Source organism: Pantoea sp. PNT03, from assembly GCF_014852515.1.
Classification (GTDB): Bacteria; Pseudomonadota; Gammaproteobacteria; order Enterobacterales; family Enterobacteriaceae; genus Pantoea; species Pantoea leporis.
Window position 1 is genome coordinate 402,165 of record NZ_JACVBT010000005.1, and the last position, 57,671, is coordinate 459,835.

At 55.0% G+C, this 57,671-nt stretch carries 53 protein-coding genes (2 of these 53 cut by a window edge); 19 read left to right on the forward strand and 34 right to left on the reverse strand.

All coding sequences use genetic code 11. The features are described from left to right. The 4 genes from IB226_RS19180 to aroL form a co-directional block, all read right to left on the reverse strand. Window positions 1-876 carry the 5' portion of an OPT/YSL family transporter gene (locus tag IB226_RS19180; RefSeq protein WP_110867769.1) on the reverse strand. Its footprint begins 684 nt before the window's first position, so only the first 876 of its 1,560 coding nucleotides appear in the window; it begins with the start codon at window positions 874-876; the stop codon falls past the left edge of the window. 189 nt (window positions 877-1,065) lie between these two features. After that, complete coding sequence (locus IB226_RS19185) at window positions 1,066-1,818, reverse strand: IclR family transcriptional regulator (RefSeq protein WP_192236727.1); 753 nt, start codon at window positions 1,816-1,818, stop codon at window positions 1,066-1,068. A gap of 356 nt (window positions 1,819-2,174) precedes the next feature. Continuing rightward, window positions 2,175-2,366 (reverse strand): YaiA family protein, encoded by a 192-nt coding sequence (locus IB226_RS19190; protein WP_192236728.1) that lies wholly within the window; start codon window positions 2,364-2,366, stop codon window positions 2,175-2,177. Between the two features lie 108 nt (window positions 2,367-2,474). Continuing rightward, complete coding sequence (gene aroL / locus IB226_RS19195) at window positions 2,475-2,999, reverse strand: shikimate kinase AroL (RefSeq protein ID WP_110867770.1); 525 nt, start codon at window positions 2,997-2,999, stop codon at window positions 2,475-2,477. 283 nt (window positions 3,000-3,282) lie between these two features. On the opposite strand from aroL, the gene IB226_RS19200 reads away from it, so the two are divergent. Next, entirely contained in the window at window positions 3,283-3,975 is a 693-nt protein-coding gene (locus IB226_RS19200) for a DUF2076 domain-containing protein (RefSeq protein ID WP_101762473.1), read from the forward strand. On the opposite strand, the gene IB226_RS19205 is transcribed toward IB226_RS19200, so the two are convergent. Then, window positions 3,976-4,419 carry a YaiI/YqxD family protein gene (locus tag IB226_RS19205; protein ID WP_008106050.1) on the reverse strand — a complete coding sequence of 148 codons (444 nt, stop codon included), beginning with the start codon at window positions 4,417-4,419 and terminating at the stop codon, window positions 3,976-3,978. A 147-nt stretch (window positions 4,420-4,566) separates the two neighbouring features. On the opposite strand from IB226_RS19205, the gene proC reads away from it, so the two are divergent. Continuing rightward, window positions 4,567-5,379: a pyrroline-5-carboxylate reductase gene (gene proC / locus IB226_RS19210; protein WP_064740399.1), complete on the forward strand. Its 813-nt coding sequence runs from the start codon at window positions 4,567-4,569 to the stop codon at window positions 5,377-5,379. Between the two features lie 153 nt (window positions 5,380-5,532). On the opposite strand, the gene IB226_RS19215 is transcribed toward proC, so the two are convergent. From IB226_RS19215 to IB226_RS19245, 7 genes are all read right to left on the reverse strand, one after another. After that, a complete protein-coding gene (locus IB226_RS19215; RefSeq protein WP_192236729.1) occupies window positions 5,533-7,062 on the reverse strand; it encodes an FAD-dependent oxidoreductase in 1,530 nt (509 codons plus the stop codon). Window positions 7,063-7,187: 125 nt separating this feature from the next. Next, on the reverse strand, window positions 7,188-8,357 hold the full coding sequence (locus IB226_RS19220) for an N-acetylglucosamine-6-phosphate deacetylase (RefSeq protein WP_192236730.1): 1,170 nt from the start codon (window positions 8,355-8,357) through the stop codon (window positions 7,188-7,190). Continuing rightward, window positions 8,350-9,123: a glucosamine-6-phosphate deaminase gene (locus IB226_RS19225; protein ID WP_192236731.1), complete on the reverse strand. Its 774-nt coding sequence runs from the start codon at window positions 9,121-9,123 to the stop codon at window positions 8,350-8,352. Before IB226_RS19225 ends, IB226_RS19220 begins: the two co-directional genes overlap by 8 nt. A 1-nt stretch (window position 9,124) precedes the next feature. Next, on the reverse strand, window positions 9,125-10,648 hold the full coding sequence (locus tag IB226_RS19230) for a sodium:solute symporter family protein (protein ID WP_192236732.1): 1,524 nt from the start codon (window positions 10,646-10,648) through the stop codon (window positions 9,125-9,127). 288 nt (window positions 10,649-10,936) lie between these two features. After that, window positions 10,937-11,239, reverse strand: a complete 303-nt coding sequence (locus IB226_RS19235; protein WP_101762479.1) for a PsiF family protein — start codon at window positions 11,237-11,239, stop codon at window positions 10,937-10,939. 102 nt (window positions 11,240-11,341) lie between these two features. Continuing rightward, complete coding sequence (gene iraP / locus IB226_RS19240; RefSeq protein ID WP_101762480.1) at window positions 11,342-11,596, reverse strand: anti-adapter protein IraP; 255 nt, start codon at window positions 11,594-11,596, stop codon at window positions 11,342-11,344. Window positions 11,597-11,909: 313 nt separating this feature from the next. Then, window positions 11,910-12,053 carry a hypothetical protein gene (locus tag IB226_RS19245; RefSeq protein ID WP_192236733.1) on the reverse strand — a complete coding sequence of 48 codons (144 nt, stop codon included), beginning with the start codon at window positions 12,051-12,053 and terminating at the stop codon, window positions 11,910-11,912. Window positions 12,054-12,306: 253 nt separating this feature from the next. On the opposite strand from IB226_RS19245, the gene IB226_RS19250 reads away from it, so the two are divergent. Then, a complete protein-coding gene (locus IB226_RS19250; protein ID WP_192236734.1) occupies window positions 12,307-15,387 on the forward strand; it encodes a beta-galactosidase in 3,081 nt (1,026 codons plus the stop codon). Here IB226_RS19250 and IB226_RS19255 read toward each other — a convergent pair. Continuing rightward, window positions 15,326-16,630, reverse strand: a complete 1,305-nt coding sequence (locus tag IB226_RS19255) for a multidrug efflux MFS transporter (RefSeq protein ID WP_192236735.1) — start codon at window positions 16,628-16,630, stop codon at window positions 15,326-15,328. The genes IB226_RS19250 and IB226_RS19255 overlap by 62 nt on opposite strands. A gap of 392 nt (window positions 16,631-17,022) precedes the next feature. Between IB226_RS19255 and IB226_RS19260 the strand changes: the two genes are divergently transcribed. Further along, complete coding sequence (locus tag IB226_RS19260) at window positions 17,023-17,274, forward strand: biofilm development regulator YmgB/AriR family protein (protein WP_101762483.1); 252 nt, start codon at window positions 17,023-17,025, stop codon at window positions 17,272-17,274. 12 nt (window positions 17,275-17,286) lie between these two features. Here the strand turns inward: IB226_RS19260 and IB226_RS19265 are convergent, their stop codons facing one another. The 3 genes from IB226_RS19265 to IB226_RS19275 form a co-directional block, all read right to left on the reverse strand. Then, on the reverse strand, window positions 17,287-17,604 hold the full coding sequence (locus IB226_RS19265) for a hypothetical protein (RefSeq protein WP_101762484.1): 318 nt from the start codon (window positions 17,602-17,604) through the stop codon (window positions 17,287-17,289). Between the two features lie 171 nt (window positions 17,605-17,775). Next, window positions 17,776-18,075, reverse strand: a complete 300-nt coding sequence (locus IB226_RS19270) for an I78 family peptidase inhibitor (protein ID WP_101762485.1) — start codon at window positions 18,073-18,075, stop codon at window positions 17,776-17,778. Between the two features lie 347 nt (window positions 18,076-18,422). Next, window positions 18,423-21,011: an EAL domain-containing protein gene (locus IB226_RS19275; protein WP_192236736.1), complete on the reverse strand. Its 2,589-nt coding sequence runs from the start codon at window positions 21,009-21,011 to the stop codon at window positions 18,423-18,425. 219 nt (window positions 21,012-21,230) lie between these two features. On the opposite strand from IB226_RS19275, the gene IB226_RS19280 reads away from it, so the two are divergent. Both IB226_RS19280 and IB226_RS19285 read left to right on the forward strand, forming a co-directional pair. After that, window positions 21,231-21,878 (forward strand): CPBP family intramembrane glutamic endopeptidase, encoded by a 648-nt coding sequence (locus IB226_RS19280; RefSeq protein WP_110867779.1) that lies wholly within the window; start codon window positions 21,231-21,233, stop codon window positions 21,876-21,878. Between the two features lie 109 nt (window positions 21,879-21,987). Continuing rightward, a complete protein-coding gene (locus IB226_RS19285; protein WP_192236737.1) occupies window positions 21,988-22,794 on the forward strand; it encodes a GIY-YIG nuclease family protein in 807 nt (268 codons plus the stop codon). 58 nt (window positions 22,795-22,852) lie between these two features. Here the strand turns inward: IB226_RS19285 and IB226_RS19290 are convergent, their stop codons facing one another. After that, a complete protein-coding gene (locus tag IB226_RS19290) occupies window positions 22,853-23,020 on the reverse strand; it encodes a hypothetical protein (RefSeq protein ID WP_167391189.1) in 168 nt (55 codons plus the stop codon). A gap of 212 nt (window positions 23,021-23,232) precedes the next feature. Between IB226_RS19290 and IB226_RS19295 the strand changes: the two genes are divergently transcribed. Together IB226_RS19295 and IB226_RS19300 are read left to right on the forward strand one after the other, a co-directional pair. Continuing rightward, entirely contained in the window at window positions 23,233-23,403 is a 171-nt protein-coding gene (locus tag IB226_RS19295; RefSeq protein ID WP_192236738.1) for a hypothetical protein, read from the forward strand. A gap of 111 nt (window positions 23,404-23,514) precedes the next feature. Then, window positions 23,515-23,748 carry a hypothetical protein gene (locus IB226_RS19300; protein WP_110867781.1) on the forward strand — a complete coding sequence of 78 codons (234 nt, stop codon included), beginning with the start codon at window positions 23,515-23,517 and terminating at the stop codon, window positions 23,746-23,748. A 114-nt stretch (window positions 23,749-23,862) separates the two neighbouring features. Here the strand turns inward: IB226_RS19300 and yniD are convergent, their stop codons facing one another. From yniD to IB226_RS19320, 5 genes are all read right to left on the reverse strand, one after another. Continuing rightward, entirely contained in the window at window positions 23,863-23,970 is a 108-nt protein-coding gene (yniD, locus tag IB226_RS23295; RefSeq protein WP_021507251.1) for a small membrane protein YniD, read from the reverse strand. A 79-nt stretch (window positions 23,971-24,049) separates the two neighbouring features. Further along, the gene (locus IB226_RS19305; RefSeq protein WP_101762490.1) at window positions 24,050-24,478 is read right to left on the reverse strand and encodes an OsmC family protein; all 429 of its coding nucleotides are present in this window, start codon (window positions 24,476-24,478) and stop codon (window positions 24,050-24,052) included. 62 nt (window positions 24,479-24,540) lie between these two features. Next, on the reverse strand, window positions 24,541-25,731 hold the full coding sequence (lldD, locus tag IB226_RS19310; RefSeq protein WP_192236739.1) for an FMN-dependent L-lactate dehydrogenase LldD: 1,191 nt from the start codon (window positions 25,729-25,731) through the stop codon (window positions 24,541-24,543). Then, window positions 25,728-26,495, reverse strand: a complete 768-nt coding sequence (gene lldR, locus IB226_RS19315) for a transcriptional regulator LldR (protein WP_101762492.1) — start codon at window positions 26,493-26,495, stop codon at window positions 25,728-25,730. The genes lldD and lldR overlap by 4 nt, the downstream gene beginning before the upstream one ends. 176 nt (window positions 26,496-26,671) lie before the next feature. Beyond that, window positions 26,672-27,844, reverse strand: coding sequence for a cyanate transporter (locus tag IB226_RS19320; protein ID WP_192236740.1), 1,173 nt, complete (start codon window positions 27,842-27,844; stop codon window positions 26,672-26,674). A gap of 87 nt (window positions 27,845-27,931) precedes the next feature. Here IB226_RS19320 and IB226_RS19325 point away from each other — a divergent pair, with 87 nt between their 5' ends. Together IB226_RS19325 and IB226_RS19330 are read left to right on the forward strand one after the other, a co-directional pair. After that, window positions 27,932-28,792, forward strand: a complete 861-nt coding sequence (locus IB226_RS19325; protein WP_192236741.1) for a LysR family transcriptional regulator — start codon at window positions 27,932-27,934, stop codon at window positions 28,790-28,792. An 88-nt stretch (window positions 28,793-28,880) separates the two neighbouring features. Next, complete coding sequence (locus IB226_RS19330; RefSeq protein WP_192236742.1) at window positions 28,881-30,242, forward strand: amidohydrolase family protein; 1,362 nt, start codon at window positions 28,881-28,883, stop codon at window positions 30,240-30,242. 207 nt (window positions 30,243-30,449) lie between these two features. Here IB226_RS19330 and IB226_RS19335 read toward each other — a convergent pair whose 3' ends face one another. Then, window positions 30,450-30,647 carry a hypothetical protein gene (locus tag IB226_RS19335; protein WP_039333073.1) on the reverse strand — a complete coding sequence of 66 codons (198 nt, stop codon included), beginning with the start codon at window positions 30,645-30,647 and terminating at the stop codon, window positions 30,450-30,452. Between the two features lie 402 nt (window positions 30,648-31,049). Between IB226_RS19335 and dbpA the strand changes: the two genes are divergently transcribed. The 3 genes from dbpA to IB226_RS19350 all read left to right on the forward strand — a co-directional run bounded on the left by dbpA (window position 31,050) and on the right by IB226_RS19350 (window position 35,531). Next, complete coding sequence (gene dbpA, locus IB226_RS19340) at window positions 31,050-32,429, forward strand: ATP-dependent RNA helicase DbpA (RefSeq protein WP_192236743.1); 1,380 nt, start codon at window positions 31,050-31,052, stop codon at window positions 32,427-32,429. A gap of 141 nt (window positions 32,430-32,570) precedes the next feature. Further along, window positions 32,571-33,533 (forward strand): chemotaxis protein, encoded by a 963-nt coding sequence (locus tag IB226_RS19345; protein WP_008105989.1) that lies wholly within the window; start codon window positions 32,571-32,573, stop codon window positions 33,531-33,533. Window positions 33,534-33,974: 441 nt separating this feature from the next. Beyond that, the gene (locus IB226_RS19350) at window positions 33,975-35,531 is read left to right on the forward strand and encodes a methyl-accepting chemotaxis protein (protein ID WP_192236744.1); all 1,557 of its coding nucleotides are present in this window, start codon (window positions 33,975-33,977) and stop codon (window positions 35,529-35,531) included. A gap of 45 nt (window positions 35,532-35,576) precedes the next feature. Here the strand turns inward: IB226_RS19350 and IB226_RS19355 are convergent, their stop codons facing one another. The 4 genes from IB226_RS19355 to IB226_RS19370 form a co-directional block, all read right to left on the reverse strand. Continuing rightward, window positions 35,577-36,866, reverse strand: a complete 1,290-nt coding sequence (locus tag IB226_RS19355) for an HAAAP family serine/threonine permease (protein ID WP_192236745.1) — start codon at window positions 36,864-36,866, stop codon at window positions 35,577-35,579. A 379-nt stretch (window positions 36,867-37,245) separates the two neighbouring features. Then, the gene (locus tag IB226_RS19360) at window positions 37,246-38,241 is read right to left on the reverse strand and encodes a glycosyltransferase family A protein (protein WP_101762499.1); all 996 of its coding nucleotides are present in this window, start codon (window positions 38,239-38,241) and stop codon (window positions 37,246-37,248) included. Then, window positions 38,238-39,545 (reverse strand): oligosaccharide flippase family protein, encoded by a 1,308-nt coding sequence (locus tag IB226_RS19365; protein WP_110867789.1) that lies wholly within the window; start codon window positions 39,543-39,545, stop codon window positions 38,238-38,240. The genes IB226_RS19360 and IB226_RS19365 overlap by 4 nt, the downstream gene beginning before the upstream one ends. Before the next feature lie 16 nt (window positions 39,546-39,561). Then, window positions 39,562-40,539, reverse strand: coding sequence for a glycosyltransferase family 2 protein (locus tag IB226_RS19370; RefSeq protein WP_192236746.1), 978 nt, complete (start codon window positions 40,537-40,539; stop codon window positions 39,562-39,564). A 1,023-nt stretch (window positions 40,540-41,562) separates the two neighbouring features. Here IB226_RS19370 and IB226_RS19375 point away from each other — a divergent pair. From IB226_RS19375 to IB226_RS19400, 6 genes are all read left to right on the forward strand, one after another. Continuing rightward, window positions 41,563-43,203, forward strand: coding sequence for a sensor histidine kinase (locus IB226_RS19375; protein ID WP_192236747.1), 1,641 nt, complete (start codon window positions 41,563-41,565; stop codon window positions 43,201-43,203). Next, window positions 43,196-43,888 (forward strand): response regulator, encoded by a 693-nt coding sequence (locus IB226_RS19380; RefSeq protein WP_110867792.1) that lies wholly within the window; start codon window positions 43,196-43,198, stop codon window positions 43,886-43,888. The genes IB226_RS19375 and IB226_RS19380 overlap by 8 nt, the downstream gene beginning before the upstream one ends. Before the next feature lie 170 nt (window positions 43,889-44,058). Further along, window positions 44,059-45,147, forward strand: coding sequence for an ABC transporter substrate-binding protein (locus tag IB226_RS19385; RefSeq protein ID WP_137385230.1), 1,089 nt, complete (start codon window positions 44,059-44,061; stop codon window positions 45,145-45,147). A 73-nt stretch (window positions 45,148-45,220) separates the two neighbouring features. Beyond that, window positions 45,221-46,990: an iron ABC transporter permease gene (locus IB226_RS19390; protein WP_192236748.1), complete on the forward strand. Its 1,770-nt coding sequence runs from the start codon at window positions 45,221-45,223 to the stop codon at window positions 46,988-46,990. Then, window positions 46,983-48,053: an ABC transporter ATP-binding protein gene (locus tag IB226_RS19395; RefSeq protein WP_192236749.1), complete on the forward strand. Its 1,071-nt coding sequence runs from the start codon at window positions 46,983-46,985 to the stop codon at window positions 48,051-48,053. The genes IB226_RS19390 and IB226_RS19395 overlap by 8 nt, the downstream gene beginning before the upstream one ends. 171 nt (window positions 48,054-48,224) lie before the next feature. Next, window positions 48,225-51,821 carry an autotransporter outer membrane beta-barrel domain-containing protein gene (locus IB226_RS19400; RefSeq protein WP_225608372.1) on the forward strand — a complete coding sequence of 1,199 codons (3,597 nt, stop codon included), beginning with the start codon at window positions 48,225-48,227 and terminating at the stop codon, window positions 51,819-51,821. A gap of 126 nt (window positions 51,822-51,947) precedes the next feature. On the opposite strand, the gene IB226_RS19405 is transcribed toward IB226_RS19400, so the two are convergent. From IB226_RS19405 to proA, 7 genes are all read right to left on the reverse strand, one after another. Then, complete coding sequence (locus IB226_RS19405) at window positions 51,948-53,693, reverse strand: glycosyl hydrolase family 28-related protein (RefSeq protein WP_192236783.1); 1,746 nt, start codon at window positions 53,691-53,693, stop codon at window positions 51,948-51,950. Window positions 53,694-53,895: 202 nt separating this feature from the next. After that, entirely contained in the window at window positions 53,896-54,189 is a 294-nt protein-coding gene (locus IB226_RS19410) for a hypothetical protein (RefSeq protein WP_110867798.1), read from the reverse strand. Beyond that, a complete protein-coding gene (locus IB226_RS19415) occupies window positions 54,186-54,536 on the reverse strand; it encodes a hypothetical protein (RefSeq protein ID WP_101762510.1) in 351 nt (116 codons plus the stop codon). Before IB226_RS19415 ends, IB226_RS19410 begins: the two co-directional genes overlap by 4 nt. Then, window positions 54,533-55,000, reverse strand: coding sequence for a glycoside hydrolase family protein (locus IB226_RS19420; RefSeq protein WP_101762511.1), 468 nt, complete (start codon window positions 54,998-55,000; stop codon window positions 54,533-54,535). The genes IB226_RS19415 and IB226_RS19420 overlap by 4 nt, the downstream gene beginning before the upstream one ends. A gap of 183 nt (window positions 55,001-55,183) precedes the next feature. Beyond that, window positions 55,184-55,459, reverse strand: coding sequence for a hypothetical protein (locus IB226_RS19425; RefSeq protein WP_110867800.1), 276 nt, complete (start codon window positions 55,457-55,459; stop codon window positions 55,184-55,186). A 415-nt stretch (window positions 55,460-55,874) separates the two neighbouring features. Beyond that, window positions 55,875-56,606: a S24 family peptidase gene (locus IB226_RS19430; protein ID WP_101762513.1), complete on the reverse strand. Its 732-nt coding sequence runs from the start codon at window positions 56,604-56,606 to the stop codon at window positions 55,875-55,877. A gap of 353 nt (window positions 56,607-56,959) precedes the next feature. Beyond that, window positions 56,960-57,671, reverse strand: partial view of a glutamate-5-semialdehyde dehydrogenase gene (gene proA / locus IB226_RS19435; RefSeq protein ID WP_101762514.1) — the 3' portion only. 542 nt of this gene lie beyond the right edge of the window; only the last 712 of its 1,254 coding nucleotides appear in the window; its start codon lies off the right edge, out of view; its stop codon occupies window positions 56,960-56,962.

Below are 57,671 nucleotides of genomic sequence, written 5' to 3' on the forward strand. Positions count from 1 at the left end.
GGCGTAAAGGATAAACAGCACCAGCATCGGCAGGCCCATCTGACTCCACAAGCCGCCCGCCAGCGCCAGCAGCGTGGAGATGACGATGTAACCGACGGTGCCGAAACCCAGCGAACGTTTGACTTCGCTGTCGCTACGGCTGACGTTGACCTGATCATTGCGGCGGCTACGAATCACCTGCACCACCTGAATCAACGCTACCAAACCGGCACCGACCATCACACCGTGCGGAATATAGAGTGCGTTGATATCAATGCCAGCAACCGGTTGCGCGTAGGCTCGCAGCAGGAAACCCATACCTAGCATGCTGAGCGCCCAGATATTACCGATAAACGCGGTGCCAAATGCCGACATCGGGATCTTCAGCATCGAACCCACGATGCCGCCAACAATCCCCACCACCAGCAGCCAAGCCTGACGACCGCCTTTGTCACCGGCTTTGATCGCTTCGGCTGCCGCCACGCCCGGCGGCCACGCATTGCTGGCCGGGAAGACGCGGGTATCAAATAGACGATAGAGTAAATAAGCATCGAGCAGCATCGCCGCGCTGACGCCGACAAACAGTGGCAACACCAGCTGCGGCTCGCCCAGCGCCCACGGCACCGCGATCGGCATCAACAGGCTGTTGGCCGCACCGAAGGTGGCAGAGGAGATGGCGGTTTGCGCGAGGTTTTGTACTTCAATGGAGCGATAGCGACGAAACCATTGCAGTGGAATACGCGCCAGCAGCATGGCAAACAGCGCGCCGATAATAGAGGTATTGGGTGTTACCCCAATGGTGGTAATAAGCTGAACCCCAATGATAGCGCCGGCAACGGACAGCAGAACCAGCATTAAGGCAACGCCAACGCTTTTTATTGGATTATTTTGACGCATGAGATCCCCGTATTTTCACCCTGTAGAAAACGCTTTAATTCGAAGTGCCCGACACGCGGGACATCAACGTTTTTATATTAATCGTTCCCTGATTATTGAAATAAGCAGGTCCGAAGACCTGCTATTTCCCTGGTGTGGCGCGAATAAACGCCTTCAAAACTAAAATAGGGTTTCCTGTTTTGGACAGGATTATGCGCCGTATTTTTCGGCCATCAGTGCAGCCGTTGCGCGTAGTTCGCTGAGCAGCCTCTCCGGATATCCGGGCGCCGCTTCTTGCGATAAAAACGAGAGACAGAGCGCGGCACTTTCACCGCGATGTTTATTGGTTACCGCGACCGCCAGCGAACTGATGCCCGGCAGCGTCTCATTGCGCGCCAGTGCCCAGCCTTGCTGGCGAATTACCTCTAACTCTTTGCATAACGCATCGACGCTCAGCGGCGAGTTCATCGAAGCCGCCTGCCAGTTGCTGGCAAATCGGTCGCGAACCTCGTCATCACTGAGCTGCGCCAGCAGCACGCGTCCGGTCGAAGTGCCGGTCAATGAAACGCGCGTGCCCGGCGGCGTCACCAACTGGGTGAAGAAGCGGCCATGATACATGCGCATCACCAACACATCGTCGCCATCCAGCACCGAGATATAACCCATGCAACCGCTGCTGGCCGCCAGGCGCGCCATCGGCGCCGACGCGCTATCCACCAGCGGCGTCGACAGATAGTGACCCGCCACCGACAGCAGCACGCGACCAATCTGGAAGCAGCGACTTTCAGTGTCACGCTCAAGTAAGCCTTCACTTTCCATGGTCGCTAACAGGCGCGAGACCGTGCTTTTCGGCATGCCTAACGCATCCACCACCTCGGTAAAGGTCAAGCCGGGATGGCCCTGCGTCACGCCAAAGCGCTGAAACAGCTTCAGTACAGCGGAGGCATTTTCGAGTGTGGTCATGGCGTCGGTTTCACTATATGGAACACAGTTCCTCTTTCAATAACCAGAAAGTAAAGCGCGACGCTTTGACGGTCAAGCGCAAATTTTAAGCCGGACGTTTCTGAGGGAATTTAAGGCAGAATAAAATACGGCGTGAAGTGGGAAATAAATGATGTAATCAGGTGAGTTAAATATTCCGCAGGAAAGTGTGTAACTTTTTTGGAATATGGCAGTTTTTCGGCTGAGATTCTTTACCCTAAATAATTCAAGTTGCAGGGAGGCGGCAAATGGGTGAAACCCAGGAGCTTACTTAGGTAAGTGACTGGGGTGAACACATGCAGCCAACGCACCTGCAGCTTGAAATATGACGGGTAAACTTAATCTTTATCAGCGTCTTCGTAGCGCTCTTTGGCATCTTGCGCTTCGGTTTCGCTTTTGTGTTCGCTTATTAATGTATCGGGTTTGGGATGGTCGGCACGTAATTCATACCAGGTGACGGTTTGATCCGCCGAACCTTTTTCAACGGCGACAATACGCGCGACGCGCGGATAGGGTGGTTTCGTTGGCATTGTTTTCCCTCTTCTATCAGTTGTCCACAGACAGCGGTGATCCTCTGCCTAACGCTAAGTATAGACAACTGAGGATCGCTGCAAAAAAACAGAGAGAAATCTGAGGGTTTAGCTGGCGCGCGCTAAAGAGAGCGATTGCAGAATTTGCTCTACTACGCGATCGGGCGATTGCATCGCGTTGACTTCATGATGCGCGGTTTGGCGATACAAATGAGCACGCTCCCGCAAAATATCGCCCATCTCTTCGGCAATCGGGCGGCCGGTTAAGGTGGGACGCTGCGCTGCTTCCGGCTGATGTTCCAGACGATCGGCCAGCACGTCTGAAGGCGCGTTCAGCCAAATCACCTGGCCGTGTTCGCGCATAAAGCGACAATTCACTTCCGCCAGCACCATGCCGCCGCCGGTGGCGATGACCGTATTCGGAGCGGTGACCGCGCGCAGCGATTCCGTTTCGCGGGCGCGGAAGCTATCCCACCCTTCAGATGCCACAATCTCCGCCACGCTGCGTTGCGTAGTGAGTTGCAAATAGTGATCGGTATCGTTAAAGGCATAGCCCAGCGCTTGCGACAGCGCCTGGCCAACCGTGGTTTTACCGCAACCGCGTGCGCCGATCAGATAGATGGGTAATGACATCCAGGCTCATCCTCCGCCGTAATGTGCCGCACGGGCAACGTCATCAGGTCAATAATGCGTCGCATAATACCTGGATTTTATTTTATCAGCCACCCGCGAGGCACGATTTACGCGTATTTCAGTCACATCCTAAGCTAGTCGTTTGATTAAGCTGCAAAAAACAATGCATGAATCGTGCATCGGGCCAAATGTAACAGCGGCCAACATTTCCTTACCAGGCCGCTGATTTACTTTCTTCGGTCGCGCCCTCATATATGAGGCATACCTTAACGGAGGGTTCCCCATGCAAAGCGAAGAACAACAACTTATTGAAAACCTGTTCAGCCGACTGAAACAGGCTGAGACGCAAAGCGGCCCGCGTGATGCTGGCGCAGAGCAGTTAATCAAACAGCATTTACAGAATCAGCCCGGCGCGCCTTACTACATGTCACAGGCGATCCTGATTCAGGAAGCGGCGCTGAAAAAGCTTAATGCGCAGGTTACGGATCTGGAAAATCGTCTGGCGCAGGCGCAGCAGCAACAGGCACCGCAGCAGAGCAGCGGCGGTTTTCTCTCAAGCCTGTTTGGTGGCGGATCGCGCCCGGCGGCACAGCAGCAGCCAGCGTGGGGGAATCCACCGCCGCAGCCACAACAGCAATATGCGCCACCACAGCAGCAATCTGCTGCGCCGGCGGCACGCGGCACCGGCTTCCTCGGCGGCGCATTGCAGACGGCCGTTGGCGTGGCGGGCGGCGTGGTGATGGCGGATATGCTGACCAGCATGTTCCACCATTCGCAGCCGGAAGAGATCGTTAACATCATCAACGAACCGGCGCTGCCGCAGGTCGATAACAGCCTCGACACCTTTAACGGCAACGACAGCAACAATGCGTTCCTGAATGATAACTCGGGCTGGGATAACAACCTGGCGGACAACAATGATTTCGGTGACTTTGGCAGCGGCGGCGACTTTGACGACGATGATAGCTTCGTCTGATCAGCGCTGACGTAACCACTTATCCAGTTCATTGGCGAACAGTTGGCGGTCGCGTTGGCTTAAGGTCGACGGGCCGCCACTCTGAATCCCGCTGGCGCGCATCGTTTCCATAAAGTCACGCATGGTTAAGCGCTGACGAATGGTGTCTGTTGAATAACGCTCTCCGCGCGGATTCAGCGCCGCAGCGCCCTTCTCCAGTACTTCTGCCGCCAGCGGAATATCGCCGGTGATCACCAGCTCGCCGGGCTGCACCCGTTTCACAATCTCGTTATCCGCCACGTCAAACCCGGCAGCAACCTGCAGCGTTTTCAGCCACGGCGACGGCGGCACGCGCAGCGGTTGGTTGGCGACAAAGGTCACGGTAACTTTGGTGCGCTCAGCCGCGCGGTACAGCACTTCTTTGATGACATTGGGACAGGCATCGGCATCAACCCAAATCGACATGATGACTCCTTTTTCACAGACAATGAGGCTGATCTTGCCGTGCTACGGCAGAATGGCAACTGTTTTTGCTGGCCGCCCGCCTTGTTATTAATCCTCGCTGACGTAAGCTTACCCCCACAGAAAATGAACCACTTAGAGGATAAAGCGATGCTGGAGAAGAAAATCGGGTTTGTCGGCTGCGGCAATATGGCGAAAGCCATCATTAGCGGACTGGTCAACAGCGGGCAGATCGCCCCCGCCAATATCTGGGTGTTCGACCGTAAGCCCGCCACCAATCAGGCGATGGCGCAGCAATATGGCGTCACCGCCGCAGACAGCGTGGAAAGTCTGGCGCGCGAAGTGGATATCCTGTTTGGCGCGGTGAAACCCAATGTGATTCTCAAAGTACTGAAAGATCTTGCCGGCCAGCTGAAGAAAGATGTGCTGGTGGTCTCGATCGCCGCAGGCGTGACGCTGGATTCTCTGGCATCGGTGCTCGGCCACGATCGCAAAATCATCCGCGTGATGCCCAATACGCCATCACTGGTGAACGAAGGTATGACCTCGGTGACGCCAAACGTGCTGGTGGAAGCGCATGAAGTGGATGAAGTGGTGGGGATTTTCGAAAGCTTCGGCAAAGCGGCGGTGGTAAATGAATACCTGATTCACGCGGTGGTTGGCGTGAGCGGCTCAGCGCCAGCCTATGTGTTTATGTTTATCGAAGCGATGGCCGATGCGGCGGTGCTCGGCGGCATGCCGCGTGCGCAGGCATATCAGTTTGCGGCGCAGGCGGTCAAAGGTTCGGCGCAGATGGTGCTGGAAACCGGCAAGCATCCCGGCGAGCTGAAAGATATGGTGTGCTCGCCAGGCGGCACCACCATCGAAGCGGTGAAAGTGCTGGAAGAGAAAGGCTTCCGCGCCGCGGTGATTAATGCGATGCAGCAGTGTATGGCGAAGTCAGAGGCGTTGAGTAAGCAGTGATCGGTGCGCTTTGCCCCTCACGCTAACCCTCTCCCGCAAGCCGGAGAGGGAACGGATCGAGCATGTGGCGAACTCGCGCATGCGGGAGAGGGGTCCGATCGGGCATGTGGCTGCGTCTCCCTCTCCCTGTGGGAGAGGGCCGGGGTGAGGGCATCAGGCCGCTGCGTACGCCTCATACAGCGCAATACCCTGCGCCAGCGTCATGGGCTGCTGCATCTCCTGCACCAGCGCTGCTGTCAGCGTATATAACCCGGCAGAACACACCGCCGCAATCATCCCCTCCTGACAATAGAAAGCGATAAACTGCTTATTCTGCAGCGATCCCAGCAGCCGGTAATCGTCCCACTCTTCCGCATGCCCCAGATACTCATAGCGGGTACCGTAATGCGCGGTCCAGAAGAACGGCACGCGGTCATACAGGATCTTTTTCCCTAACATATTCAGCGCCGCGATGCGCCCTTGCTGGTGCGCAACGCGATAGTGCTCAATGCGTTGTGGGCCCTGCACTGACGGATAACTGGCGATATCACCGGCCACCCAGATGTTATCGGCCACGCGCAGCTGGCTGTCGGTAAGCAAGCTGCCATCTTCTTCCAGCGGCAGGTCGTGGATGAATGAGGTCGCCGGCACCACGCCCGTGCCAAACAGCACCAGGCTGGCATCGACTTTTTTGCCACTCTTCAGGCGCACGGCAGTGACTTTGCCCTCGCCTTCCAGCGCCACGGGATCGCCTTCGACAAACTTCACGCCGTTGCTGCGATGCAGATCGTAAAAGTGGCGGCCAATCTCTTCGCCAAACTGTTTAGCAAACGGCAGCGGATGGCGCGCAATCACCGTGACATCAACATCACGATTACGCAGCGAACCTGCCATCTCCATGCCGATAAAGCTGTTGCCGATAATCACCAGCTGCTCGGTTTTATCCACCTCTTTGAGTAACTCATCGGCCTGATTAAGCGATCGCAGCAGATGCACGCCGTCGAGATCTTTACCCGGTATATCGAGCGGTTGCGGCACGCCGCCGCTGGCAATGAGCAGTTGGTCAAACTTCACTTGCTGACCGCCTTTAAGGATCAGCGTTTGCTCAAGCGCTTTGAGCTGCTCGACATCGCCCTGAATCCGTTCCACCGTACCCAGCACATCCTGCTGCAGCAGCCTGGGTACATCCTCAATCGCCATTTTGCCGGACGGCACGAATTTGCTCAATGCGGTGCGATCGTAAGGTGCGGCCGATTCCCGCTCGATCAACACAATATGCCCTTTAAAACCTTCATCGCGCAGCGTCCAGATCGCCGCACTCCCCGCCGCGCCCGAACCGAGAATCACGCATACCGGTGACTCACCTTGTGCGGAGGGCGCACTGGCGGGTGACATCGCCTGCGGGCTGACCAGCACTTTGCCTTGTTCGATGCGCACCGGATAACGCTTGAGATTCGCCAGCGCCAGCGGCTCGCACATCTGCCCATCCTGCAGCTGAAACACCGCTTTGTGCCACGGACAGATCAGCTTGTCGCCACACACCGCGCCCTGCTCTAACGGCGCCCCGGCGTGCGGGCATTTGGCCTGAAACGCCTGCACCCGCTCATCGTCACGAATCAGTACCACATCGGTGTCGCCGACGGTAAATTTGGTGGGTTTGCGCTGTGCCAGCGACTTGAGTTCCACGACAGTTTGATAGCTCACGTTAGGCCTCCTTTCTTGTGGTTTTTGAGGTAATCAGCAAATCCCTACAAAGAGTAAGCCTGGCAAAGCATGGTGATTTGTCCGCATCGACAACGCGCTACGGTAGGTAAGTTATTGTTTATTCGCTAAAGATAATCTTCACCATCCCGCCACACGACAGCGCCTTGCTTCACACAGCCGCGTAAAGCCACGCCGCCGTCCGCCTGAGCAGCCAGCAGCAGCACATCGGCGGGTGCGCCGCAGGCCAAACCTTGTTGCTGCGGCAGATTGAGCTGCCGCGCCGGACGAACAGACGCCATCTCAATCGCCTGCGCCAGCGTCGCCAGCTGATGGCGCAGCAGGAAGTTCACGCCCTCCAGCAAACCACGCGCCGATCCCGCCAGCAGCTGCGGCGCATCGGCGATGCTCAGGCGTCCGCTAGCGCTAAGCTGCACGCGGCCGCCAATCGCAGTGTCGTAGATGCCCGGCGGCTGCCCAGCGAACGAGGTGACGTCACTGACCAGCAGCGCCTGCTCGCCTTTGGCACGCAGGAACACTTTCAACACGTCCGCCGGCAGGTGATCGCCATCGGCAATCAACGTGGCCGTCAGCGCATCTTCCGCCAGCTGCTGCCAGATGTAATTGGGATGACGCGGCAGTTGCAGATGCGCGCCGTTGCCGAGATGGGTGGAGAGCGTGGCGCCCGCGTCAACCGCCGCGTGAATTTGCGCTGGCGTGGCGGACGTATGCCCAATGGCGACGCGCACCTGCTGCGCCACACAATGTTTGATCAGCGCATCGCTGTGCGGCCATTCCGGCGACAGCGTGAGCAGGCGAATATGCTGCTGCGCGGCTTGCTGCCAGCTGTCGAACAGCGCAATATCCGGTGCGCGAATCGCCTCGCGCGGATGCGCACCGCGCGGCCCATCTTCAGGCGACAAAAAAGGTCCTTCCAGATGAAACCCCGGAACGGCGCGTGCCACGTCAGGATGATGCTGGCGGGCGCTGGCGAGTCGCTGCATCGCCTGCGCAATTTCCTCCGGCATGGCGGTGATCACCGTTGGCAGAAAGCTGGTGACGCCCTGCTGCCACAGCGCGCACGTGGCGTTTAGCACATCCTCTTCGCTAAAAGGAAAGTGGTTGAAATCGACGCCCTGAAAGCCGTTGACCTGCAGATCGACCAAGCCCGGCGCGAGGATGATCTCCTCTTCCAGTTTATTCAGCGCGCGCACATCACTGATGGTGCAGTGCTCAATCTCCAGCTCAATCGGTTGCAGCGTGCGGTAATCGCGACCGCGCAAAATGAGGTTAGTCAAAGGTCACCTCCGGGCAGGCATCGCTGTCGGTATAGAGCGTACAATCGGCATGCTGGCGCAGACACGTCGCCGGACACGCGGTGGAGATCGCATCCTCAAGCGTTGCGCGCACCGCCGCGCGTTTGCTCGCACCCGGCACCATGCAGAACAGCCGCGCACCGCTCATCAAGGCGGGAATCGTTAGCGTCACGGCATGCGTCGGTACCGCCTCGAAACTGGCGAAACAGCCATCGTTGACCTGCTGCTGGCGGCAGGCATTATCCAGCTGCACCACCTTAACGGAGAAAGGATCGTTGAAGTCGGCCACCGGCGGATCGTTGAAGGCTAAATGGCCGTTCTCGCCAATGCCAAGGCACACCGCATCAATTGACGCGGCATTAATTTTTGCCGCGTAATCCGCACAGATCGCGGCAGGATCGCCGCAAGAAGGAATCAAATGGACTTCGCCAGGCTGCACCCTATCAAACAGCTTCTGGCGTAAAAAGTGGCTGAAACGCTGCGGCGCATCCGTCTCCAGCCCGATGTACTCGTCCATATGGAAGGCGTGAATACGCGACCAGTCGATATCCCCAGCCGCAACCAGCGCGTCGAGAAACTCGTTTTGCGAGGGCGCGGCGGCAAACACCATGCGCACCACATGCTGTTCACTCAGCCGTTGACGCAGAAACGCGGCCACATCCTGCGCCGCAGCAGCACCTAATGCCGCGCGGCTGGCGAAGCGTTTGATCCGTAAGCGATCTCGGGTTCCCTGTTGTAAGAGCGTCATATTATCCCTCCTGAGAGACGTTGCTTTTGTGCGCCCAGCGCTGAGCGGCGGGCGCATCCTGATCCTGATTGAGTGCGTTCAGCAGCTGATCTACTTCCGGGCGCACCGGCGCGCGGCGTAACCAGCCCATCACCACAAACAGCACCAGCGAGGACATCACCGGCGCAGCCACCACGGTGTCGGTGCTGACATCGGTAAAGACAAATTTCACGCAGAAGAAAGTGCCGACGCCGATCGCCCAACTCACCAGCGCGGCGGCGCTACCGCTGCGACGAAATGCCGGCAGCAAACCCAGCAGCATGGGAATGGAGATCGGGCCGACTAAGCCGCCAAACCAGATGATCAGCAGCGACAGCACGCCGCCGAAGTGGCTGGCGTTCATGGCAATCACCAGCGTGGTGATAATGAAGATAAAAGCGGTGAGCCGCGCCACCAGCAGCGAGCTTTTACCGCGCTGAAAGTGTTTCGGCAGCATGCCGGGCAGGATATCGCGCGTCACCACCGCCGTAATGGCGTTGGCATCCGACGAGGTCATCGACAGCGTGTGAGTAAACATCGCCACCAGCACCAAACCCACTAGACCATTCGGCAGCAGCTCCATCGCCATCATCGAATAAGAGCGCGACGGATCGCTGAGATTGGGAAACAGCAGCGGCGCTGCCCACATCGGCCAGAACAGAATCAGCGGCCAGATGAGATAGAGCGCGGCGGAGAGGCGCGCCGCTTTGCGTGCATCGCGGCCGGCGGGCGCGGCAATAAAGCGCTGCGCCAGATTCCAGGTGCCGCCGTTGTAGCTCAGCGTGTAGATGACGAAATAGGCGAGAATAAAGCCGATGCTGTACGGCTCCTGAATAATCTGGGTATGGGTTGGCGGCAAACGCTGCCAGATGATGAACAGTTCAGCAAATCCGCCGAGATGCACCGCCACCGCGACCACCATCACAATCGCGGCCACAAATTGCACCACGAACTGGCCGAAGTCGTTGCAGGCATCCGCCCACAATCCGCCCATCACGGTGTAAAACAAACTCAGCGCGCCGGAAACGCAGATGCCAATCAGCGGATCGAGTCCGGTAAAGACGTTGATGATCACCGCAATTGCCGCCCACTTCGCGCCGACGTCAAAAGTTTTCAGCAGCACCCCGCTCCACGCCAGCACCATTTGCGTTGGCAAGTTGTAGCGCGTGGCGAGATATTCCATCGGCGATTCGATGTTCATATAGATGCGCAAGCGCGCCCAGCGCGGCGCAAACAGGCGTGAACCTATCAACACCGCAATCGCGATGGGAAACGCCCACCAAAAATAGATGGTGATGCCCATGTTGTAAGCCACCGCCGCATAGGCGACAAACACCGCCGCGCTGTATCCTGACATATGATGCGACACGCCCGACAGCCACCACGGCATTTTGCCGCCAGCCGCAAAGAAATCACGCGTGCTGCCCACCTTGCGCATCGCCCACAAGGTTATAGCCACAATCATCAGCGCATAAAGCGCCATCACAGCATAATCAAGCACATTCATAGCAGACTCCACAGGTAAAGGCTGCCCAACGAACGCTCTGGCTTCGCGGGGATTGAGCGGATGGAATAATTAGTCATCATTTAGGACTAAAGCATCCTGGCAGCGTTATCGGTGCGATTTTGTGATGAGGATCCTGATATGAGTTTTTCCTCTGACGTGATAAGTAAAATTGAATATGTCTGCGCCGCAGCTTACAGCAATAAAAAAAGGGTTCACGCTAAACATGAACCCTTATTCCTTTTCACGCATGAGTGATTTAAAAACGGCGACGATTTATCGCTAATTAAATCAGCTTTTCTTCAGGCACGAACTCATAAACGTTTTACGTGCATCGCCGGTGAGCTTTTTATCGCTCGCATCAGCATTACAGGTTTTCATCTTCATTTGTTGCGGCGTCATACTGCCTATTTTGCTGTCTTTTTTCAGACAGTCACTCATAAAGCTTTTACGCGCATCGCCTTTCAGATTTTGTGTACCGGCGCTCTGGTTACACTGGGTCATTTTTTCCTGCTGTGCGGTTTTCTCTGCCGCACTCGCTCCGCCTGCAATCAGCAAGCCTGCTGTCATTATTGCCAAAAGACACGATTTCATTACCGGATTCTCCGTAGCATTATTGCTCTCTAAGCATGGCACGGAATAAGCAAATACGAGAAATCGATAATAACAATTGCCTGCAAAAACAGGCGATAGCCATTATACGCGCGGATGATGCAGCAACTTCTCTACGTAATTACGCAGCATGGTGGTATCGGGCGTTTCAGCCGCGGGAGCGACGGGCGGCATGGCTAATTTAATAGCGGCCTCAATGTCGTGGAATTGATCGGGATTCAGTTTGCGCAGCATCGCGGTTAACACGATCTCTAATGCCTCAACCTGAGCCACTAATTCTTTAGACTCTTCTTCTTTTTCAGCCAGCTTTAGAAGGAGTTCCGCAATCAGGTTTTTCATGCGACAAGCTCAATGAGAGAAGAAAAACAGACGTTAGCATTGCGCTGAATAAAACAACAAGGATTTTTAAGCCGTTTTAGAGAAAAAACAGCCAAACGGCAGAATAAAAAAACCGGCTAGATTTCAACAGGTAATAGCGAAACGTTTCACTGGACGTTCAAAGATTTATTGAAACGTTTCGCTCACCTATGCCCTGAATAATTCGAGGTGCAGGAAGGCGGCAAGTGCAATCATCCTTAGGAGCTTACTTCACTAAGTGACTGAAGGTGAATGCACGCAGCCAACGCACCTGCAGCCTGAAGTATGACGGGTATTAATGCGGCCCCATAAAGCCGCGTCCCGGACCGCCGCCGCCATGACCGCCGCCCCAACCGCCGCCACCCGGAGGTGGGAAAATACAACCGCTCAACGCGGTGACCAATGCCACAACTGCGGCGATTTTAATCATACGGACCATAATTACCTCGGAATGGTGAAATCGGGCTGAGTGTATGAGGCCGCATCGGACACGACAATACAGAATTCTCCGCAACCCGGCGCTATTCATCTCTGCTCACCACGCTTAACAATTTACTGGCACTAAAGCGGCAAAAACATTGCACGGCTGGCATAGATTGCTGCCAACGCGCTGCGCAAAATCGTGGTTGAACGCTTTACAGCCGGTGCGATTTCACGCAATGTGAGCGCATTACAATAAATGAGATCCCATCATGAGCTTATCTGCTGTCTCCCTGAGTGAAATTCTGGCGCGCCGTGACTGGGAAAATCCGGTGATCACCAGCCTTAATCGACTGGATGCGCATCCGCCGTTTGCCAGCTGGCGCGACGAAATCAGCGCGCGCGATGACCGCCCTTCGCCTTCGCGCCAGCTATTGAACGGCCAATGGAGCTTCAGCTACTTCACGCAGCCGGAAGCGGTACCGCAAAGCTGGCTGCTGCAGGATTTGCCTGGCGCCGATGCGCTGCCGGTGCCCGCAAACTGGCAGCTGCACGGCTTTGACGCGCCAATTTATACCAACGTGCAGTATCCAATTCCGGTAACGCCACCTTTGGTGCCGCAACAGAATCCTACTGGATGCTACTCGCTCACATTCACAGTGGATGCTAGCTGGCTGCAACAGGGCCAAACGCGCATTATCTTCGACGGCGTAAATTCGGCCTTCTTCCTGTGGTGTAACGGCCAGTGGATCGGCTATTCGCAGGACAGCCGCCTGCCCGCTGAGTTTGATCTCACTCACGCTTTGCAGCCCGGCCAGAACCGCTTAGCCGTGATGGTGCTGCGCTGGTGCGATGGCAGCTATCTGGAAGATCAGGATATGTGGCGCATGAGCGGCATCTTCCGTGATGTCAGCTTGCTGCATAAGCCGGAAACGCAACTGGCCGATGTGCAGATTGAAACCGTGCTGAGCCCGGAATACCTGCGCGGCGATCTGCGTGTCAGCGTCAAGATCTACGCCGGCGATCGTCAGCCCGCGCAGTGCCGTCTGCGCGTCAGTTTGTGGCGCGGCGACAGCTGCATTGGTGAGCAGGAACAGGCACCCGGCAGCGCGATTATCGACGAGCGCGGACATTATCCCGAACGCGCCCTGCTGATCTTGCCGGTCAACCAGCCGCAACTGTGGAGCGCCGAAACGCCGCATCTCTATCGCGCGGTGGTGACGCTGATGGATGAAAACGGTGCCGTGCTCGAAGCCGAAGCTTACGACGTCGGTTTCCGCCGCGTCAGCATTGAACAGGGCCAATTGTGCCTCAACGGCAAGCCGCTGCTGATTCGTGGTGTGAACCGCCATGAACATCACCCGGAACACGGTCAGGTGGTGGATGAAGCCAGCATGCGCCGCGATATCGAGCTGATGAAGCGCCACAACTTCAACGCGGTACGCTGCGCGCACTATCCCAATCATCCGCTGTGGTATCGCCTGTGCGATCAATACGGTTTGTATGTGGTGGATGAGGCGAATATCGAAACGCACGGTATGCAGCCCATGAATCGCCTCTCCAGCGATCCGCGCTGGTTCGCCGCCTACAGCGAGCGCGTCACGCGCATGGTGCAGCGCGACCGCAATCATGCCTGCATTATTATCTGGTCGCTGGGCAACGAATCAGGTCACGGCAGCACGCACGATGCGCTCTATCACTGGGTGAAAAGCAGCGATCCGACGCGTCCGGTGCAGTACGAAGGCGGTGGCGCCAACACCGCCGCCACCGATATCGTCTGCCCGATGTACGCGCGCGTCGATCAGGATCAGCCTTTTCCGGCGGTGCCAAAGTGGTCGCTGAAAAAGTGGATTGGTTTGCCGGGCGAGACGCGGCCATTGATTCTGTGTGAATACGCCCACGCGATGGGCAACAGCTTTGGCGGTTTCGCGAAATACTGGCAAGCCTTCCGCCAGTTCCCGCGCTTGCAGGGCGGCTTCGTCTGGGATTGGGTCGATCAAAGCCTGACGCGCTACGACGAAAACGGTGAAGCCTGGCAAGCCTACGGCGGGGATTTTGGCGATACGCCGAACGATCGCCAGTTCTGCATGAACGGGCTGGTTTTTGCCGACCGCTCACCGCATCCGGCGCTGTTTGAAGCCCAGCGCGCGCAGCAGTACTTCCAGTTTCAGCGGGATGCTAACGAGCCGTCTCGCTTTACCGTCAGCAGCGAATATCTGTTCCGCCGCAGCGATAACGAAGTGCTGCGCTGGTCAATCGAGCAGGATGGCGTTGCCATCGCCAGCGGTGAACTGCCGCTCGATCTCGCCGCTCAAGGCAGCCAGACCTTTACGCTGCCCGCCAGTGAAGATTTGCAGGGCTACGCGTGGCTTAATCTGGCGGTGCATCAAATCAACGCCACGCCGTGGTCCGAAGCGGATGCGCGCGTCGCCTGGGATCAGTGGCCGCTGCCCGCTGCGCTGCCGGTGCGCGTTGTAGAGCTCGGTGCCACCGCGCCGGAACTGATTGCCAATCACGATCTGGTGGCGGTAGTAGTGCCGCAGCAGCGCTGGCACTTCTCGCGCCGCAGTGGCGAGCTGGTGCAATGGTTTGTCGATGATGAAGAAACGCTGCTCACGCCGCTGCAGGAGTGCTTTATTCGTGCGCCGATTGATAACGATATCGGCACCAGCGAAGCTGCCAATGTTGATCCCAATGCGTGGGTCGAGCGCTGGAAACGTGCGGGCTACGATGAGTTGCAAGCGGTGCTGGTGGATATGCAGGTCGATAGCCTGAAACACAGCGTGCTGATTGAAACCTGGCATCAGTGGCTGGCCAACGGTCAGCTGGCTTTCACCAGCCACAAACGCTATCAAATTAATGCTAACGGTGAGTTGTCCATTAGCGTCAATGTGGAACAGGCGCCCGGTCTGCCGGCGCCGGCACGCATCGGGCTGCGCTGCCAACTGGCGAAGTCGCCGCAGCAGGTGAGCTGGCTCGGTTTGGGCCCGCACGAGAACTATCCGGATCGCCAACTGGCGGCGCAGTTCTCGCGCTGGCAGCTGCCACTGGCAGCGCTCAGCACCGCGTATGTGTTCCCCGGTGAAAATGGTTTGCGCTGTGGCACGCGTCAGTTACATAGCAATGGCTTGCAGGTGAGCGGCGACTTCGCCTTTTCGCTCAGTCGCTTCAGCCTTGAACAGCTGCGTGCCACCTCGCATCGCCACTTATTGCAGCAAGAGGATGGGTGCTGGCTGCACCTCGATGGCTTCCACATGGGCGTCGGCGGTGATGATTCATGGAGCCCAAGCGTTAGCCCGGAGTTTTTGCTTTCTCAGCAGCGCTGGCACTACGCGCTGACGTTGCGTCAGTAGGTTTTTCTGCGGTTTCACGCTGGCTCAAAGGTGGAGTCAGCGTGGTTTTCGGCCGACGATAGAAGCGGCGCAGGAAGATCACGTTAACCATCACCACCATCGCCGTGGCGAAGAACACCCAGCGATAGCCGGTTGCCGCCGATACCGCCGCGCCCAGCAGCGGACCCGCCACGTTACCCAAGTACATAAACGATTGGTTGTAGCCGAAAATGCGCCCGGTGACGTTATCGCGTGAATGCCGCACCAGCAGCGTTTGCACCGCCGGCATCATGGCACCATCGGCAAACCCCAACAGGAAACGCAACACGCCCAACTGCGTCGCGCTGGTGACGAACGACATCGCCACCAGCAGCAATAATGAAACCATCATAGTGGCGAGCAGAATGCGTTGCGTGCCAATACGATCGCCGAGTTTACCCAGCCGTGGCGCGGAGATCAGCGCCGATACGCCCGGCAGCGCGGCGATCACCCCGCTGAGAAACGCGATGTTCTGCGCATTCGGTGCCAGCTCGCGCACGAACAGCGTCAGGATGGGGTTCACCGAGCCGTTGCACATCTGAATCACCATGGTGGTGAAGAACAGGCAGATCATTAAGCGCGGATTATCGAGGGTGAGAAACACGTCGCGCCCGCTCAGCTTGTCCTGCTTGCTAACCGGCGTATAACCGGTCTCTTTTATCAGAAATAAGGTGACGAGAAAGCTCACCATCAGCAGCACGGCGGTGACGATAAACACCATGCGTAAACCGAGCCAGTCCGCCAGCAAACCGCCAATCATCGGCCCGAGAATGACGCCGCTGATCTGCCCGGTGGAAACACAGCTGAGCGCCCAGCCGCTGCGCTCGCGCGGCACCTGCGCCGCCACCAGCGCCATCGCATTGGGAATGTAGCCGGACGTAAGGCCCATCAGCGCGCGCAGCAGCAACAGCTGCCACGCCTGAGTGACAAACGCCTGCAGCAGAATCACCGCGCCCATGCCGAAAGAGGCGCGCAGCAGCATTAGCTTGCGCCCTTTACGGTCAGCAAGGCTGCCCCACAACGGCGCGACGGCGGCAGAAACAATGAAGGTGACGCTGAAAGTGAGTCCAGACCAGACGCTGAGCGCGTTACCGCCACGAATCCCGAGTTCTTCCACATACAGCGGCAGGAAGGGAATGATCTGGCTGATAGCAAGGCCGGTAAAAAAGCAGCCAAACCAAACAGATATCAGATTAACTTTCCAGGACTCGATGGAGCGTAACATGGGCGTGGGCATCAGCAGAATGAAACGAGAGTTCAGTCTAACAATCTCATAACATTACCGGACGGCAAAACATGGCATGGGCGAAAAAACGCAGTTTTACACTGTCGAGCGTGATTTTGCTCACAGCAAATCATGTCTGAAAGCCGTTTTTTAGTGTCTTTATGTGCTGAAACCCTGCCTGCCGCAAGATAAGCGCATCGCAATGGCAGGCAAACGTGAAAAAATATGTCTACACGTTACTGACAATATTCTACACCGCATCTATGTTTAAAAAACCACCAGTTATCACTGGCGACGCGCTGTCTGTTCTGGACAGTCCGCATGATTAAACCCAATTTCCCCATGCTGCCATTATCCGGCGGTGGGCATCGTTGTCTCTGCGGAGGTCAGCTATGAGAACCCAGCCAAACAGCGCCAGTCGGGCGATTACCGACTACTTCAATAGCCCAGCCTGGCATGCACCGCATGAGAGCGACATGCTGGCGGCGATCATGCGCGAACTGATGGATGACGGACAGCCTGCCACCAGCAAAGCGATTATTGCGCGCGTGATTGATAAGCTGGAATTTGAAGGGGATGAACAGCAGCTGCAGAGCTACCGCAACTTACTGGCAAAACTGCTGGAATCGGGGCCGCAGAAATAGCGGCCCACGCCACTATTTTACCGCACGCAGATGGTCGGCTTCGCTGACAAATGCCTTGCCGCTTTGACGCTGGTACAGGCAGAGTTCGCGTCCGACCTGATTTTTCATGTGCTTTTGCGGATAGCGACCTTCCAGCAGCAGCGCATCAAAGCCCACGCTGTCATCATACTGAATCGGCTTACCCACCACTTTCGCTGTCTTCAGGCCGCTGGCCTTGAGACAGCTTTGCTGCATATTTTTGTCGTTCTGCTGCCATGCGGCTTCGCTCGACGCCTGCGCCAGCGGACTCAACAACAGCGTTAACAGCAGCAATTTTCCACGCGTTCTCATCATCACTCCTCCATCAGCCTTGCAGGCCGAAAGATAAAAAAATTCCCGCCGCAGCGGGAAGAAATAAGACGAACATTGCATATTCGAGAGTGACGAGGAAATCTCCGTAGTGCGCAGTTATCCTCGCCCGGCGCTGTGACAGCCCGATGACAATGCAATGTCGTTTTTTTGTTATCCGCAGTACACCCGGGAAATTTTACCGCTTTGATCCGCCGCGAAATTTATCCGACGCAGATTGAAATCCATCGTTACCGCTGAATTCCACGGAATAGCACGCACGGGCACCGCGAAGCGTTTGTTGTCGAGCGTCGATAATGGCTGACCAACGTAGTTTTGGTATTGCGATGCGCCGCACTGATCGGTTTCCGGATCGTGGCTGGCAGCCGCGCTGGCGTCAGGTTTGCTGGCTGACTGGCACGCGGTCAGGGCAAAAAAGGCCGTTACCAGTAGCGCTTTTCCATAATGGGTCACAAGTTTCTCCTCCTGGATAAATAGACAACCGGTTTTTGAGAGTAGCAAAGCGTGACCGTGAAACGGAAATTTTTACAGCAGATTGGTCGCACTAATCAGCTCAAAAGGGCGATCTTCCTCTCAAAAGTTAGGATTAATCGCACGCACTGTCTAAAAATCAATCCGCCAGCCACTACAATTAACTAAGAATTTTCTTAGCGAGGAGGCAATGATGGAACTGGTGATTTTTGTTGGCTTCGCCGCTCTGATGACGTTTGTTGCGATCAGAGTGCGTTAAAAAGCCGCGCACATTTCGTAGCGGCGCGATTTATCACGCAATGCATTGCGCCGCTACAATGTGTGCAAAATCAATTGACGGTTTCCTCTTCCTGTAACCGCGCATTGAAGGCTGCCAGCGACATGGGTCGGCCAAGGACATATCCCTGCCCTTCTTCACACGACAGCGCTTTCAGCGCCTTTAGCTGTGCTTCGGTTTCAATCCCTTCAGCGGTAATGGTCAGCGCAAACGCGCGAGCCAGACCGACAATCCCCGCCACCACCGATTGCGCCTGCTGCGATTCCGGGAACTCCTTCATCCATGAACGATCGATCTTCAAACCGTTGAACGGGAAAGTTTTCAGATAGCCCAACGCCGCATAGCCAGTACCAAAATCATCCACCGTCAGCCGCACGCCGAGCGCGCGCAGGCCTTGCATGATCTCCAATGCGCGATCCGGATTCTCAAAAGTGACGTTTTCGGTGATCTCCAGCTCCAGACGTGTGGCCGGTAATCCACTCACCTCCAGCGCATGCGCCACGCGCTGCACCAGATCGTTATTACGAAACTCCACCGGCGAAATATTCACGGAAACATAGCGCTGTTCGCCCCAGTCGCGGGCGTCCGCGCATGCGCGCATCAGCACCCAATCGCTGATCGCAGCGATCAGGCCGTTCTCTTCCGCTAATGGAATAAAGCGATCGGGTGTGATCCATTGGTCGTCGGCTATCTGCCAGCGAATCAGCGCTTCAGCGCCAGCCAGCTGCCCGCTTTGCAGCTGATAGCGCGGCTGGTAATGCAGCGTGAAGGCGTGATTGTGCAGCGCGCCCTCAATCGCCTGCACCATGTCGCGTTTTGACTGCAGATGGTTCGCCATATCGGTGGAGTACCAAACCCACCGATCGCGTCCGGCACTGCGCGCCTGAGCCAGCGCAATATCGGCCAGGCGTAACAGCGCTTCCGGCTGAGCCGCATCCTGCGGTGCTGATACGATGCCCATGCTGGCGGTGAGGCTGATTTGATGCGATCCGCTGATGATCGGTTGATGCACCATGCGCTGCAGAGCACGACAGCGATATTCCACGCCCGCCCGCGTGCTTTCGCGCAGCAGCAAAATAAAGGCATCGCCGCCGAGCCGGGCCGCCAGTTCATTCGGCGCCAGCAAGCTTTTCAGCCGTGTCGAGATCTCATTCAGAACGTCATCACCGACCGCGTGGCCCCACGTGTCGTTGATCGGTTTGAACTGATCGAGATCGAAACTGATGACAAATAGCGGATCATCCGCGCTGACGCACTCCAGATACGCGGTTAAATACTCCTGCAGCTGCATGCGGTTCGCGAGGCCGGTCAGCATGTCATGACGTGACAGAAACTGAATGCGCGCTTCGGCGTCCACTTCATGAGTGATATCCGACACCGTGCCGCGAAAACCCGAGCGCAAGCCGTTACGCCGAATGGCTTTCGCCATTAACTGCCCAATGCGGCGCTCGCCGTTGGCCGACATAAACTGGCAGCGCAGCGGCACATGTTTCACCTCTTCGCCTTGACGCATCAGCCAGGAGACCAGCGAATGGCTGGGATGGCTCAGCAGTTGATCGAGCGGACGTCCAATCCAGCTTTTCACTTCATGGCCGGTCACCGCAGCAAAGCGCGACGAGAGATAACAGAGGCGGCCCTGTGCGTCGACTTCCCAAATCCAGTCCGACGCGGCTTCCGCCAGATCGCGAAAACGCTCTTCGCTGTTGGCCAACTCACGCTGACTGATCGCCAGCATTTCAAAGCGACGATCGGAGATCACCGCGTTGTGCAGTGCATGCCGCAGCACGCGACGCGTCACCAGCGCCACCGCCAGCGCGGTGAACAGCAGCAGCGGCATCATCAGCCACATCACACCGAAGCCGGGATTTTTCGGCTGCCAGCGCAGCACCAGGGGTTCGCCCTGCAGCACCGGCTCCACCAGCCGTGGCTCAAACAGCGCATCGTTTAGATCGCTGGCGATGCGCGGTTCAATCACATTCAGGGCTTTACCCAGCGTTTGCAGTTTTTGTGGCGTGAAAGTGTTAACGAACACCATGACCGAAGCGGGGCCGGGCATCGTCGGCAAATCCTGTCCTTTGCCCGGCGTAATCGGCGCGGCCACGACAATCGCCGGGTTACTCTCCACCAGCGCATTGCCTGCAACGGCGTCATGCCGTGAGCGCGCCGCGCTTAGCAGTACGTTGCTTTGTGCGCCTAACAAGCTCTCAATCGAAGCATCCGATAATTCACCGTTAATCACCGCATAGCGGGTTTTCCCATTGCCATCGACCACGAACACGCCGTCGTAGTGATACTCCTTGTAAAGCCCCGGACCAAAGTTCTCTTCGTCCCACGCCCAAACCTTATTGACCGTCAGATGCAGGTTCTTCCAGCCTTCGCCCCAGTTAGCATAATCGCGCGCATCGACGAGCATCTGTTGCTGCTGTTGCTGCCACGCCTGACGCATCAGATTGGCATCCTGCTGGATTGAGTCGATGTTTTGTCGATGGGCGATAACCAGCACCATCACCACAGAGAGAAGTAGCACGCCAAACAGCAGCGAGGATAAGGTGCGCAGACTGCGCCGCGTCAGCCTTACCGTATGTGCTTCCATATTGGTCCTGGCGGCCAGTGCCGTGTGCCGGTGAAACTCAGAATTCATGCGCATTGCTCGTAGAATACAGGCAGCAAAAAAAGGCGGATGACAACGCAGACTGCGCACATCTCCACCCTGTAAGGGTTTGATCGGTTATCGGCCCCGAGCGCCGCAGATTTAGTCTTGTTGGTGGAATATTTGAGCAGCGCAAATGTGCAGCACGCCACCTCGACAGGGATGATCGGCGTTGCTACTATGCGCTCTCCTCTGCTCGCTGAGTCGCCTATGGACACCCAATCCGACAAAGTTACGTTAACGCTGTTCTACGTGGGTAGCTTTGTGGTCTATTACCTTGTGACCATGCTGGTTACGCTGTTTCCCAATTACGGGATGCTGCGTACCAACGGCTTGCTGATGCCGGTGCTTTGCCTGGTGGAGTTTGCGGTGATCTATCCGCTGTACCGTTTTTACTGTCAGCGTCGCAGCGACATTCCGCTGGGCTTTGTGCGGCCGATGCAGGCGCTGCTGTTTATTGGATTGCTGTTTGCTTTGATGGTGGCGCAGACGCAGTTTCTGCAACCCGAAGGCTGGCTGATTGCGCAATCGCAGCAGGGACGCAGCTCGATGTTGATTCTGCTGCTCACCGCCGTGCTGCTGGCGCCGGTGTTTGAAGAAGTGCTGTTCCGGGGATTTTTACTGCAAGGTTTTCTGTTGTGGGCGCCGAGAAGCCGTTTGGCCTGCATGCTGCTCACCTCCCTGCTGTTCGCCGCGATGCATACCCAATATGTGCACTGGGAAACGCTGGTTGCCTTAACGCTGTTTTCCATGCTGCTGTGCTACGCGCGCCTGCGCAGCAACAGCCTGGCGCTGCCGATTTTCCTGCACACGCTGAACAATTTAATCGCTATCCTGCCCGCCTGGTATTTCGCTTAATAAAAAAGATCACGTTTTATACGCATAAAAATTAGGCTAAAAATTAAATCTACAATCATTACAGAGTTAAAATATTTCATTAAATCACCATTAAAGATGAGGTCAACGGATGATATCTCTGAGTTCAGTTTTACAGATTGAGAATGAATTTGATTATAAGGTTCACTTTGCAGTTTATAATTATGAAGAACAGCCACTGGATGCTTTTGTTCGTAGTAAAGATGAATGGCAAGCATGGAATGAATGGAGAGGACATAGAGATGACTTCAACAGAAAATACATCTTCAGTTTGATAAAGTTTTACCCTCAACAAGAACGGTGGTTATTTGGTGGCATCTATGAAGTATTAGAAAGAAACCAGGAAAAATATACTGTTAAACTGCTCGATTTGCACAAAGAATTTATAGGTCGACTTCTTATAAAATATCCGGGCCCAGGAGCTCGTGGACGATCTTTCTTGTTTGAAAATCACTACACAAAAATGCAAATATCTCAGATACTTGAAGAGCAATACTCAGGCGAGACATTCTGCGGCTTTGACAAAATCGAACATTCATTTGATAAAATCGAGCACATCATCAAAAACCAACGTTTAGATTGGAAAACTGCATTGCTAAACGTCAAAGGTGTCTATCTTATTGTAGATAAATCCAATGGAAAGAAATATGTTGGTTCCGCATATGGTGATTCAGGCATTTGGTCACGCTGGGAATGTTATGTTCACACCGGACATGGTTTGAATGAAGGACTCACGGAGATAATTTCTTTGGCTGGCATCGATTATGCCAGAAAGAACTTCCAATTTTCTTTATTGGAATTCTATTCAATGAGAACGGATGATCAGCTAATTATAGATAGAGAACAATTTTGGAAGCGCGTGCTATGCTCGAATAATTATGGTTATAATTTAAATTAGCTAACAGCTCTATCTCAAATTTACGGCGCTATCAACGCGCCGTAAATAATTTTTTGCGCTACTCTTTTTCCGCTTCGAAATGGTTTTTGAACTGTTCGTAGATAGAAATCATGTTGGAAGCATCACCGTGCAGCGGGCTCAGTTTTCCCGCGCGCACCAGTTCAATCACCAGTTGCAAGGCGGCTTGTTTTGGGCTGCTGGCTGGTTGGGCAATTTCGTTCGACATGTTAACTCACTCATCGTTTTTATCAGGGCCGCATAGTTTAGCCCAGATTGAGCTACGGTTGCGCACTGCGATGCGTATAATCTTGCGAGCCGGACAAGAAAGCCGCTCAGGGTGATAATTGACTCTCAACGCGTTTAGCTATACTGGATCAAAAAAGGGAACGACCAGCCACACATTCCGTACCAGCGAGAAGGTGTTAAAGGAGTCTGATTATGCTGATTGGTTTTGTTTTATTAGTGAGCGCATGTGGGCATGATGCCTGTGATGCCTTACCGGTTTCGGAGCGTATCTATCCGACCAAAGTGGCCTGTGAGCAGATGGCCGATCGCATCCATAAAGTGCGGCCAAATGTGGTCTTACTTTGTGGCGAAGTGTACCGTTAATTCGGTGCCAGCTTGATTAAAGTTGCGCAAATAGTAGCCAAACGGCATTGCAAGAATGGGTTGTAGCGTTCAAAATATAAGCTGCTTTTCACTATCATCGTTGTGAATCCAATGAAAACATCTCGCCCCCGTCGTCCAAACGGACGCTGGGTTTATTACATTTTGTATGATGGCATTCTCTGGCCCTGCCCCGTACGTTGGGAATGGGAAAGCGGCTTCGGCGGCTGGCTGCCATTCTATTTCTCGCCCACGTTTGAGTTCGTGGCGGGCGATCCACGCAAGGCGTATCGCATTGCGCGCAGCAGTGCGCGTAACGTACGCCAGACAGACGGTGAGTACGCCTGATTGATTAGCCAATCTGCCATGGGAACCATGACGCCGTGAGCAGGTAGTGCAGTAACTCCAGCACCAAAATCACCATCACCAACACGCCAAGCTTGTGGCTGCTGATCCACTCTTTCATCCCCATATCATCGCCGCCCAGCGAATCAGCATCAGCGCCCCGCAGATGCACAACAGCACCACGATCATTTTCCAGTGTTTGGTTGCAGCCAGTTTTTTTGCCACGCATCCTCCAGACGACAGAAAGCAACGATGCGCCCTAAGGCGCACCGTTGATTCTAACGCTGGTCACCCATTTGGGCGATTATTTATTCAGCGTGTAGTCGAGCGTGATTTCAGCATTCAGTACCTGAGAAACCGGGCAGCCCGCTTTGGCTTTCTGGATGATCTCATCAAACTTCGCGTCATCAATGCCCGGTAAGACGATGGCGCTGGTCAGCGCGATTTTGGTGATGGCAAAACCGTCGCCCTTTTTATCCAGCGACACATCCGCGGTGGTATCAATGCTTGTTGGCGGATGCCCTTCATTGCCCAACATCAATGACAACGCCATTGAGAAACAAGCGGCGTGCGCAGCACCAATCAGCTCTTCCGGGTTAGTGCCCTTCTGGCCTTCAAAACGGGTATTGAAACCGTACGGTTGATTGCTCAACACGCCGCTTTCGGTACTTACCGTACCTTTGCCTTTAATGTCGCCTTCCCAATGGGCCGATCCTTTCTTATGAATGGTCATGTCATTCCTCCTGTTGTGTTCGACAGCTATTGAGTATAGACAACATGACTCATTCTGCTGGATTAGCTCACCGCGCGTGGACGCGCCGGACTCAAGCCCGCCTCGCTCAACAGCGCGTTAGCCTGCACCAGCGAAGCCTGCGTAATCTCTTTGATCGATTTCGCGCCGGTCAGCGTCATCGCCACTTTCATCTCTTTCTCAATCAGGTTGAGCAGATTTTCAACGCCGCGCTGACCGTGCGTTGCCAGCGCATAGACAAACGCGCGTCCCAGCAGCACGCTGTCGGCACCGAGGGCGATCATCCGCACCACATCCAATCCGCTGCGAATCCCGCTGTCGGCGAGAAGGGTAATATCGCCTTTCACCGCATCGGCAATTGCCGGCAACGCGCGCGCCGACGACAGCACGCCGTCCAGCTGACGCCCGCCGTGATTCGACACCACAATGCCATCGGCACCAAATCGCACCGCATCGCGCGCATCTTCCGCGTCGAGAATGCCTTTAATCACCATCGGGCCATCCCAGAATTCACGAATCCACTCCAGATCTTTCCAGGAAATCGACGGATCGAAATTGTTCGCCAGCCAGCCGATGTAATCTTCCAGCCCGGTCGGTTTACCAAGATAAGTGGAGATGTTGCCGAGATCGTGCGGACGGCCATGTAAACCGACATCCCACGCCCATTGCGGATGGGTTGCCGCCTGCCAGTAACGACGCAGCGGCGCATTGGGGCCGCTCATGCCGGAGTGCGCATCACGATAACGTGCGCCCGGCGTCGGCATATCGACAGTGAACACCAGCGTGGTACAGCCGGCGGCTTTGGCGCGCTCCAGCGCGTTGCGCATAAAGCCGCGATCGCGCAGCACATAGAGCTGGAACCACATCGGACGATTAATGGCCGGCGCCACTTCTTCGATGGGGCAAACCGATACGGTTGAGAGCGTAAACGGAATGCCTTTCAGCGCCGCCGCGCGCGCCGCCTGCACTTCACCGCGTCGCGCATACATGCCACACAAGCCGACCGGCGCCAGCGCCACCGGCATCGACAGGGTTTCGTTGAACAGCTTCGTTTCGAGGCTCAACTCCGACATGTTTTTCAGCACGCGCTGGCGCAGCGCCACGTCGGAGAGATCAGCGACATTGCGCTTCAGCGTGTGCTCGGCGTAAGCGCCGCCATCCAGATAGTGAAACAAGAACGGTGGCAAGATGCGTTGCGCCGCAGCGCGATAGTCACTGGCAGCAGAAATGATCATCCGTTATTTTCCTTGTGCTGAGGTTGGTGGCCCGGCAGACGCGTAATGCGCGCCTGGCGCGCCTCATCTTCATGCAGGGTTTTCATAGTGGTGTGAACAAAGCCGAGATGATCCATCGCCGCCTGGCGCGCCGTTTCCGCATCACCGGCCATCACCGCATCAAACATCGCCTGATGCTGTTCGTTAAGACGATTAAAAATCACCGGATGGGTATACATGCGCTGACGGCTGTGCAGCACCGAGGATTGCAGCAGATCGAAAAAGCCGCGCATGGTCTGCAGCAGCACCACATTGTGCGAGGCTTCGGCGATGGCGAGATGAAAACGCAGATCGGCCTGCGCCGCGAGATCGGCATCGTCGCTCTGCTTAATCTTCAGCAGCGCATCAAAGGCGTAAGCCAGCCGCTCTTTATCGGCTTCGGTGGCGCGCAACGCCGCGTGCCACGCTGTGCTGGCCTCTATTGCGTGACGCGCTTCAAGGATGTCGTAGCGATAATCGGGATCTTCAGCCAGCAGTTGACGAATCGGCTCTACGATGCGCTGTTCCGACCACGGTTGCTGCGGCTGACGTAGCCAGGTGCCGCCACCGCGTTTACTGATCAACACGCCGCTGCTGATCAGTTGCTGGATCGCCTCGCGCAGTGACGATCGCGATGAACCGAACTCGGCCGCCAGCGCGCGTTCGGACGGCAGCCGCATGCCCGGCTCCAGCTGATGCTCGGTAATCCAGGCGCAGAGCCGCGCCCGCAGCGTATTTTCGGTCATCGCATTATCCTGAGAAAGGCTCCCCCGCCATGCTGCATTGGTAGGACCAAAATGCAGCATGGCGGGCTTGATGGAGGAGAATGGTTAATGCTTTGTTATTTCGATGCAACGAAACAGGCGGGATTTTTCATGTTATGTGACGACGCGGCCACATTTGAATCTTTTGGTAGGACCAATTACGCCGCAGTCCGGCCAAAGGCCCGATCATAACTGCGCGGATGAAAGCGCAGGTTCAGCAAAATCAGCCCGACCGTCACCGCCGCCTGCATCAGCCAGACGCTGGAAAAACTGTGGGTTAATGCCTGTAGCTGACCGGCGATAAACGGCATGCAGCCGGCGATGATAAAGCCCGCGCCCTGCATAAACGCCACCAGCCGTGCACCGGCCTGTGGATGCGGCAGGTGATCAAGCGCCAGCACCATCGCCAGTGGGAACGCCGCGCCCAGACCAAATCCGGCAATCGCCGCCCACAGCCACGGCGCGAACAGCGGGGCAAACAGAAAGCCGCTCATGCCGATCAGCTGACAAACCAGGCTGATAATCAGCTGCGGACGCCGATCCGCCTTACGCGCTAGCAGCGGCATCAACAGCGCACCTGCAACCTGACACAGAATCATTGCGCCGAGCAGCGATCCGCCGGCCTGCGCCGACCAGCCAAGATGATGATAGGCATCCGGCAGCCAGGCAACGCAGGTGGCGTAACCACCGTTCACCAGGCCAAAACTGATTGCCAGCGTCCAGGCGCGCGGCGTGCGCCACAGCGACGGCAGCGCAACCTTTTCCGTGCTGGCGACGGTTGGTACGCGCACGTAAAGCCACAGTGCAATCGCCAGCAGCACCGGCAGCGCCCAGCCGCTCAGCGCCAGCGACCCGCCAAAATGATCGCTGAGCCACGGCGATAACGCCGCCCCCAAACCGCCGCCGCCCATCAGCGCACCGGCCCACAATCCGGTGACCGGCGCGCTGCGCTGCGCAAAGCGCTGACGAATCAGGCCCGGCATCGCCATCTGTACCACGCCCACGCCAAGGCCGCCAAACAGCGCGCTGACCACCAGCCAACTGCCGTCGTGGATCACGCCACGCGCCGCCAGCGCCAGCAGCAGCAGCGTCAATCCGGCTAGCAGCAAGCGTTGCAGCGGCACGCGCTGCATCAGCGAAGCGCTCAGTAGCGCGACCGCGCCCATCATCACCATCGGTACCGCAGGCAGCAGCGAAGCCGCCAGTGAAGAGAGGCCCATCGTTTGCCGAAGCTGGCCGAGTAATGGACTAAGAGAAGTGAGTAACGGTCGCATATTCAGCCCAGCCACTACCAAAGCGGCGAGCGTTAATCCGTTGAAATGTCGATTCATACACAATCCTGCTGCAAAGAGGTTGTCAGCATCGCAGCAGTCGTTACTATTTGGAAATGAAATAACACCATAACGACCAGTGGAAAAATGAATCGTCAGCCGATGTTTACCCCGCAGCAACTGCTGAGTTTTGTCGCGGTGTGCGAAACCGCCAGCTTCACCCGCGCCGCCGATCGCGTGCATCTGTCGCAATCCACCGTGAGCCAGCAGGTGCGTCGGCTGGAAGAGATGATCGGTAAACCGCTGCTGCAGCGCACGTCGCATCAGGTGGCGCTCACCGAAGAGGGCGAAAAGCTGCTGGGCTATGCGCGCCGCATCATCGCGTTAAACGGCGAAGCGCACGACGTGCTGAGCGATAAATGGCGCGACGGCGTGCTGCGCCTTGGCGTGCCTGAGGATTTCGCCGCGCCGACCGCCGGATTGCTGGCGGAGTTCAGTCGCGAACATCCGCAACTGCGCCTTGATGTGATGAGCGGCATGTATGTCGATTTGCATCGCGCCTGGCAGCGTGAGGAGCTGGATATCATGCTGATCAAACAGCCGGGCGGTGAACGTCCGCTGGCTGCGCGCCCCGAGCCGCTGCTGTGGCTGGACAGCGCCGCACATCCCTGCTTTGAGCAAACGCCGGTGCCGCTGGTGGTGTTCCCGCAGCTCGGTTTATATCGCGAGGAGATGGCGCAGACGCTGGATAGCCTCGGCCGCAGCTGGCGCATCAGCTACAGCAGCGCCAGTTTGGTGGCGCTCGCCAGCGCCAGCGCCGCCGGATTGGGCTTAACGCTGCTGCCCGCCAGCTGCCGCTTGCCTGAGCATCGCGTATTAGGGGAAGCCGATGGTTTACCCACCATCAACCATTTTGAACTGGCGCTATTTTGCCGTGCGCCGCAGGACGAACTGCAGCAGGCGCTGGCCGCCGCGCTGGTGACCTTTTGTCAGCTGCAGTGGCAGTGATTTTTCCACTGCTAACCAGTGGCAAATATCGCAGCGCGCTGCGTTGAGTTTTGCCAGATTAAGCGTTTCTCGTTTGATGGAACCGCTGATGCAACTGACCTCTCCCAGCCGTCGTGAATTTCTCAGTCTGACCGCCGCCGGAAGCCTGCTGGCCGCCGGCATCAGCTACGCTGCACCCGCTTCACCGCTGCTCGCTAATAGCACACAGCCGCACACGCCGCCACCGCGCGTTGCGCACTACCAGCTGCTCAATGTCCGCCTCGAAGAGGGCTTTGAGCGCGACGGTAAAGAGGTGATCGCCACACGCACCGCGCTGTACGACATCACCATCAAAGACGGCACTTTCGCGGCGATTGATGCCGCAGGCAAAGCGCGCAACACCAATCTGCCTCAGTGGGATGCCAACGGCGCCCTGCTGCTGCCGCGCACCCGCGATATGCATATCCATCTCGACAAAACCTTTTACGGTGGTCCGTGGGAAGCGCCGCGTCCGCGTCAGGGCAAAACCATCATGGATATGATTGCGCGCGAACAGGTGCTGATCCCGCAACTGCTGCCGACGTCGCAGGCGCGTGCCGAAGCGATCATTGGTTTGCTGCACAGCAAAGGCACCACCGAAGCGCGCAGCCACTGCAATATCGATCCGGTTAGCGGCCTGAAAAGCCTTGAGCATCTCAAGCTGGCGCTGGCGAATCATGCGGAATTCCCGTGTGAAATTGTTGCCTTCCCGCAGCACGGTTTGCTGCACTCGAAGGTTGATGGCTTGATGCGCGAAGCGATGCAGATGGGCGTGCAGTTTGTCGGCGGGCTGGATCCCACCAACGTGGATGGCGCGATGCAGGCGTCGCTGGATGCGATGTTCCATATCGCCCTCGATTTCCAGCGCGGCGTGGATATCCATCTGCACGAAACCTCGCCATCCGGCGTGGCGGCCATTCAGTACATGATCGACACCATCGCGAAAAACCCGCAGCTGAAGGGCAAAGTGACGCTGAGCCACGGTTTTGCGCTCGGCACGCTGGAAGGCAAAGCGCTGGATCAGATGATTACGGGCATGGCCGAGCAGCAGATGAGCGTGGCGTCGACCATTCCGATTGGCAAGCTGACCATGCCGCTGCCGCAGTTGCAGGCGGCGGGCATCACGGTGATGACCGGCACGGACAGCGTGATCGATCACTGGTCACCGTTTGGCACCGGCAGCATGCTGGAGAAAGCCAATTTGTACGCGCAGCTGTATCGCGGTTCCGATGAGTTCGGTTTGAGCCGCGCGCTGCATATCGCCACTGGCGGGATTTTGCCGCTGTCGAATCAGGGCGAACGTCAGTGGCCGAAGGTCGACGATGAAGCCAGCATGATGCTGGTCGAGGCCAGCTGCTCCGCCGAAGCCGTCGCCCGCATCTCCCCGGTCCGCGCCACCTTCCACCGCGGATTGCCAGTGTTCAGTGCGTAAGCCCAAAAATCGCACATTCCCGTAGCGGCGCGATTTATCGCGCGTATTAATGGCGGCACCGCGACCTTCACGACATAGCGCAATAAATTGCGCCGCTACAATGGTATGCAGCTTGTGGCTGAAGGCACCCAACAAAAAAGCCTCCGCAAGGAGGCTTTACGTACGACATAAACAGGCAGCATGCGCACACCCGGTGAGTGCTGGATTTTACGAAAGCATCTGAATCGCCAGCGCATACAGCCGCTGGTTTTCATCGTCGCTGACAGGCTCTTCTTCCGCGTAACAGGCAATCATAGAGCTGACTTTATCCGAAGATAAGGTTTCCCCATGCAGATGCAGCGTTAACACGGCGCGGCCGACGATTTTCAGAATGTCTTCGTTTTGTCCCTGGACATAATGACTCAATGAAATGACCTCTGAAATATTATGGGTATTTACTGATTAGCCAAACGGCGGGGTAAATATAAAGCAAATCGGCTATTCGTTTTAATCAGAATTTTACCTAAGCGAAGCCATTCATTAGCACAATACTTATAAGTAAGCATTAACAAACCCTGATAATGCTTGTTTAATAACGCTAATTCTCCTTTTTCGTTGCATATGTCGAGGTTTAGCGCCTTCATTGCAGAATAAAATCAGCCTCAAAAGCATTAGAACTTCGCAACAGTATGCGTATAAAAACGAGACAAGCCTGCTATAACGCTAACGGTTTTCAGGCAGGCAGCAGAAGCGCTTTTGCCATTGCCGATCACGCCCCTTTCTGCCAGACTGACCGCCGCCATCCTACCCGCAATTAGAGACTTTCCCGTGACTGCTTTTTCTACCCTGACGCAACTGCCCACCAGCCAACTCGATAACCTGCGCGAGATGGGTTTCGACGCCATGACGCCGATTCAGGCCGCTTCCCTGCCCGCGATTCTGGAAGGGCGCGACGTGCGTGCGCAGGCGAAAACCGGCAGTGGCAAAACCGCCGCCTTTGGCGTGGGTTTGCTGAACCGCATCGATAACAGCCAGTTCCACACCCAGGGGCTGATTCTGTGCCCGACGCGTGAGCTGGCCGATCAGGTCAGCAACGTGCTGCGTCAGCTGGCGCGTTTTACCCGCAACATCAAAATTCTGACGCTGTGCGGCGGCCAGCCGATGAGCGCGCAACGTGATTCCTTAGTGCATGCGCCACATATCGTGGTCGGCACGCCGGGCCGTTTGCTCGATCACCTGAAGCGCGACAACCTTGATCTCAGCCAGCTGCAAACGCTGGTGCTGGATGAAGCCGATCGCATGCTGGAGATGGGCTTCCGCGACGATATGGAAGCGATCATCGGCTTTACACCGGAAACGCGCCAGACGCTGCTGTTCTCTGCCACCTGGCCGGATACCATCGCCAGTCTCAGCCAGCGTTTTCAGCGCGATGCGCTGGCAGTCGCCACCGAAGATAAAACCGAGTTACCGACCATCGAGCAGCAGTTTATTGAAGCCAGCGCCAAAGAGCGCCACAGCTTGCTCGGCGCGCTGCTCAGCCAGCAACAACCGGCCTCCTGCGTGGTGTTCTGTAACACCAAGCGCGAGTGTGACGACGTTGCTGCCGCGCTGAACGAGCGTGATATCAGTGCGTTAGCGCTGCATGGCGATCTGGAGCAGCGCGATCGTGAGCGCGTGCTGATTCGCTTCGCCAACGGCAGCATCCGCGTGTTGATCGCCACCGATGTCGCTGCACGCGGTCTGGATATTAAATCGCTGGCGCTGGTGGTGAATTTTCAGCTGGCGTGGGATCCGGAAGTGCACATTCATCGCATCGGCCGTACCGGTCGCGCCGGTGAGAAAGGGTTGGCGGTAAGCTTTGTCGCCCCCGACGAAATGGTGCGCGCCAATGCGCTGGAAGAGTATCTGCAGCAGAAGCTGAATTGGGTTTCCTCCAGCTCGCTGAAAGGCACCAGCGCCAAATCGCTGCCGGCGACCAAAATGACGCTGTGCATTGATGGCGGCCGCAAAGCCAAAATCCGTCCGGGCGATATTCTCGGCGCGCTGACCGGTGAAGCCGGATTCAGCGGCGACCAGATCGGCAAGATCGATATGACCGCCACCCACGCCTATGTTGCCATCGACGCCGCTCAGGCGAAGAAAGCGCTGATCAAGCTGAAAGAGGGCAAGATCAAAGGCAAAAGCGTGCGCGCCATTCTGCTGAAGTAAAGGGTACCCGCGTGAGGGCGATCGCTCTCACGCTAAAATTTCCGTTATCTCCCCCTTCATTTTTTTTCTCTTCTGCCGATAAGTTAATCATGGCGATATTGCCCTGCCCTTTACTCAGCCCAGATCTGCTCCGAGGCCATGATGGATAATTTTCAGAAAGAGATCGATGAACGCGCCAACCTTGCGCTTTCCAATAAATTCGAACTGCTGTTGTTCCGACTGGGTTCCGATCAGCTGAAAGGCAAATCTGAGCTGTACGGCATCAACGTGTTTAAACTGCGTGAAATCGTGCCGATGCCCACCATCACTCGCGCCGCTGGCATGCAATCGCCGCTGCTTGGCATGGCGAGTATTCGCGGCCAGTTTATTCCGGTTATCGATCTGCCCGCCGTCACCGGCTGCAAACCAGAAACCGGCCTTAACCTGCTGCTGGTGACCGAATATGCGCGCAGCACTCAGGCGTTTGCCGTGGAATCGGTGGAGAACATTGTGCGTCTCGACTGGAGCCAGGTGCACACGGCGGAAGCGGGCATCGGTAGCCGCAACATCACCAGCATCGCCTGTCTGGATACCGACGGCCAAAGCAATAATCTGGCGATGGTACTGGACGTTGAGCAGATTCTGTATGACATCATTCCTTCAGTGCGCGGCGTTGAGCCAAGCGCAGAGACCGCCAAAGACTTCAATCTGAAGCCTGGCCAGGTGGCAATTGTGGCGGAAGATTCCAAAGTGGCGCGTCAGCTGCTGGAGCAAGGCCTGAAAAGCATGGGCATCCCGGCGATTATGCACAACACCGGTCTGGAAGCCTGGATCAAAATTAACGAGATGCAGAAAGAAGCGGCTGCAAACGGTGAGTCGATCCACGACAAGATCGCGCTGGTGCTGACCGATCTCGAAATGCCGGAGATGGATGGCTTTACCTTAACGCGCAACATCAAACGCGATAACAACCTGCGCCAGATTCCGGTGGTGATCCACTCTTCACTCTCCGGCAGCGCCAACGAAGATCATGTGCGCAAAGTCGGTGCCGATGGTTATGTGGCGAAGTTCGAAATCAACGAGCTGTCAAATGTGATCCACGGCGTGCTGAAAAAGCCGCGTTAATTATCGTAACGCCACCGTTCATAGCGTAATGCTTGTCAGTTAAGACCTGAAAACCCTTAATTACCAGAGCACACCTTGTAGCGGCGCAATTCATTGCGCGATAAATCGCGCCGCTACGGAATGTGCGGTGATTTGATAAGGTGCTTAACTGATCGGCATTACGCCATTCCTGGCGACCCTCCAACCAGGATCCTCCCGCCTAACTTTCCCATCCAGTCAAAAATCAAGGTTAACGTCATTAACCAAACCGTGACGCATCTCTAAAAAATTAAAGTTAAAACATTAACAACCGATAACTGATAGCGCTTGCGCTGGTGCTGCCATACCAGATTTGTCACGCTGCGTAACCATTTTTACCTTAGAAAACATCAACCTGATGCGGGCGCCCTGCCTGCTTTTCCGTCTTGAAAACATCAATTTTTGGCATTACGGGGAGAACCAATGTTGAGCTTAAAGAATATGAAGGTCGGCGTCCGTTTGGGCATCGCCTTTGGTTTAGTGGTGGCACTGTTAGTCATTATCGGCATCACGTCGATTACCAAAATTAACAACATCAAAACCGGTATTACGTCGATTGTGGAAGACCGTTACGTGAAAGTGCGTCTCGGTTTTGACGTCCGTGACGGTGTTAACGATCAAATTAAATATCTGCGTGGCATCGTGATTGATACCACGCGTCCGGAAAATAACGTTAAACGTTATCAGCAACTCGCCGAAGCCACTGAGCATACCAACAACGCGATGAATAAAATCAAAGCGATACAGGTTACCGAAGTGGGTAAAAAGAAAATCGCCGGGCTGCTGGCGGCCAGTGACAAATTCGAGGCCGAGAAACATCAGCTGATTGAGCTGGTACGCGCTGGCGATGCAGACGCCGCCAGCACCTATGTACTGAAATCCATTACCGATACGCAAAACGCTTTCCTGGCGAGCGCGGTGGCGTTTGCCGATTCGCAATCGCAGCAGTTACAGCAAGAAGGCGCGAAGATTATTGATAACGGCTCATCCGCTATTGAGATGACGCTAATCTTCTCCGCTCTCGCCATTGCGGCCTCCATCGTATTAGGCTTTATGCTGACGCGTTCAATTGTGCGTCCGCTGAATGAAGCGGTGGAAATCGCCGGGAAAGTCGCGGCAGGCGATCTCAGTTCGCACATTGAAATCAGCGGTAAAGATGAAACCGCCGTGCTGATGCAGGCGCTGCAGGCGATGAACGACAATCTGCTCACTATCGTTTCCGATGTGCGCGCCGGTTCCGATACCATCGCTGTCGCCTCGAATCAAATCTCCAGCGGTAACATCGACCTCTCATCACGCACCGAACAGCAGGCCAGCTCGCTGGAAGAGACCGCATCGGCGATGGAACAGATGACCGCCACCGTCAAGCACAACGCCGAAAACGCGCGGGAAGCCAATCAGCTGGTGGCCAACACCTCCAACGTGGCGAAGCAAGGCGGCGTGGTGATGGAACAGGTGATCGAGAAGATGGAAGCCATTACGCTCTCTTCGAAGAAGATCGTCGATATTATCAGCGTGATCGATTCCATCGCCTTCCAGACCAACATACTTTCCCTTAACGCCGCGGTCGAAGCCGCACGCGCCGGTGAGCAAGGCCGTGGTTTCGCCGTGGTAGCCACCGAAGTACGTAATCTGGCGGCACGTTCGGCATCTGCCGCGAAAGAGATCAAGGTGTTGATTGAGGATTCGGTCGCGCAGGTGGATGAAGGTAGCCGTCTGGTGACGCACGCCGGTTCAACGATTGGTGAAGTGGTCAACAGCGTGAAGAGCGTGGCGGATATTATGAGCGAAATCACCATTGCCAGCAGCGAGCAAAGTAGCGGGATTAGCGAGATCAACTCAGCGATTACGCAGATGGAGGCGGTGACGCAGCAGAATGCCGCGTTGGTGCAGGAAGCCTCAGCGGCGTCGCAGGCGTTGCAGGAACAGGCAGATCGCCTGGCGCAGTCGATGAGTGTGTTTAAAACGGCTGCGGTGTAATGATGACAAGGTCGCCATGCCTGGCGACCTTTCTGATATGTATGCTTAACTGACCAGCGAATAAGCAATCGAGGAAATCGCCAGCACGCCAACGATCACCACAAACACGTTACTGATTTTCCCGCTGTACTGACGCATCGCCGGCACTTTCTGAATGGCATACATCGGCATCAGGAACAGAATCATCGCAATAATCGGCCCACCCAGCGTTTCAATCATGCCCAGAATACTGGGGTTCAGCGTTGCCACCAGCCAGGTGGTCAGCAGCATAAACGTGGTGGTCAGGCGATTCAGACGCTGCGGCGTGACGGTTTTACCGCGGCTGCGCAGCGACTTCACCACCATGCCGTTAAACCCTTCACGCGCCCCCAGATAATGCCCGAGAAACGACTTCGTGATCGCCACCATCGCCACAATCGGCCCCATCCACGCAATCATCGGTACATTAAAGTGGTTGGCTAAATAGGACAGAATGGTGATGTTCTGATCTTTCGCCGCCTGCAGATCGGCGGGCGACAGGCTCAGCACGCAGCTGAACACAAAGAACATCACCGTCACGACCATAAGCAGATGGGCGTTCGCCAGGATGCGCGAACACTTCTTCTCCGCGCCTGCGCCGTACTCATCGCGCTTGGCAACAGCAAAAGAGGAGATAATCGGCGAATGATTAAAGGAGAACACCATCACCGGAATCGCCAGCCACAGCGTCATCAGAATGCCGTGGCCGCTTACATTCGCATCTAACGACAACGTTTCCAGCGCTGCACCATGCCAGTGCGGTACCAGATAAGCCGCCAGCAGCATCAGCACCGCCACAAACGGGAACACCAGTATGCTCATCGCTTTCACAATCATCTGCTCGCCAAAGCGCACCACCGTCATCATGCCGATGATCAGAATCAGCGACAGCAGCGCACGCGGCGGCGAAACCAGCCCCAGCTGATGCACGATAAAGCTATCAACGGTATTGGTGATCGCCACGCTGTACATCAGCAGGATCGGATAGATAGCAAAGAAGTAGAGCAAGGTGATGATCTTGCCCGCGCCCACGCCAAAGTGCTCTTCCACCACTTCGGTAATGTCTTCGCCGGGATTTTTACCGGAGAGCACAAAGCGCGTTAACGCACGGTGCGCGTAATAGGTCATCGGGAAGGCAAGAATCGCCATGATAATCAGCGGAATCAGCCCGCCTGCACCGGCATTAATCGGCAGGAAAAGCACGCCCGCACCAATCGCCGTACCGTACAGACCCAGCATCCACACGGTATCACTCTTACGCCAGCCCTTAGCCGCCGTATCTACGGTGCCAAGCGTACCGGTTTGTGAGTTGTCCATCTGTCTCTCCAGAATTTCAAGCTTTATCAACATGCAGCCACAAAGATGGCTACCAATCATGGCGTGGGCTGCTCCGCCCGGCCGGAACGCAAAGGATGACGCTTCATGAGATGAAATTCACGCATCCTGATGTTTTGCGCCGCAGTAAATGCACGAAACATGCGCGCAATCGATTGCATGGGGCGCTATTTGACATGAGACGCGGAATGAGTGCAAGAAGGAGTAACGGGGAGTCAGCAGAAAGGCGTGAGGAAAGTGGAAAGGTGTGGCAACGCTGGGCTGTTACCACGGGTAGTGCAAATGACACAAGAGCAACTCCCCCGGCCACTAGCCTCTGATACAGCAAATGCGTCCAGAGGCTAACGCCGGGAGAATTTAATTAGAATGCGCGCATTCTGTAGAGTGCATAAAGAAAATAGTACGCTGTGAGTGTATTCAAATTCATAATCATGTACTTCAATTTTTCATTTTTATTCAGCAGGATGAAAATACCTTTTGAGTATTTACCCCGCTTTATTTGATCAATTTCCTGGGCAATATCCGCAGGTGAAAACGATGAGTGATACATTGCGGTCACGATTTGCATATCCAGCGCCAGCACACGTTTGGAGATGCCTTTAAGGAAATAGTCGAGATCGCTGGCCTGATATTTACTGATGATCGAATCATACAGTGCGGTGAGAAACTGTTTACGTACTTTCAGTTCACTGTATTGCACTTTACGCTTCGATAATGAACCCGCCACGTCTTCATAATGATAAGCCGCACCCGGCGTGACCAGAAAATTGCTAATGCAGCTGAAGAATTTAAGGTTAAATAGCAAATCTTCGCTCATGGAGATACCTTCCAAAAAGCGCAGGTTCAACTCCTCAATAATCTGACGGCGATAACATTTGTTATGCAGATAACCGATGTTATCACTCATCTCCAGCTCACCGAGCACATAAGGAATGTCCTCCTGACTGAAGAAGCCCGCCTGCGACACTTTGCCCACGCGGTTATCGTTGAGGTTGCCCACCATCAAATCGACAGATTCCGCTGGCCAGGCATCGAGATTCTGTTTGAAGATCATCAGGAAGTTATCATCCACCCAATCATCCGCATCGAGGAATAACACATATTCACCGCTGGCTTGCTGCATTCCGCTATTTCGAGCGGCGCTGACACCGGCATTAATTTGGTGAATTACCGTGACCTGCGAATAAGCACTAAACTCCTGCAGAATATTCGCGGTTGAATCGCTGCTGCCATCATTAACCACAATCACTTCGTAACTGCTGAACGTCTGTTTAAGCACGCTCAGTAAGGTACGTTTAATGGTTTTTTGTGAGTTATAGACGGGAATGATAAGACTAAACAGGGGTTTTTCATTCATGATAAACTCTCTTTACTGTCTGAGGTTTTGATATTGTTAAATAACAGCCATAGTTTCCTGGGATTGATAAAAATTTGATGAATACGCATTACGGGTTGAGCAGGGAAAAAGTAATTAAGCAGGGAGAAAGATAAAAACTCGGTTAATACCACGCTCATGGCCGCGCCATTTAAACCGAAATAAGGAACCAACAATAAAGAGGAGGCCACGCAAATTAATAACACCACGAAGGTTTTCTTCACTAAATAGCGATATCCGTTGTACTTAATAATGAAACGATCCATCACGCTACTTAGCACCGCGCACATCGCCCCCACGCTGAGTAACAGCGTTGGCGCTACCGCATCGAGATACTCCGCACCGTAAAAGTCACGGATAAACCATCCGGACAATAACCAAATCGCCAGAATCACCAGCGACGAGACACCTATCACCAGCAGATGTAATTTCTGCGCTTTGATAATCGATTGCCGATCGTCACGTTCGGCAAAGAACGCCGGGAAAAAGGAAGCCAGCAAGGCATTGGGTAAAAATACCCACGCGGTGGCGAGCGTCAGCGCGACAGAGAAAATCCCCGCCTCTTTAACGCCAAGGAAATACGACACGCTGATTTGATTAACGCGGGTATAAATCGCCACCGCAATCACGGAAAACACCAGAGAAATACCGGACGCCACCATATAGCGTGAATATTTCTTCATCTGGCGCAGTGCCGGAATCGGTACCTGACGATGGTATTTCAGGAATATCGTCAGTTTGATGGCAAAAGGAATAAAGGTCGCCAGTACGATGGGAATCGACAACAGTTGCGGATCCAGACCGTAATACGAAATAAAGAAGCGCACGGTTAAACTGATCGCCAGCCCCGCCAGATTGGCGATGACATTCAGGCGCGCATTGAGCATCGCCTCATTGTAGATATTGACCAGATCGAGTGAAGAAAACAGACAGGCAATCGCCGCTGCGCAGACAAATACCCGCGCTTCAGCACTCCACTCTTCGCCCATAATCAGCATGCCGCTGGCTGCCAGAATGCCGTAAATCACTAACACCAGCAGAAAGGTCGCCATCATTAAGCGCATGCCGGAGTGATGATTTTGCGATAAGCGTTTCAGCAGAATCACATCGCTGCCCATCAGCGCGATGCTTTGGATGAACTGAAAGACCAGCATCGAAATCGAGATAATGCCGAAGGTGGTGGGCCCCACATATTTCGCCACATACGAGGTGACAAATATCAGGCCGAACACCGCAATCAGCTTTTCAGCGATCATCCACAGAGAATTTTTTAATTTATCTTTCACAACTCAACCTCAGCGTTTATTTCTGTGCCAGGCGGCGCAGACGCGATACCAGTCGTGGACTGACAAAAAACAGCGCAAAGTACAGGCTCCACGGATTGAGCATCAATCCTGATGTGAAATAGGACTTGAAGCTGCGACGGTAGAGCGAAATATATTCATCTATAAAGGCGCGGCTGAATCCGTCGCTGTGCAGCGCTTTATAGATATAAGACGAGGTCACTTTTAAATAGAGATGGTAATAACAGCGGCTATGCTGCGCGGATAAAAACGCCTGCATGCCATTAAACGAACGTGCAAAGGAGAAATGCTTTTCGCGTAACGCCGATCGCGTGGCGGAGTTGGTGGATTCCACATAGTGATAAACCACCTGCTGGGTAAAGATCACCTGACGATCCTGTTGCAGGTGCAGGTAATTGACCACAAACAGCAGATCTTCGAAGTTATAAATCTCCTCGTTGAAGGTGAGCTGATGCTGACGAATCACATCGCCACGAAACACCTTGTCGCAGATGCCGTGACGCGGATTGAAATAGAGCAGATCGTTGATCGCCGCCGAAGCGGTCAACTGGCGCACGTCACTGCTGTTGGCCGGGAAATCGAGCGGATCGCCTTGCGGCGTGAAGTGCTGCGATTCCCCACCCACCATGGCGATGTTGTTTTGCATCAGCCGCACATAGGTGGCAAATGCGCTGGCCGGCAGAAAATCATCGGCGTCTAAGAAGCACAGCAGTTTGCCGCGCGAGGCGTGAATGCCCTGATTGCGCGCCGACGAAACGCCGCCGTTGGTTTTATCGATGATATGAAAATGCGCGTAATGGGCGTAATTCTGTAATATCGCGAGCGAGTTATCGCTGGAGCCGTCATTAATAAAGATCGCTTCAAAACGGCTTTCTTCCTGCTGTAGCAGGCTATCAATGCATCGCTCCAGATACGCCGCGGCGTTATACACCGGCACGATGACGCTGATTAAAACGTCGTTAACGGGATTTTGCATATAACCTCTGGACTCTGTCGGAGTAAAAGTTGCGGGCGGAAAAATATTTGCTGAACATTGCAGTGATTAACAGTGCACGTTGCTTGCGCCCGGCTTAACATTTATTGCCTGTCTATTTCAGAGTTTCCTCAGGTCAAATAAAACTGGCCTTTAATTCTCTGTAAAAAGATCGCTAAATAAGATAATCGCCAAATAAAGCGTGCAGATTTATTCTGCTTTCGTCAGGTGAAACAGGCAGGCTACCGCCCCAGGCTTGCAGCTACCTGTTTACTGACTACGCACAAACCCATTTTTCAGGCATAAAAATGCTGCGCTGCGCTCGTAAGAGTTCAGTTAATTTTCAGCCAGTTACGTTTTATCTTGCGGTGATTTGGCTTAATAGCGTCACCACGTCATTCACGGCGAACTTAAATTAAATTTTTATCTGTCTGGTAGTGAGCGTAAAAAAACGCTGGCGTTTTTATCGCGCTCATCACCAAAAACAAGAAATGCCGACCGGGGCTGAGTAGGTGCATCAACAGACGGGCCTTCTCAACGAACGTCACGACATTAACGATATTTGCTGTGTGCCCTGCACTTTTATTACTTCGGCGCGTCTTTTGCGTTCCGATGAGTGCAAGTGGCGTTAATTCAGTGCGGCGCTTGCGGTCGCACTGCAACGGGCTTAATGCCCAAAATTTGCGATCTAATTCAAAACTTTTCCCGGCATTCTCACCACTCCGGGTTATAAGGTCAATGGTTGCCAGGCCAAACCGGAATTTACTCAGAGAAAGGCTGGATTAAACAACGGCGCATAGATTAGCCGTGGTGAATTGATTTTTTGCCGATTGATTAGCGCCACAGCAGGCGAATACCAGGAATAAGATGGGAATATCGCTGACACGGTGCCAACAGTAACCAGCGCCTAAGCCGCGCCGGGATTGAAGCCAGCTCACAACTCTGAAGATAGCGTGTCACGGCACGCATTTTCGCGTGCTAGTCTCCAGCCATGCCTCTCTCCAGTTTCTCTTCACTGCAGGTTGTATGAAACGCAGATTATCTTTCCAGGTAAAACTCTTCCTGTCGCTGGTGCTGTTTTCCTGCCTGCTACTCGCCTTGCTGGGCACCATTCTGTTTCATTTTATCGACCGCCAGCTGCATCACGATTTGGGACAGCGCGCGCGGGTGCAGGCCAGTGAGATTGCGCTGATGCCCGGACTGGCGGAGAAAGTGGCGCGCCGCGATATTGCCGGCATCGCCGCGCTGATTCAGCCGCTGCGCAACCAAAGCGATGCCAGCTATATCGTGATTGGCGACACGCAAGAACACCATCTCTATCACTCGGAATCACCGGAGCGCCTCAATTTACCGATGATTGGCGGCGACAATGCCGAGGTGCTGCAGGGCAAAACCATTATTTCAGTGCGCAAAGGCGGCATCGGCGTGTCGCTGCGCAGCAAGGCGCCAATCTTAAATGCCCAGCATCAGGTGATTGGCATTGTCTCGGTGGGTTATCTCACTTCCTATATTGCCAATATCAACGTTAGCCTGCTGTGGCAGGCCAGTTTGTATGGCGTGGCGCTGCTGTTGCTGCTGTTTATTTTTTCCTGGATGTTTAGTCGCAACCTGAAAAAACAGATGTTCTGGCTGGAGCCGAAGGATATCGCCCTGCTGGTGCTGCAACAAAAAGCGCTGCTGGAAGCGATGTATGAAGGCGTGTTTGCGGTCAACGCGGAGCGGCAGCTGATTCTCATCAATCGCGCCGCACGCGAGTTGCTGGATATTCAGCAGAGTGAGAGTGAACTGCTGGGGAAACCGCTGGATGCGGTGTTGCAGATTCCTCCGGCGTTTTTGCGCCAGCATGAGGTGAAAACTCACGATCACGTTACCGTGCTCAATCAGCGTCAGGTGATCGTTAACCGGGTGGCGATCGAGCTGGAACCCGGCGAGCCTGGCGGCTGGGTATGCAGCTTCCGCGATAAAAACGACATCAATACGCTGAGCAGCCAGCTGAGCCAGGTGAAACGCTATGCGGATAATTTACGCATCATGCGTCATGAACAGCTGAACTGGACCGCCACGCTGGTCGGCCTGTTACAGATGCAGCGTTACGACGACGCGATGCGCTACATCCACGCGCAATCAGCTGGCGCGCAGCAGGTGCTGGATTTTGTCTCGGCGCGCTTCACCTCACCCGCGCTCTGTGGGCTGCTGCTGGGGAAATATGTCAGTGCGCGGGAAAAAGGCGTGGAGCTGAAATTTGATCCGGCCTGCCAGCTGAGCCGCATTCCTGCCGCGCTGAGTGAAACGGCGTTGATGTCGGTGATCGGTAATCTGCTGGATAACGCCGTCGACGCCACGCTCAATGCCACACCGCCCGCCGCCCCGATAGAATTGTATATTTCTGGCCGTAATCAGGAGCTGTTAATCGAAGTGGCCGATCAGGGTTGCGGCATCGATGACAGCATTAAACCGCATCTTTTTGAGCAAGGCGTCACCAGCAAGCCGTCCAGCGAAGACGATATGTTCGGTGCAGAGCACGGCATCGGCCTCTATCTGGCGGCAGGTTATGTACAGCAGGCGGGCGGCAGCATTGAGATCAGCGACAACTCACCGCAGGGCATCATCTTCTCGGTGTTTATTCCGTTCCAGCCCGCCGCATTAACAGGATTTTCCCATGAATAATGCTAAGCCGCTTGATGTGGTGATTGTGGAAGATGAGCCGCATCTGGCCGATCTGCATCGTGAATATATTGAGCAGAACTTTCATCTGCGTGTGGTCGGCATTGCCGCCACGCTGGCGCAGGCGCGCGCGCTGATTGCCGCGCATCAGCCACGGCTGCTGCTGCTCGACAACTATTTGCCGGATGGTCAGGGCGTAACCTTGATTGACGATCCGCTGCTGAAGCGTTTTGAGTGCTCGGTGATTTTCATCACCGCCGCCAGCGACATGCAAACCTGTAGCCACGCGATGCGCAGCGGCGCCTTTGACTACCTGCTGAAACCGGTGTTTTTCCATCGCCTGCGCGCGTCGCTAGAGCGCTTCATGCTGCTGGTGCAGACCCTGCGCCAGATGAAGAATGTCGATCAACAGGCGCTGGATAAGCTGTTCAACCTGCCAGCCAGTGACGCGCCTGCCGCGCCATCCACCAAAGGCATTGAGTCGATTACGCTGGAACGGGTGAAAGGCTTTTTTAACGCAGCACCGCACAGCAGCTGGTCGGTTGAACAGGTAGTAGAAAACATCGGCATCAGCAAAACCACCGGCCGCCGCTACCTCGAATATTGCGTAGAGATCGGATTTATTGGCGTCGAGATGCAGTACGGCAATATCGGCCACCCGCGACGGCTGTACCGCAAAATCCTGTGATCACGCGCAAATTCCGCGCGCGGCCACTTGTGGTTTTTATGGTGTTAATTGCCTAAACGACGCCAACAATCACACTTCGTGAAGATAACAATCCGTCACCTCTTGTGTGGAAAAGGCGATCGGCTATGTTGACCTTTAGTTCCTCAAATGTAACTAAAAGGTTAATTATAATGTCGAACACTTTTCCTCTGTCTCTGATTGCCGCCACTGTGTTTGTTTCCATGTCAGCCGTAGCGGCTCCGCCGCAAGGTTACCCTTCGGACTACCAAAGCGTGATTGATGCCGCCACCAAAGAGGGCAAAGTGGTGGTCTACTCCACCACCGACATCAAAGCCGCCGGGCCGCTGGTCAAAGGCTTTGAGGCCACTTATCCCGGCATCAAAGTTGAATATAACGATATGAACAGCACCGAGCTGTACAACCGTTTTATCAGTGAACAAGCCTCGGGTGGCACCAGCGGCGATGTGGTGTGGAGCTCCTCAATGGATACCGGCCTGAAGCTGGCGACCGACTACGCGCAGGAGTACAAATCCCCTGAACTGGCGCAGCTGCCGAAGTGGGCGGTGTGGAATAACAAGGCGTACGGCACCACCTACGAACCGGTGGTCTTTATCTACAACAAGCGCATGATCCCGGCCGGTGACGTGCCCGATTCGCACGCTGCGTTAGCCAAGCTGATCGCCAGCCAGACCGACAAATTCAAGAGTAAAGTCACCACCTACGATATTGAGAAATCGGGCCTCGGCTTCATGCTCTCAGTACAGGATGCCAAAGCCGACCCCAACTATTTCAAAACCCTGGCTGACGTGGCGAAAGGCGGTTTAGCCGTGCAGTCTTCCACCGGCACCATGATGGAAAGGGTTTCATCCGGCGAAAACCTGATTGGCTTTAACATTTTGGGTTCTTACGCCGAAGCGCGCGCCAAAACCGATCCGTCGCTGGGCATCGCTTATCCGAAGGACTACACGCTGGTGCTGTCACGCGTTTCGTTCATCAGCCAGCAAGCGCAACACAGCCATGCGGCTAAGCTGTGGCTCGATTACGTGCTGTCTGAAAAAGGGCAAAGCATTCTGGCCAATCAGGCCGACATCCCTTCCCTGCGCAACGATATTGAAGGCAAAAATGACATTGATGGCCTGACCAAAATGTTAGGTAACGCGCTGAAACCGATCCCGGTTGATGAAAGCCTGCTGGAATATCTGCAACCGAAAAAACGTCTGGATTACATCAAACAGTGGCGCACAGCCGCCGGTAAATAACGGTAGTACCGAAGCGCGGCCGCTGCGTCGCGCTTCTCTTTCTGTTATCTGATTCGCCATTCAGGGTCTCAATATGCGTGCATTGCAGAGAAAGTGGCAAAGCCTGCCGCGCGGCGTTGTGGTGCTGATAACCGCGCTGGTTATCTACGTTCCGCTGTCGTTTATCGTGATACAAAGTTTCTTGTCCGCCCCGTTCTTTTCGCCGTCGAAAGCGTGGAGCCTCGAGTCGTTTGAATTTATTTTCACCGATCCCGACTTCTATAAAGCGCTGCGCAGCGGATTTATTCTCGCCTTCGGGCTGGTGATCATCGCCATTCCGCTGGGCGGTATTCTGGCGTTTCTGATGGTGCGCACCGATCTGCCCGGCCGACGCATCATTGAGCCGCTGATCCTCGTGCCAATTTTTGTCTCGCCGATGGTACTCGGCTTTGGTTACGTGGTGGCGGCGGGCCCGGTGGGATTCTTCTCGCTGTGGGCACAATCGCTGTTCGGTTTTGTGCCGTGGAATATCTACGACATGTCGAGCATCGTAGTGATCGCCGGGCTAACGCACGTCCCGCACGCCTATCTGTATATCTCTTCTGCGCTGCGCAGCGTGGGATCGGATGTGGAAGAAGCGGCGCGTATTGCGGGCGCGACATCGCTGCAGGTGATGACGGCGGTGAGCTTGCCGATGGTGCGTCCTTCAATGCTGTATGCCACCGTGCTGCTGTTCTTCCTCGGGCTGGAGGTGTTCGGCCTGATGCTGGTGCTGGGCGATCCCGAAGGCAACATGGTGTTGGCCACCTATCTCTATCAGCTGACTAACAAACTCGGCACGCCTTCTTATCATCTGATGGCTGCCGTGGCGGTGGTGCTGATCTGTATCACCATCCCGCTGGTGATGCTGCAACGCCGCCTGATGCGCACCGCCAATCGCTTTGTCACCGTGAAAGGTAAAGCCTCGCAGGCGCGTGCGCTGCCGCTGGGCAAATGGCGCTGGGTGGCGGGCGCGGTTGTCGCCTTCTGGCTGACGGTGACCATTGGCGTGCCGCTGCTGGGCGTGGTGCTGCGTGCGTTTATCTCAAACTGGGGCGTTGGCGTCTCAATCTGGGATGAGCTGTCGATCAAAACTTTCCAGACCATCTGGGCGCAGCCTAACCTGCTGCGCGCCATCGTCAACTCGATGGCGATTGGGGTAATTGGCGGCGCGCTGGCGGTGGTGTGTTACCTGTTTATCGGTATCGCCATACACCGCAAACCCGATAACACCACGCGCTTTCTCGACTACAGCGTGCTGGTACCGCGTGCGGTGCCGGGCTTGCTGGCAGGCCTGGCGTTTCTCTGGGTGTTCCTGTTCCTGCCGATGTGGCTGGATAACTCGCTCAAATCGGGCTGGCTGTCTGATTTCGTCTGGTCGCAGTGGCTGCGCGATAACCTGATCGTCTGGCTGCGGTCACTGCGCAGCACCATCTTCAGCGTCTGGCTGGCGTATACCGTGGTGTGGATGGCGTATGGCCTGCGTCTGATCTCCTCCACGCTGCTGCAGGTCGGGCCGGAACTGGAAGAGGCGGCGCGCAGCACCGGCGCCACGCGCGGACAGATCACGCGTCACGTCACTATTCCGTTATCCCGTTACGGCCTGATTGGCTCATGGCTGCTGATGTTCCTGATTTTCGAGCGCGAATATTCCACCGGCGTGTACCTGCTTTCGCCCGGCACGGAAACCATCGGCTCCATGCTGGTTTCCCTGTGGGCGGCGGGCGCGATAGATATCGTCGCCGCACTCTCGTTTATTAACATCCTGCTGGTCGTGGTCGGTTTGGGTATTGCCTTGCGATTTGGAGTCAAATTACATGATTGAATTATCGGTCGAAAACCTGCACTTAACTTACGGCGACAATCCGGTGCTGAAAGGCGTGTCGATGAATTTGCAGCGCGGCGAAGTGGTTTCTCTGCTTGGTCCGTCCGGCAGCGGCAAAACCACGCTGCTGCGTGCGGTCGCCGGGCTGGAGAAGCCAACGCAAGGCACGATTGTGATTGGCAACAACACGGTTTACGCCGGCACGCCGCGCAGTGAGATCCCAGCGGAAGAACGTAATCTGGGGTTGGTGTTCCAGTCCTACGCCTTGTGGCCGCACAAAACCGTGTTCGAGAACGTGGCGTATCCGTTAAAGCTGCGCAAAGTAGCGGCGGCGGAGATCACCCAACGCGTGCAGGATGTGTTGGTGCAGTTGGGATTAGGCCACCTTGGTAAACGCCATCCGCACCAGCTTTCTGGCGGTCAGCAGCAGCGCGTGGCAATTGGTCGTGCGCTGGTCTACAACCCGCCGGTGATCCTGCTGGATGAGCCGTTGTCGAATCTGGATGCCAAGCTGCGCGAAGAGGCGCGCGTGTTCCTGCGTGAGCTGATCATCAAACTGGGCTTGTCGGCGCTGATGGTGACACACGACCAGAATGAGGCGATGGCGATTTCCGACCGTATTTTGCTGCTCAATAACGGCAAAATCGAACAGCAAGGCACGCCGCAGGAGATGTACGGCTCGCCAAAAACCCTGTTCACCGCCGAGTTTATGGGCAGCAACAACCGGCTGCACGGCAAAATCACCGAGCTGCGCGACGGCAAAGCGCGCATCGAGGGCAAAGGCTGGGCGTTGTGGGGATTGGCGGGCGCAGGCGTGCAAAACGGCCAGGAAGCCACGGCGGTGATCCGCGTCGAGCGGGTGAAACTGGTCGAGGAGCCGGGCGAAAATCAGCTGGAACTGCCGCTGCTCACCAGCATGTATCTGGGCGATCGCTGGGAATATTTGTTCCGCACCCAGGGCGATGATTTTGTCATTCGCGCTTATGGCAGCGAGGTGCGCGATCCGCAGCACTGCCATCTGGCATTGCCGGAAAACCATGTGTGGATTTTCCCGAAAGGGTGATGTTTATGGAGGCGGCCAGCCGCCTCCTTTCTTCACTGATAATCCTCATTAAAAATAAATTTTTTAAAACAGAATAAACAGCGACACATCACCTCCTGCTATTAAATACGCCGCTCAATAATTAAATTCTTTCTGTAGTTATTTTATTCAAGACATGTCTTAGCCGGTTTTTTGCCGCATCTTTCATATTCTCTCTGCCATCAAGTTATATCCCCATCCCTTAACCATCCCGCGTGCGAATCATCGTGTTATTGCGGCGTGATGTATTTTTACAGGCAGAGAGTCAAAATGAATAAAAATTATCGGGTTATCTGGAACCACAGCCAGGGTAATTATGTTGTCACCTCCGAGCTGGCACGCGGTAAAGTGAAATCATCCCGCTCCAGCACAGCACGTCGCCTCACCGCAGGCTGCGTGGCGACGGCCTTCATGGCGGTTGCCAGCGTCGGAATTATCCAGCCAGCGCTGGCCGCCTCCGCCTACGGTGAATATGCTTCTGGCGCAGGCAATATTATTGATATTCAGGATAAGGACGTAGCCACCAATGATGACAATGCGCACGCCTTATTTATTGAAAAAGGCGCCACCGCGCACAGTAATAATGTGAACTTCACGACCAGCGGTAAAAAAGCGTATGGAGTTTATGTTAATGGTGCCGGATCAAGTATTGATGTCACGGGTGGTACGATTACCACTACAGGTCCACAGGGATATGGTTTAGCGGCTGGCAATGGCGGCAAGTTAATGGCTAGCGATATTACCCTGAATACTTCCGGCGTGGGCGTTTACGCCGATAGATCCAACATTCTGGCCAAGAACCTGAGCGTACAGGCCAACGCCTATGGCGTTTACGGTTTGGGTGCAGGTACCGAGCTTGTCATTGCCGACAGCAATGTAAACGTGAATGGTAATGGAGCCTACGCGCTGCTGGCTGAAAATGGCGGCAACGTTACCAGCACCAACAGTCATTACACCACGTCAGGTAGCAGCGTTTACGGCGCATGGGCAAACAAGGGATCTGAACTCACCATTATCGGTGGCAGCATTACCAATACCGGAAAAGAAAGCATCGGTATTTTCGCCAAAAGCGGTGGCGTAGTAAATGTTGATGGCGTGACCGTTGTGTCTACCAGTCAGGGCATCAATAGCTACAGCTCAGCCGTGGCAAATGTGGCTAACAGTCATGTCACCGTTACGGATAAAGGGGCGTACGGATTACTGGCTGAAAACGGCGGAAAGACGACCAGCATCGATAGCCACTATATTACGACGGGCGACAGTGCCTATGGTGCGTGGGTCAATACCGGTTCGGAACTGAATATTTTTGGTGGCAGCATCACAACCACCGGTGAAGCCGGTTATGGGATGTTTGCTAAAAGTGGCGGAATTTTAAATGCTGATAATGTTAAAATAGATTCTCGTGGAACAGGAATCTATTCAAGCAACTCTTTAATCAATGCCAATAACATCGTCATCGCCGCATCCGAAGAAAAAAGAGACGCTGTCAAATCTACTTATAACGGTATTATTAATCTTACGAACTTCATCATTGGGAATACTATTGCACGCACAGCCATATTCGCATCTGAAGGCGGCTTAATAAATGCCAGAAGTGGTCAAATAAAAGTCAGTGGCACGGGTGCTGCAGCAGTCAAGGCCTATGCGAAAGATAGTAAAATCACAAGTGAAGATTTATATATTGAACTTGAAAATCAAGCCACAGGCGTCGCCAGCTTTTACGAATCATTAAACGAAGTCAAAAACTCTCGTATCACCAGTAATCAAGGTGGTAAAGCATTTTGGGTGCATGGTGCGGGTACATTAAACGTATCAGACACTCATATTAACATGAGCAATGAAAATGCAAATGACAATACTGTTACTGGCATTAATATTGATGGCTACACCAAAAGTCATTCTCATGTTAGCTTTAAAGACTCAAGCTTTAACTTGATGGGTGACAAAGCTACCGGTATTTCGGTTGCTATCGATAAAGTTGATTTAGATTTAATTAATACCACATTCACTGTTAACCATGGCACAGTCATTAGAGCGATGGATTATGCGGATTTCACCGTCAACCTCGATCATTCAGCGTTAATGGGTAATACGTTGATTGAAACAGGAAATCCCGAAAATGCGGATGAACGGATATTGCGTGAAGTGAAACTCAACGCGGTCAATGATTCTGTCTTAAAGGGTGACATTAATATTGATCGCAACAAAGTGTCCTCTTCTTCTGTGTCACTGTCCTCAGGTTCCGCATTGATGGGTATGATCAGGGGCGTACACGACGTTAACATTGATAACGCCAGCTGGAATATGACGGGAAATTCTTCCGTTGATAATCTCAATATTACTAATGGCACCATTGCCTTTACTCCTGATGCCAAGAGTTTTAATACTCTGACAGTAAACGGCGACTACCACGCTGACAACGCCAAGCTGGTGATGAACCTTGCGCTGGCGGGTGACGATGCGGCTAGCGATAAATTGCATATCGCCGGCAACTCCAGCGGCACCACCAAAGTTCAGGTGCACAATGCGGGCGGTAAAGGTGCTGCCACGCTGGAGGGCATTGAGTTGATTCGCGTTGAGGGCACACAAAACGGTGAGTTCCTGCAGGATGGTCGCATTGTCGCAGGCGCGTGGGATTATGCGTTGGTGCAGGATAAAAACGGTAAGTGGCGCCTGGTTAGCGATCCGATTCCCGTTGATCCAACGCCTGTCGATCCCATTATTGATCCAACGCCTGTCGATCCCATCAAAGACGAGGGCGACGATACGGGTACCGTCATTGCACCTGAGGTGCCGCAACCCAAACGTACCCCGCGTGCTCGTCCGGAAGTCGGCAGCTATATTGCTAACCTTGCGGCGGCCAGCAACCTGTTTACCCTGAGCGCAGCCGATCGTCCGGGCGTGACAGAATACCGTGATGCGCTGACCGGCAAAGTGGAAAAAACCACGCTGTGGCTGCGCAACGAAGGCGCGCACGGGCGCTTCAGTGATAGCACCGCGCAGCTGAAAAGCATCACCAACAGCTACATGACGCAGCTGGGTGGCGACATCGCACAATGGAGTTTGAATGGCAGCGACCGTTTCAGCCTCGGCGTGATGGCGGGTTACGGCAACGCCAAAAGCAATACGCTGTCGAAAACCACCGGCTACAGCGCCAAAGGCCAGGTTAACGGCTACAGCGGCGGTATCTATGCCGGCTGGCAGCAGGACAGCCAGACGCGCAGCGGCGCCTTTGTCGACAGCTGGCTGGCCTACAACACCTTCAATAACAGCGTAAAAGGTGAAGGTCTCGGTCAGGAAAGCTACAAGTCGAAGGGGATGACAGCGTCACTGGAAGGCGGCTACAGCTTCGCCTTCGGCGAGCAGCAGCAGTATCGCCTGCAGCCGAAAGCGCAGGCGGTGTGGATGGGCGTAAAAACCGGCGATTATACCGAGCAGAACGGCACCCGCGTCAGCGCCACCGGCAAAAATAACGTGCAAACCCGCGCCGGCGTACGGGCAACCATGCACACCGCCACCGCGCAGCCTTACGCTGAAGTGAACTGGCTGCATAACACGCAGCGCTTCGGCAGCAAACTGGATGGCGTGAAGATTGAGCAGGCGGGTGCGCGCAACATCGGCGAAGTGAAACTGGGTCTTGAAGTGAATCCGAGCCAGCACGTCGGCATCTGGGGCGGTATCGCGCAACAGGTTGGCGGTAAAGGCTTCAGCGATTCCAGCGCCACGCTGGGCGTCAAAGTCAGTTTTTGATAGCGCAATCGGCCTCTTTTAATCAGAGCATCGCTGGAAACAGCGGTGCTTTTTTTATGGCCAGAGCTCTTTCCCCACAAACAAAAAAAGGCGAGGCCAAAGGCCTCGCCAAACAGGTGCTGGACCTCAATCGTAATAAGGAAGTTTACGATCGACACCGTTAATGTTGACCAGCACAAAGCCCGTAGGCGCGGTTTTGTTGGTCGGCGTGCCTGCTGCCGTCGCGACCGTCAGCACCCCTTTCTCGTTCGCGCCAATACCGGCCAAACCGTTATGCAGCCCGAAACGCGCCGCCGGTTTGAAACCGCCCAGTTTGGTGGTATCGGTCACGACCGAGAAGTCCTGCTGGAACAGCGAGCAGGACCCGGTATCGAAACGCGTAGGGCCGGTGCATTTCAGGTTCATCATGGTGTCACCGCTGTTGGCGCGCAGTTTTACCCACACCGCCGCATAGGTAGTGCCGACGCGGCTATAGCGGATATCCAGCACCGCAGGTTGTCCCATGTGATAGGCATCAGCCCACACCGTTTCCAGACGCTGCAGATTGACCCAGGTTTTGCCGGTCGCCGCCACGTTGACCGGTGAGCCGGCAGTGCCCGTTGGCTGAGTGGCATCTGCTTTACCAATAAACTCCATTACCCACTGCTGGTTAGCGTTCGGGAAGAACAGCTGCCCGACGCGATACCAGTTATCGGTATCGGTGTTATTAGTAATTTTGTAGCCGCTGAAGTAGCCCGCGCGCAGCGATCCGGTCATAAAGGTGCCGTAGTTCTCGTCGCGACGGTAGCCATACTCAAAGGTGGATAACCAACGTCCGGCCACCGCATCCAGGCTGAGTTTTGCGCCGGATTGCAGATTGAGCTGACGGATCACCACGCGCGCATTGTTGAGATTCAGCGGCGTACCGCAATCCTCAATGTTCAGCGTATCCACCGTCCAGCCGCCGTCGGAGAGATCGCCCGGATTACGCGTATGCTCAATCCACACGTTGCGAATAATCCCCTGCGTCACGCGCGGCATGTAGAGCGTGGCGTCGCCATAACCGGTCTGGAAGTTACAGTTACACAGCTCAATCGCCGTGGAGTGATCCCACGCGCCTTTTGGCGAGTTTGACCAGCCGACATCAAACACGCGTCCGTAGGTATACAGGGTGTAAATCTGGTCGAATTTACTGTCGAGGGTATCCAGCACTTTGATCACCGTACCGCCGTTATTCTGCGCGCGGAAACAGTAGATATTGACGGTGGTGCCTTCGATACAGGTGTTTTCGAAGAACGGCTGCACGTTGCTGCACATATCGGCAGTGATGGTGCTTTTGTTGGTGGTGATGTCGGCGGATGCCTGGCCGTTCCACGCAATACCGCGGATTGAGGTACGACGCGCCTTCACCTTGAACACCGTGTTGGCGCTTTTGTCGGAAATGATGGTGGTGCGCGGCAGCGAACCCAGCTCGACATCATCCCCCTGCAAACCGAAGAAAGCGCGCTCGGTACCGCTGATGTCGATGGGGCTAATCAGAAATCGACCGCCTGGAAAACGCACCGGTAATGCGGTGATGTTGCCTGAGTAGCTTTGCGTCCACGCCAGCATACGGTTAAACGCCTCGGTATCGTTGGCGTAACCGTCGCCTTTGGCACCGAAGTGATAAACGTTGATTTCGGTGGGATCGTTAATCACGCGTTTCCAGTAAAAACCGTTACCGATCACCAGCGTACCGCCATCTTCTACCGCCGTGGTGGTGCCGATAAAACCGGTAAAATCACCGCCACCGTGGAAGGTGGAGTCCGCGTTGTAACGACGTAAGAATGCCAAATCGCCGTTTTTGGCCGGTACAGTGGTGCGCAGTTCTGCATAAGAGTTAACTTCGATCATCATAGCCTCCTCGGCTTTTCGGGTAGGTAATGCAAATGCATGAGAGCAGCGTTACTGAGCCGGCTGGCCGCAGTGCTGATCCCAAAGATCGTTGTGGTTGTTGATGGCGCGCACGGTGCGAACGTCCATGCGCTCGGCGTCATTGCCGTGGGTGTAAATCGGGGAAAACAGGGTGCAGGCTGAGTCGATGACGACGGGAGATTCAGGGCTGGTGATACTTCGATTGCTGCAACTTGTCACGAGCAGCAGCGTCATCAAGATTAAGGTTGCTGGCTTCCACACGTTTGGCCTCCTCGCGCAGCAGTTGCTGCTGTTGGTTAACCGCTACCGCTTGCGCCGCGGCTTTATCGGCGCGCTCGACGGCGGCCTGGGATGCTTGCTGCACCTTGCCGATTTTCTTGCCACCGAAGTAGCTGGCAACCAGCGCAGCGATGACGCCCGCCAGCGCGGCAACCCAGTGCCAGCTGCCGCCGAACAATGTCATGAGCAATGTCATACTTTTTCCTCCATCGCATTTTTCTGCTGGTTGAGGCCTTTTTGGCGGATGAATTGGGCAATCACGCCCATCGCCACCATAAAGGCGCCAATCAGCCCCAGATAGTTGTGCGGCAGAATCGCTTTCACGTCGGGCGGCATGCTGTTCCAGGCATCAAGCGCAGCGGTGGGAAATGATTGCACCCACGCGCTGAGCATCGAACCGAGCGACGCCAGCCATACCGACCAGGTTTTGAATAACAGCCGCGCATGTTTCACGAACTCCAGCGTGGTGAAGCGCTGCATCACCAACACCACCACAATCACTGCCAGCACCGCGGTGACAAAAATCAGCAGTTTCAGATTCATAGCAGCCCCCGATAGATGTCGTAGGTGCCGCTGCGCATCACTTCGGCATGGCGCCGTGCGCGACCCGACGTTTGTCTTGCCCACAGGCTGTCGAGCATGGCGTTGGCCGCGCTGTTGAAATCGCCCTGCGTGATGGCGGTGAGCATGCCGCGAAACATCGCCAGCCCATCCACCCCCAGCTGATATCCCATGCTGATCAGCACATCGCTGCGCGCCTCATTGCATTTGGCCAGCGCCTGCTGCACCAGCGCACGCTGATGCATCTGCTGCACCTTGCCCTCGACAATGCACTGCTTCCACACATCGCCGACGGGACGCGGCACCTGGAAGATGTAGTTGCTAAGCGATGCCCCTTTGGGGCCGATGCGAATGCCGCCAGCGACCGTGGGGAAACCCAGCGAGTCGAGGTAAGGCGCTTCGCGGTAACCCTCTTCGAAATTCAGGATGGCAATAATCTGGCTCATAGAAATTCCTCTTTGACGGGGCGCAACAGCCTGAAAATGGCTGCGCAAAACGGCAAAAAACATAAATCCTGCTGATCGTTTACGACATTGAGCGCGTTTTCATATAAGCGAAACGCTCAAGAATGGTTAAACAGAGAGCAACAATGGAACGTTCCGTTTAAAACTGGGGAAAGTGATGCAGGGTTAACGCACGGCATACAAATAGACGTGGGGCAGACAGCAGTTATCAAAGCTGGGTTGTGCCTGCTGAACACGAACGGGCGCTAGCACGGCGCTGTCAACGCGCGACAGCGTCTGGCGCTGGCAGATGCGTTCAGCGGTGCGCAAGGTGACGTTTTCGTATTCGATGCCGAGTGCGCTGTCGATGCTGCGCTTAAGGCTGAGGGACTGGCGTCGCCGATGGCGGCGCGTGCGTGCATTGCCTGAAAATACTGACTTTCCGTACTGGATAATCGCCATAACTCCTCCTGTTAATGAGTCTTTGGCGATGGGGTGGCAGGCACGGCAATTCGGCTGAGGCCGACGCGTTCGTTATTCCTCTGGAAAATACCCGACGTCAACTTACCCGGCTGCTTTCGCGGCCAGGGTGAAGTAGAGGAGAGTGAAAATCAGAGGGCAACTGACAACGCTGCAAAGTGCGTATCCACCCCATCCCAAAGTTCACTAACTTTGGATGGTATGTATCGCGCTTGTGCAGCGCCTCAATTGTTTAAGAGCGGGCTCATCCGTGAGCAGGTATGTTGTCCATCCATGCTCAAATTATTAACAGGTTCTAATGCATTGGCAAACACCAATGGTTAATTTTTTATTTACCGTCAGTTAAATTAATGATTTCAGCCAAAATATTTTTTTGCCGCAATCTGGCGTTTTGTGATCAGCCCAGGATTTGATAATCCCGCGCCTGGCTCATGATCACCCGCGCCACCACTTGCAGCGTCCTGGCTTCTTCCAGCGTGAGGTACCAGGTTTCATAGCGCTTGTTATCGGAGATCACTGCGACCTTTTTGTGCTGAAGTTGCAGGCGTTTCAGATAGAGCTGATCGTCAAGCGTGAACAGGTAAATACCATCGCCATCGAAGCGATGCACGCTGATATCGACAAACAGCTGATCGCGCGGCGCAAAAGTGCCGGCCATCGAATCGCTGTTCAGCGCGATAAGGCGAATATTTTCTGCCGGGCGGCCGTTAAACAGCACCCGCGCCTCTTCCAGCCCATATTCAATGGCTTGAATGGTTTCCACCAGTTCATCGCGCGAAGAGCCGCTGCGCACACCGTGCTGGCCAATATCCAGACTCTCCACGCGAAACAGATGTTTTGGGTTCACCAGACTGCGCTGCGTCAGCAAGGCGGCCGGTTTTTCCATGCCAAATTGCAGCCACTCCACGCGCACGTCGAGTAACTGGCTGAGCGCCAGTAAATTATTATCATCGGGGATCGATTGCCCGTTAAACCATTTCCACACCCCCGGCGTTGAGATCTTGCATCCCCTCTCTTGCAGAGCCAGCGCAACCTGTTTATTCCGTCCGTGTCCGACAATTCCCGCGCTTTCGCATGCGGCAATCAGCCTGGCAGTGAATGCTTGTCTCGTACTTTCTTTTTTAACCATCAGTTAATAATCTGCCTTCAGTAAAAGACTGAATGTTATTTTCATTTTTGCTACCAGTTCATTTTATATTACCGGCAGTTTACTACCCAACCGCTTTTATCAATGAAGCTGGACAATCATTATCCCCTTCGGTTAGGGCGAAACCAGTGTTCAGTGCCATATCGCTTGTTCTGACAGGGGTTTTCAGGATTGTTCTGTAGCAATAAGACCAGCATCTAAAGGAAAAAATGGGTGAAAAGCCGCGAGCCCGCCATAGATGACAGAAATAAATCAAAAAGCTCTTGGAATAACTGGATCGAAAACGAAAAAAATGGGCACCGTTTTCGGTGCCCATTGTCATGCAGGAGCGAACATTAGCGACGTAGCGTATCGTCGCCCCACCCTATCCATTTGTAGGTGGTCAGCGCTTCAAGTCCCATTGGACCACGCGCATGCAGCTTCTGCGTACTGACCGCCACTTCGGCACCGAGGCCAAACTGGCCGCCGTCAGTGAAGCGTGTGCTGGCATTAACGTATACCGCCGATGAGTCAACCTGGTTGACGAAGCGATTGGCATTGCCAATGCTGCGCGTCAGAATGCCATCAGAGTGCTGCGTGCCGTGCTCACGGATATGCGCGATGGCTTCATCAATATCCGACACCAGCTTGACGTTCAGATCGTTGGACAACCATTCGTCATCATAATTTTCCGCTTGCACCGCCACCACCTCGGCAGCACCGTTTTGCAGCAGCGCCAGCACATTTTCGTCGGCGTGCAGCGCAATCTTCTCTTGCGCCATACGTTGCAGGAATGCCGGAATGAATGTGTCCGCCTGATCGCGATGTATCAGCAGCGTTTCCAGCGAGTTGCAGGCGCTTGGCCGCTGCTTCTTGGCATTGACGATCACCTCCAGCGCGGCCTCGGTCTCCATGGTTTCATCGAGATAGAGATGGCACACGCCGATGCCGCCGGTAATCACCGGAATGGTGGAGTTTTCACGGCACAGCTTGTGCAAACCTGCACCGCCGCGCGGGATCAGCATATCGACGTAGCGATCGAGCTTCAGTAGCTGATTCACCAGTTCA

What these genes read in the sequence shown, in the direction of transcription:
- IB226_RS19185 (WP_192236727.1), bottom strand. Translation starts at nt 1,818, where the DNA reads ATGACCACACTCGAAAATGCCTCCGCTGTACTGAAGCTGTTTCAGCGC.
- IB226_RS19190 (WP_192236728.1), bottom strand. Translation starts at nt 2,366, where the DNA reads ATGCCAACGAAACCACCCTATCCGCGCGTCGCGCGTATTGTCGCCGTT.
- aroL (WP_110867770.1), bottom strand. Translation starts at nt 2,999, where the DNA reads ATGTCATTACCCATCTATCTGATCGGCGCACGCGGTTGCGGTAAAACC.
- IB226_RS19200 (WP_101762473.1), top strand. Translation starts at nt 3,283, where the DNA reads ATGCAAAGCGAAGAACAACAACTTATTGAAAACCTGTTCAGCCGACTG.
- IB226_RS19205 (WP_008106050.1), bottom strand. Translation starts at nt 4,419, where the DNA reads ATGTCGATTTGGGTTGATGCCGATGCCTGTCCCAATGTCATCAAAGAA.
- proC (WP_064740399.1), top strand. Translation starts at nt 4,567, where the DNA reads ATGCTGGAGAAGAAAATCGGGTTTGTCGGCTGCGGCAATATGGCGAAA.
- IB226_RS19225 (WP_192236731.1), bottom strand. Translation starts at nt 9,123, where the DNA reads ATGACGCTCTTACAACAGGGAACCCGAGATCGCTTACGGATCAAACGC.
- IB226_RS19230 (WP_192236732.1), bottom strand. Translation starts at nt 10,648, where the DNA reads ATGAATGTGCTTGATTATGCTGTGATGGCGCTTTATGCGCTGATGATT.
- IB226_RS19235 (WP_101762479.1), bottom strand. Translation starts at nt 11,239, where the DNA reads ATGAAATCGTGTCTTTTGGCAATAATGACAGCAGGCTTGCTGATTGCA.
- iraP (WP_101762480.1), bottom strand. Translation starts at nt 11,596, where the DNA reads ATGAAAAACCTGATTGCGGAACTCCTTCTAAAGCTGGCTGAAAAAGAA.
- IB226_RS19245 (WP_192236733.1), bottom strand. Translation starts at nt 12,053, where the DNA reads ATGGTCCGTATGATTAAAATCGCCGCAGTTGTGGCATTGGTCACCGCG.
- IB226_RS19250 (WP_192236734.1), top strand. Translation starts at nt 12,307, where the DNA reads ATGAGCTTATCTGCTGTCTCCCTGAGTGAAATTCTGGCGCGCCGTGAC.
- IB226_RS19255 (WP_192236735.1), bottom strand. Translation starts at nt 16,630, where the DNA reads ATGTTACGCTCCATCGAGTCCTGGAAAGTTAATCTGATATCTGTTTGG.
- IB226_RS19260 (WP_101762483.1), top strand. Translation starts at nt 17,023, where the DNA reads ATGAGAACCCAGCCAAACAGCGCCAGTCGGGCGATTACCGACTACTTC.
- IB226_RS19265 (WP_101762484.1), bottom strand. Translation starts at nt 17,604, where the DNA reads ATGAGAACGCGTGGAAAATTGCTGCTGTTAACGCTGTTGTTGAGTCCG.
- IB226_RS19275 (WP_192236736.1), bottom strand. Translation starts at nt 21,011, where the DNA reads ATGAATTCTGAGTTTCACCGGCACACGGCACTGGCCGCCAGGACCAAT.
- IB226_RS19280 (WP_110867779.1), top strand. Translation starts at nt 21,231, where the DNA reads ATGGACACCCAATCCGACAAAGTTACGTTAACGCTGTTCTACGTGGGT.
- IB226_RS19285 (WP_192236737.1), top strand. Translation starts at nt 21,988, where the DNA reads ATGATATCTCTGAGTTCAGTTTTACAGATTGAGAATGAATTTGATTAT.
- IB226_RS19290 (WP_167391189.1), bottom strand. Translation starts at nt 23,020, where the DNA reads ATGTCGAACGAAATTGCCCAACCAGCCAGCAGCCCAAAACAAGCCGCC.
- IB226_RS19295 (WP_192236738.1), top strand. Translation starts at nt 23,233, where the DNA reads ATGCTGATTGGTTTTGTTTTATTAGTGAGCGCATGTGGGCATGATGCC.
- IB226_RS19300 (WP_110867781.1), top strand. Translation starts at nt 23,515, where the DNA reads ATGAAAACATCTCGCCCCCGTCGTCCAAACGGACGCTGGGTTTATTAC.
- IB226_RS19305 (WP_101762490.1), bottom strand. Translation starts at nt 24,478, where the DNA reads ATGACCATTCATAAGAAAGGATCGGCCCATTGGGAAGGCGACATTAAA.
- lldD (WP_192236739.1), bottom strand. Translation starts at nt 25,731, where the DNA reads ATGATCATTTCTGCTGCCAGTGACTATCGCGCTGCGGCGCAACGCATC.
- lldR (WP_101762492.1), bottom strand. Translation starts at nt 26,495, where the DNA reads ATGACCGAAAATACGCTGCGGGCGCGGCTCTGCGCCTGGATTACCGAG.
- IB226_RS19320 (WP_192236740.1), bottom strand. Translation starts at nt 27,844, where the DNA reads ATGAATCGACATTTCAACGGATTAACGCTCGCCGCTTTGGTAGTGGCT.
- IB226_RS19325 (WP_192236741.1), top strand. Translation starts at nt 27,932, where the DNA reads ATGAATCGTCAGCCGATGTTTACCCCGCAGCAACTGCTGAGTTTTGTC.
- IB226_RS19330 (WP_192236742.1), top strand. Translation starts at nt 28,881, where the DNA reads ATGCAACTGACCTCTCCCAGCCGTCGTGAATTTCTCAGTCTGACCGCC.
- IB226_RS19345 (WP_008105989.1), top strand. Translation starts at nt 32,571, where the DNA reads ATGGATAATTTTCAGAAAGAGATCGATGAACGCGCCAACCTTGCGCTT.
- IB226_RS19350 (WP_192236744.1), top strand. Translation starts at nt 33,975, where the DNA reads ATGTTGAGCTTAAAGAATATGAAGGTCGGCGTCCGTTTGGGCATCGCC.
- IB226_RS19355 (WP_192236745.1), bottom strand. Translation starts at nt 36,866, where the DNA reads ATGGACAACTCACAAACCGGTACGCTTGGCACCGTAGATACGGCGGCT.
- IB226_RS19360 (WP_101762499.1), bottom strand. Translation starts at nt 38,241, where the DNA reads ATGAATGAAAAACCCCTGTTTAGTCTTATCATTCCCGTCTATAACTCA.
- IB226_RS19370 (WP_192236746.1), bottom strand. Translation starts at nt 40,539, where the DNA reads ATGCAAAATCCCGTTAACGACGTTTTAATCAGCGTCATCGTGCCGGTG.
- IB226_RS19375 (WP_192236747.1), top strand. Translation starts at nt 41,563, where the DNA reads ATGAAACGCAGATTATCTTTCCAGGTAAAACTCTTCCTGTCGCTGGTG.
- IB226_RS19380 (WP_110867792.1), top strand. Translation starts at nt 43,196, where the DNA reads ATGAATAATGCTAAGCCGCTTGATGTGGTGATTGTGGAAGATGAGCCG.
- IB226_RS19385 (WP_137385230.1), top strand. Translation starts at nt 44,059, where the DNA reads ATGTCGAACACTTTTCCTCTGTCTCTGATTGCCGCCACTGTGTTTGTT.
- IB226_RS19390 (WP_192236748.1), top strand. Translation starts at nt 45,221, where the DNA reads ATGCGTGCATTGCAGAGAAAGTGGCAAAGCCTGCCGCGCGGCGTTGTG.
- IB226_RS19395 (WP_192236749.1), top strand. Translation starts at nt 46,983, where the DNA reads ATGATTGAATTATCGGTCGAAAACCTGCACTTAACTTACGGCGACAAT.
- IB226_RS19405 (WP_192236783.1), bottom strand. Translation starts at nt 53,693, where the DNA reads ATGATCGAAGTTAACTCTTATGCAGAACTGCGCACCACTGTACCGGCC.
- IB226_RS19410 (WP_110867798.1), bottom strand. Translation starts at nt 54,189, where the DNA reads ATGACATTGCTCATGACATTGTTCGGCGGCAGCTGGCACTGGGTTGCC.
- IB226_RS19415 (WP_101762510.1), bottom strand. Translation starts at nt 54,536, where the DNA reads ATGAATCTGAAACTGCTGATTTTTGTCACCGCGGTGCTGGCAGTGATT.
- IB226_RS19420 (WP_101762511.1), bottom strand. Translation starts at nt 55,000, where the DNA reads ATGAGCCAGATTATTGCCATCCTGAATTTCGAAGAGGGTTACCGCGAA.
- IB226_RS19425 (WP_110867800.1), bottom strand. Translation starts at nt 55,459, where the DNA reads ATGGCGATTATCCAGTACGGAAAGTCAGTATTTTCAGGCAATGCACGC.
- IB226_RS19430 (WP_101762513.1), bottom strand. Translation starts at nt 56,606, where the DNA reads ATGGTTAAAAAAGAAAGTACGAGACAAGCATTCACTGCCAGGCTGATT.